The 57,671-nt window shown below is 54.7% G+C and carries 49 protein-coding genes (2 of these 49 only partly in view); 14 read left to right on the plus strand and 35 right to left on the minus strand.

Annotated elements, in window-relative coordinates; genetic code table 11:
* Positions 1 to 122 carry the end of a PLP-dependent aminotransferase family protein gene (locus ABH912_RS15105; RefSeq protein ID WP_429511035.1) on the plus strand. Its footprint begins 1,309 nt before the window's first position, so only the last 122 of its 1,431 coding nucleotides appear in the window; the start codon falls outside the window, past its left edge; its stop codon occupies positions 120 to 122.
* A 105-nt stretch (positions 123 to 227) separates the two neighbouring features.
* On the opposite strand, the gene ABH912_RS15110 is transcribed toward ABH912_RS15105, so the two are convergent.
* The 10 genes from ABH912_RS15110 to ABH912_RS15155 all read right to left on the minus strand — a co-directional run bounded on the left by ABH912_RS15110 (position 228) and on the right by ABH912_RS15155 (position 9,536).
* Entirely contained in the window at positions 228 to 1,040 is an 813-nt protein-coding gene (locus ABH912_RS15110) for an N-acyl homoserine lactonase family protein (RefSeq protein ID WP_429511036.1), read from the minus strand.
* A gap of 14 nt (positions 1,041 to 1,054) precedes the next feature.
* Positions 1,055 to 2,014, minus strand: a complete 960-nt coding sequence (locus ABH912_RS15115; protein WP_429511037.1) for a diiron oxygenase — start codon at positions 2,012 to 2,014, stop codon at positions 1,055 to 1,057.
* Positions 2,015 to 2,081: 67 nt separating this feature from the next.
* Positions 2,082 to 2,840 (minus strand): TauD/TfdA family dioxygenase, encoded by a 759-nt coding sequence (locus ABH912_RS15120; RefSeq protein ID WP_033061071.1) that lies wholly within the window; start codon positions 2,838 to 2,840, stop codon positions 2,082 to 2,084.
* Positions 2,841 to 2,861: 21 nt separating this feature from the next.
* Positions 2,862 to 3,734: a branched-chain amino acid aminotransferase gene (locus ABH912_RS15125; RefSeq protein ID WP_429511038.1), complete on the minus strand. Its 873-nt coding sequence runs from the start codon at positions 3,732 to 3,734 to the stop codon at positions 2,862 to 2,864.
* Between the two features lie 24 nt (positions 3,735 to 3,758).
* A complete protein-coding gene (locus ABH912_RS15130) occupies positions 3,759 to 5,111 on the minus strand; it encodes a KamA family radical SAM protein (protein ID WP_429511039.1) in 1,353 nt (450 codons plus the stop codon).
* 31 nt (positions 5,112 to 5,142) lie between these two features.
* Positions 5,143 to 5,787: a glutathione transferase gene (gene yfcF, locus ABH912_RS15135; protein ID WP_429511040.1), complete on the minus strand. Its 645-nt coding sequence runs from the start codon at positions 5,785 to 5,787 to the stop codon at positions 5,143 to 5,145.
* Positions 5,788 to 6,013: 226 nt separating this feature from the next.
* A complete protein-coding gene (locus ABH912_RS15140) occupies positions 6,014 to 6,481 on the minus strand; it encodes a cupin domain-containing protein (RefSeq protein ID WP_429511041.1) in 468 nt (155 codons plus the stop codon).
* 83 nt (positions 6,482 to 6,564) lie between these two features.
* Entirely contained in the window at positions 6,565 to 7,059 is a 495-nt protein-coding gene (locus ABH912_RS15145; protein WP_033061063.1) for a RidA family protein, read from the minus strand.
* 50 nt (positions 7,060 to 7,109) lie between these two features.
* A complete protein-coding gene (locus ABH912_RS15150) occupies positions 7,110 to 8,393 on the minus strand; it encodes a biotin carboxylase (protein WP_429511042.1) in 1,284 nt (427 codons plus the stop codon).
* Between the two features lie 42 nt (positions 8,394 to 8,435).
* A complete protein-coding gene (locus ABH912_RS15155) occupies positions 8,436 to 9,536 on the minus strand; it encodes a hypothetical protein (protein ID WP_429511043.1) in 1,101 nt (366 codons plus the stop codon).
* Positions 9,537 to 9,685: 149 nt separating this feature from the next.
* On the opposite strand from ABH912_RS15155, the gene ABH912_RS15160 reads away from it, so the two are divergent.
* Both ABH912_RS15160 and cysC read left to right on the plus strand, forming a co-directional pair.
* Positions 9,686 to 11,095, plus strand: a complete 1,410-nt coding sequence (locus ABH912_RS15160) for a PLP-dependent aminotransferase family protein (RefSeq protein WP_429511044.1) — start codon at positions 9,686 to 9,688, stop codon at positions 11,093 to 11,095.
* A 328-nt stretch (positions 11,096 to 11,423) separates the two neighbouring features.
* Complete coding sequence (gene cysC / locus ABH912_RS15165; protein ID WP_429511045.1) at positions 11,424 to 13,256, plus strand: adenylyl-sulfate kinase; 1,833 nt, start codon at positions 11,424 to 11,426, stop codon at positions 13,254 to 13,256.
* A gap of 31 nt (positions 13,257 to 13,287) precedes the next feature.
* Here cysC and ABH912_RS15170 read toward each other — a convergent pair whose 3' ends face one another.
* The 25 genes from ABH912_RS15170 to ABH912_RS15290 all read right to left on the minus strand — a co-directional run bounded on the left by ABH912_RS15170 (position 13,288) and on the right by ABH912_RS15290 (position 41,805).
* Positions 13,288 to 14,181 (minus strand): glycosyltransferase, encoded by an 894-nt coding sequence (locus ABH912_RS15170; RefSeq protein WP_082459261.1) that lies wholly within the window; start codon positions 14,179 to 14,181, stop codon positions 13,288 to 13,290.
* 14 nt (positions 14,182 to 14,195) lie between these two features.
* On the minus strand, positions 14,196 to 15,026 hold the full coding sequence (locus ABH912_RS15175; RefSeq protein WP_033061056.1) for a sulfotransferase family protein: 831 nt from the start codon (positions 15,024 to 15,026) through the stop codon (positions 14,196 to 14,198).
* Positions 15,027 to 15,043: 17 nt separating this feature from the next.
* Positions 15,044 to 16,171 (minus strand): acyltransferase family protein, encoded by a 1,128-nt coding sequence (locus ABH912_RS15180; protein WP_033061055.1) that lies wholly within the window; start codon positions 16,169 to 16,171, stop codon positions 15,044 to 15,046.
* On the minus strand, positions 16,168 to 17,367 hold the full coding sequence (locus tag ABH912_RS15185) for an ABC transporter ATP-binding protein (RefSeq protein ID WP_429511046.1): 1,200 nt from the start codon (positions 17,365 to 17,367) through the stop codon (positions 16,168 to 16,170). Before ABH912_RS15185 ends, ABH912_RS15180 begins: the two co-directional genes overlap by 4 nt.
* Positions 17,367 to 18,158: an ABC transporter permease gene (locus tag ABH912_RS15190; RefSeq protein WP_033061052.1), complete on the minus strand. Its 792-nt coding sequence runs from the start codon at positions 18,156 to 18,158 to the stop codon at positions 17,367 to 17,369. Before ABH912_RS15190 ends, ABH912_RS15185 begins: the two co-directional genes overlap by 1 nt.
* A gap of 7 nt (positions 18,159 to 18,165) precedes the next feature.
* Complete coding sequence (locus tag ABH912_RS15195; RefSeq protein WP_082459259.1) at positions 18,166 to 20,148, minus strand: hypothetical protein; 1,983 nt, start codon at positions 20,146 to 20,148, stop codon at positions 18,166 to 18,168.
* Between the two features lie 101 nt (positions 20,149 to 20,249).
* Positions 20,250 to 21,488 carry a hypothetical protein gene (locus tag ABH912_RS15200; protein ID WP_156363959.1) on the minus strand — a complete coding sequence of 413 codons (1,239 nt, stop codon included), beginning with the start codon at positions 21,486 to 21,488 and terminating at the stop codon, positions 20,250 to 20,252.
* Positions 21,463 to 22,743, minus strand: coding sequence for an MBOAT family O-acyltransferase (locus ABH912_RS15205; RefSeq protein ID WP_429511047.1), 1,281 nt, complete (start codon positions 22,741 to 22,743; stop codon positions 21,463 to 21,465). The genes ABH912_RS15200 and ABH912_RS15205 overlap by 26 nt, the downstream gene beginning before the upstream one ends.
* A 156-nt stretch (positions 22,744 to 22,899) precedes the next feature.
* Positions 22,900 to 24,024: an acyltransferase family protein gene (locus ABH912_RS15210; RefSeq protein WP_429511048.1), complete on the minus strand. Its 1,125-nt coding sequence runs from the start codon at positions 24,022 to 24,024 to the stop codon at positions 22,900 to 22,902.
* Positions 24,021 to 25,151, minus strand: coding sequence for a glycosyltransferase (locus tag ABH912_RS15215; protein WP_033061043.1), 1,131 nt, complete (start codon positions 25,149 to 25,151; stop codon positions 24,021 to 24,023). Before ABH912_RS15215 ends, ABH912_RS15210 begins: the two co-directional genes overlap by 4 nt.
* Positions 25,148 to 26,092, minus strand: coding sequence for a glycosyltransferase (locus ABH912_RS15220; protein WP_033061042.1), 945 nt, complete (start codon positions 26,090 to 26,092; stop codon positions 25,148 to 25,150). The genes ABH912_RS15215 and ABH912_RS15220 overlap by 4 nt, the downstream gene beginning before the upstream one ends.
* A gap of 12 nt (positions 26,093 to 26,104) precedes the next feature.
* A complete protein-coding gene (locus ABH912_RS15225; RefSeq protein ID WP_033061040.1) occupies positions 26,105 to 27,199 on the minus strand; it encodes an NAD-dependent epimerase/dehydratase family protein in 1,095 nt (364 codons plus the stop codon).
* Between the two features lie 20 nt (positions 27,200 to 27,219).
* Complete coding sequence (locus ABH912_RS15230) at positions 27,220 to 29,619, minus strand: hypothetical protein (RefSeq protein WP_156363958.1); 2,400 nt, start codon at positions 29,617 to 29,619, stop codon at positions 27,220 to 27,222.
* Between the two features lie 573 nt (positions 29,620 to 30,192).
* A complete protein-coding gene (gene cyoE, locus ABH912_RS15235; RefSeq protein WP_008147631.1) occupies positions 30,193 to 31,080 on the minus strand; it encodes a heme o synthase in 888 nt (295 codons plus the stop codon).
* 11 nt (positions 31,081 to 31,091) lie between these two features.
* Positions 31,092 to 31,427, minus strand: a complete 336-nt coding sequence (cyoD, locus tag ABH912_RS15240) for a cytochrome o ubiquinol oxidase subunit IV (RefSeq protein ID WP_008147629.1) — start codon at positions 31,425 to 31,427, stop codon at positions 31,092 to 31,094.
* Positions 31,428 to 32,054, minus strand: a complete 627-nt coding sequence (locus tag ABH912_RS15245; RefSeq protein WP_008147627.1) for a cytochrome o ubiquinol oxidase subunit III — start codon at positions 32,052 to 32,054, stop codon at positions 31,428 to 31,430.
* Between the two features lie 3 nt (positions 32,055 to 32,057).
* Positions 32,058 to 34,088, minus strand: coding sequence for a cytochrome o ubiquinol oxidase subunit I (cyoB, locus tag ABH912_RS15250; RefSeq protein WP_033061035.1), 2,031 nt, complete (start codon positions 34,086 to 34,088; stop codon positions 32,058 to 32,060).
* 3 nt (positions 34,089 to 34,091) lie between these two features.
* A complete protein-coding gene (gene cyoA / locus ABH912_RS15255; protein ID WP_008147621.1) occupies positions 34,092 to 35,036 on the minus strand; it encodes a ubiquinol oxidase subunit II in 945 nt (314 codons plus the stop codon).
* An 816-nt stretch (positions 35,037 to 35,852) separates the two neighbouring features.
* On the minus strand, positions 35,853 to 36,362 hold the full coding sequence (locus ABH912_RS15260) for a disulfide bond formation protein B (protein WP_429511049.1): 510 nt from the start codon (positions 36,360 to 36,362) through the stop codon (positions 35,853 to 35,855).
* Between the two features lie 286 nt (positions 36,363 to 36,648).
* A complete protein-coding gene (locus ABH912_RS15265; protein WP_429511050.1) occupies positions 36,649 to 37,425 on the minus strand; it encodes an ABC transporter substrate-binding protein in 777 nt (258 codons plus the stop codon).
* A gap of 214 nt (positions 37,426 to 37,639) precedes the next feature.
* Positions 37,640 to 38,092 carry a molybdopterin synthase catalytic subunit MoaE gene (gene moaE / locus ABH912_RS15270; RefSeq protein WP_046045949.1) on the minus strand — a complete coding sequence of 151 codons (453 nt, stop codon included), beginning with the start codon at positions 38,090 to 38,092 and terminating at the stop codon, positions 37,640 to 37,642.
* A gap of 3 nt (positions 38,093 to 38,095) precedes the next feature.
* Positions 38,096 to 38,338 (minus strand): molybdopterin converting factor subunit 1, encoded by a 243-nt coding sequence (moaD, locus tag ABH912_RS15275; protein ID WP_429511051.1) that lies wholly within the window; start codon positions 38,336 to 38,338, stop codon positions 38,096 to 38,098.
* Positions 38,335 to 38,808 (minus strand): cyclic pyranopterin monophosphate synthase MoaC, encoded by a 474-nt coding sequence (gene moaC / locus ABH912_RS15280; RefSeq protein ID WP_033061025.1) that lies wholly within the window; start codon positions 38,806 to 38,808, stop codon positions 38,335 to 38,337. Before moaC ends, moaD begins: the two co-directional genes overlap by 4 nt.
* A gap of 141 nt (positions 38,809 to 38,949) precedes the next feature.
* Positions 38,950 to 40,344 carry a PhoH family protein gene (locus ABH912_RS15285; RefSeq protein WP_008153474.1) on the minus strand — a complete coding sequence of 465 codons (1,395 nt, stop codon included), beginning with the start codon at positions 40,342 to 40,344 and terminating at the stop codon, positions 38,950 to 38,952.
* Between the two features lie 336 nt (positions 40,345 to 40,680).
* Positions 40,681 to 41,805 carry a polysaccharide deacetylase family protein gene (locus ABH912_RS15290; protein ID WP_033061023.1) on the minus strand — a complete coding sequence of 375 codons (1,125 nt, stop codon included), beginning with the start codon at positions 41,803 to 41,805 and terminating at the stop codon, positions 40,681 to 40,683.
* A gap of 312 nt (positions 41,806 to 42,117) precedes the next feature.
* Between ABH912_RS15290 and yaaA the strand changes: the two genes are divergently transcribed.
* The 11 genes from yaaA to ABH912_RS15345 all read left to right on the plus strand — a co-directional run.
* Positions 42,118 to 42,897 carry a peroxide stress protein YaaA gene (yaaA, locus tag ABH912_RS15295; protein ID WP_033061022.1) on the plus strand — a complete coding sequence of 260 codons (780 nt, stop codon included), beginning with the start codon at positions 42,118 to 42,120 and terminating at the stop codon, positions 42,895 to 42,897.
* Between the two features lie 807 nt (positions 42,898 to 43,704).
* Complete coding sequence (locus ABH912_RS15300) at positions 43,705 to 45,021, plus strand: nucleotide sugar dehydrogenase (protein WP_033061020.1); 1,317 nt, start codon at positions 43,705 to 43,707, stop codon at positions 45,019 to 45,021.
* A 121-nt stretch (positions 45,022 to 45,142) separates the two neighbouring features.
* Positions 45,143 to 46,624 (plus strand): mannuronan synthase, encoded by a 1,482-nt coding sequence (gene alg8 / locus ABH912_RS15305; protein ID WP_419866204.1) that lies wholly within the window; start codon positions 45,143 to 45,145, stop codon positions 46,622 to 46,624.
* Positions 46,625 to 46,659: 35 nt separating this feature from the next.
* Positions 46,660 to 47,829 (plus strand): alginate biosynthesis protein Alg44, encoded by a 1,170-nt coding sequence (locus ABH912_RS15310; RefSeq protein ID WP_033061017.1) that lies wholly within the window; start codon positions 46,660 to 46,662, stop codon positions 47,827 to 47,829.
* A 12-nt stretch (positions 47,830 to 47,841) separates the two neighbouring features.
* Entirely contained in the window at positions 47,842 to 49,248 is a 1,407-nt protein-coding gene (gene algK, locus ABH912_RS15315; RefSeq protein ID WP_429511052.1) for an alginate biosynthesis TPR repeat lipoprotein AlgK, read from the plus strand.
* Complete coding sequence (locus ABH912_RS15320) at positions 49,245 to 50,732, plus strand: alginate export family protein (RefSeq protein WP_033061014.1); 1,488 nt, start codon at positions 49,245 to 49,247, stop codon at positions 50,730 to 50,732. The genes algK and ABH912_RS15320 overlap by 4 nt, the downstream gene beginning before the upstream one ends.
* Before the next feature lie 26 nt (positions 50,733 to 50,758).
* The gene (gene algG, locus ABH912_RS15325; RefSeq protein WP_033061012.1) at positions 50,759 to 52,348 is read left to right on the plus strand and encodes a mannuronan 5-epimerase AlgG; all 1,590 of its coding nucleotides are present in this window, start codon (positions 50,759 to 50,761) and stop codon (positions 52,346 to 52,348) included.
* Between the two features lie 10 nt (positions 52,349 to 52,358).
* Positions 52,359 to 53,807, plus strand: a complete 1,449-nt coding sequence (locus tag ABH912_RS15330) for an alginate O-acetyltransferase (protein WP_033061009.1) — start codon at positions 52,359 to 52,361, stop codon at positions 53,805 to 53,807.
* A 7-nt stretch (positions 53,808 to 53,814) separates the two neighbouring features.
* Positions 53,815 to 54,939 carry a mannuronate-specific alginate lyase gene (locus ABH912_RS15335; RefSeq protein ID WP_033061008.1) on the plus strand — a complete coding sequence of 375 codons (1,125 nt, stop codon included), beginning with the start codon at positions 53,815 to 53,817 and terminating at the stop codon, positions 54,937 to 54,939.
* Positions 54,940 to 55,152: 213 nt separating this feature from the next.
* Positions 55,153 to 56,718: an MBOAT family O-acyltransferase gene (locus tag ABH912_RS15340; RefSeq protein WP_033061006.1), complete on the plus strand. Its 1,566-nt coding sequence runs from the start codon at positions 55,153 to 55,155 to the stop codon at positions 56,716 to 56,718.
* A gap of 11 nt (positions 56,719 to 56,729) precedes the next feature.
* A protein-coding gene (locus tag ABH912_RS15345; RefSeq protein ID WP_033061005.1) for an alginate O-acetyltransferase crosses the window boundary here: on the plus strand, positions 56,730 to 57,671 show its 5' portion. Its footprint extends 234 nt past the window's final position; the window shows 942 of its 1,176 coding nt (coding positions 1-942); its start codon is at positions 56,730 to 56,732; its stop codon lies off the right edge, out of view.

The raw sequence follows: 57,671 nt of genomic DNA on the forward strand, positions 1-57,671 counted from the left end.
ATATCTTTTCCAACGCCCAGCGTTTCAATCACTTTGTGCGCATTGGTTGCGGCGCGCCGTATTCACCGCGGATAGATGAAGCGCTGGCGACCCTTGGCCAACTCCTCAAAAACCAGCGATGAACACCCCCACTGTAGGAGCGAGGCTTGCCCGCGAAGAACGATAATGCGGTCAGTCTGACCGACCGCGTAATCGTTCTTCGCGGGCAAGCCTCGCTCCTACAGGGTTCAGCGTTGGGGGCAGATTGGGTTTTGGTGCAGGCAAATGATGTGCGGATCGTCATTCCAATGCGGGAAGCGCTCGGCAATCAGTGGGTCATGACCGGGGATGACGTGATCCTCGCCGTCGGCCAGGCTGTCGATCAAGCTGAACGCCTCAAGCGTCTGCGCCAGATCATCCAGAATCGGAAACGGACTGCGCTGACGGATGTTGGCCCACAAGTGCGCGGCATCCGAGGCCAGAACAATCCACCCGCGCGCGGTGTTCACCCGCACCACCTGGCTACCCGGTGTATGCCCGCCCACCGGGTGCAACGTCACACCGGGAACCACCTCCACCGTGCCGGTGTGCAAGCGCATCCGGCCTTCAAACAGCGGTGGAAGCGCCGACATCACGTCGTCGACCTCGTAGGTTTTGTTCACCGTGTGATGGGCCATTTTCGGCCCGGTGCAGAAGCGCAGTTCCGCTTCTTGCAAATGCACCGTGGCCTTGGGGAAAAGCCCCAGGTTGCCAGCGTGATCCCAGTGCAAATGGGTGAGGATCAGGTTGTCGACCTGCGCCGGATCAATATCCAGTTGGCGTAGGGATTCTTCCGGCAGGCGATACATCTGACGGTTGCGCCGGTCTGCCGTGGCCGGTTGGAAACAGGTGTCGACCACGATCACCTGCTGCTCGTTACGAATGACCCAGAAGTAATAATCCAACGGCATCGACGCATTCGGATCGCCGCAGCAGGCATCGTAGAGAAAGTTCTCCCGGGCGGTGCGTTGGGCATTGGCGCCGACACGGATCGCGAATACTTCGTACACAGGAACGGACATATTCACCTCCTGGTTCAGGCCGCTGCAGTGGTTTTGAGGGTCGGACGGAAGTCGAAATCGATCTCGTCGCTGATCCCCAGATCCTGGGCCAGACGATGCAGGCCACTGTAGTCCCGCATGATCGTGGCGTTCTTGTTGCTCTCCCGGGTGTCGGCGATGATCAGCGCGGCATCCTCGACCCCTAGCTGCGTGAGAATCGCCTCCCACATCGAGTAGTCCTGGGCGACAAAGGCACTCAGCGCCACCGACAACGTGCGAGCGAAAAACGCCCGTTGGGTCGGCTGCATGTTCGCGTACATGACCTTCGCCACTTCAGCGAGAATCTTGCTGTGGGCATATTCGTCGCGGTTATGCAGTTCGGCCACGCGGCGGTTTTGCGGTTGAATGCTCTGGTCATCGGCCAGCAAATCCAGATAGGCGTTGACGCTGATCTCGGCCACCACCGCAAAGGTGATCGCCGCGAGGTCGCGCTGCCACTGCTCCGGCAGTTCTTCGCGCAGGGCGATCAGCCGCAGGTAGGTGACCGACGGCGGCAGATCCAGATCCTGATCGAGCGCCCGCTCCAGCTTGGTCCGTTCGATGGCCCGCAGGTGCATGAGAGTGTGGTAGTGCTCGTCGATCAACGTCTGTTGCATGGCCTCGCGAAAGTGCCAGTCATCTTTGCCCAGGTATTGATTGGCGATGACGCTCAGCGCCGGGTTCACCACGTGTTCTTCGGCGGTCACCGTGCGCAGGTTGTAGCCGATCCAGCCCCAGGTCACCACGGTGCTTTTGAGTTCTTCGCTCAGGGCCTGGAATTTCGGATGATGGAAAAACGGCACCATGCACTCCGGGTAATCCGGGCGCGTCGGGTCGAATGCTTCGCTGGCCTCGGCCTTGTCCGGTGCACACACGGTGGCTCTTTTGGTCCACGCCTGATTCAGTCGCACGACCAGTTGATGATCGACCTTGGCGATCTCGATTGCTGTTTGCATGACGCGATACCTGTAGGACGCGTACCCGATGACGGGTACGCCAATAGAATTAAGGGCGACGGATGAATCAGGCCAGCCAATAGCGGGTCAGGTTTCGCGCCGGGTCAGTGTATCGGCTACGGGCGTGGATCATTCGCCAGTTGTCCCAAATCAGCATGCATCCGTCGGGAATCAGCACCGGTGTGTTGTGCTCAACGAAATACGCTTCGCCCAGGACTGCAAACCTGGCCAGTGGCGAGGCGCTGTTGGTGACTTGCGAGTGCAGCAGCGCTTCCTTGGAAGGATTCACATCGCCGTAGTGAAACTGGTTGTAGCTGAAGCGGAAAATATCCCCGTCCTCTGTAGGCGTCAGGATGTATTCCTTGACCCGGCGTTGCGCGGCTTCACCGGGTTTGGCGGTAGCGACGAATTCCACAGGCGTGTCGTCGATCCATTCACGCAACTCGGGGTCGGTGCGTTCGAGAAACGCCAGCAATTCATAACCGTCCACCAGCCCTGTATGCCCGCCACCACACGTGGCCTGTTGATGACAATGCAACGCCAGGTAGCGCGGCGGCGGTCCATATACCGGTGCTTCGGTGTGTGGGCCGATGCCGTTCATGCTCTGGGAATACGGCAAGTCTTCGTACCCCGGCTTGCGGGTGATGGCGAACGCGGTCTGCCCGTTGAATTGCGGAATGACCGGGCCGAACTCATGCAGCGTGCCGAGCACATCGTCGGCGAACTCGTCCGGCGTCAGCACTGTCCAGCCTCGCGCCGACAACTCTTCGTGGCGGTGGCCCAGTGAAACGTAAGGTTTAGACGCAACAATCCCTTGATCTGACATGGTGAGATTCCTGGCGGTTTATCAGGCGTTGACGGTTGAGGTGTAGGCGGCAATGAATTCACGGCAGGCGTTGCCCGGTCGATAGTGATGTTCATCGATGCGCTGCACGGGTGTGATTTCGGCAGCGGTACCGGTAAGAAAACACTCGTCGAAGTCGCCAAGCTCCGTAGGAACAATGGTTCGCTCCACCACCTGGTAATCCAGCGCCTTGGCCAGTTCGATGACGGTCTGACGGGTAATGCCGTTGAGGAAACAATCCGGCACCGGGGTGTGCAACGTCCGACCTTTGACGAAGAACACGTTGGCGCTGGTGGCTTCGGCAACGTTGCCGCGCCAATCGAGCATCAAGGCGTCGTGGTAACCGCTGTTTTCAGCATCGTGCTTGCTCAGCGTGGCGATCTGATAATGCCCGGATGCCTTGGCTTCAAACGGGCTGCAGCTCGGTGGTGGACGACGCCACTCGGCGGTTTTCAAGCGAATGCCGGCCATGTGCCCGGCCGGGTCGAAATAGCTCGGCCATTGCCAGCAGGCGATCGCCACATGGACGCTGTTGAAGCGGGCCGAGGTGGAAATCATTTCACTGCCGCGCCAGGCCACCGGCCGCAGATAGCCGTCGACCACGTTGTTGCGTTGCAGCAGCTCATGGCTGGCCGCTTCCAGCTCGGCCAGCTCATAGGGAATGACGAAATCCATCAACTGAGCCGAGCGATACAAACGCTCGCTGTGTTCGCGCAGTTTGAAGATCTTGCCGTTGTAGACACGCTCCCCTTCATACACCGTGCTCGCGTAATGCAGGCCGTGGGTCAGCACATGCAGACGGGCCTGGGACCACTCGACGAACTCGCCGTCGAGCCAGATGAAACCTTCTCGCTGATCAAACGGGATACCGCTCATATCCATATCTCCTGATGAATCGTCCTACGCCGTTTCGAGCAGAACCGGTATTAATTCGGGCGCCGGCGCAACCACAAGATCAGGCTCGGGCTGAAAGAAGAACAAACGCTCGCCGAACGCCGGCCGCAACTCATCGAACCAGGTCGCTTGCGGATCGAAGCGCGCATAGAACGTGCGCAACACCCATTGCGGATCGCGTGCCTGGAGGAACTGCAGCACGAAGACTTTTTCCCCGGCCACGGTTTCGATGCCGTTGATCAACACCTTGCCGTAGAAGGTGCTCATGGACGGACCGCGAACCGTGCGCGCCAATCCGGACACCGTGCGATACGCCGCCTGAAAGATCTCGAATGCCCGGGCCAGCGGCATCGCGAAGTAATGGCTGGGGCCGGTATCGCGCTCGACAAACATGTAATAAGGCACGGCGCCGAGCCGCACGCCTTCGGTCCAGAGCGCGGCCCAATCAGCAGGGTTCTCGTTGATGTGCCGAATCACCGGCGCCTGCATGCGCAACGTCGCGCCGCTGGAACGAATGCGTTCGATGGCCTGGCGGGCGATGTCCTGACGGATCTCCACCGGGTGGTTGTAGTGCCCCATGATCGAGAGATTTTTCCCCGCCGCGACGATCCGCTTAAACAGCTCCAGCAGCTCGGGCGCGTCCTTGTCGCTGACAAACCGTTGCGGCCAATACGCCACGGATTTGGTGCCGATGCGGATGTTTTTCAGGTGGGGCAAATCCAGTAACGGCTCGATGTACCCGGCCAGCGAACGGGTGTTCATGATCATCGGATCGCCTCCGGTGATCAGCACATCGGTGACTTCGGTGTGCACCCGCAGGTAACTCACCAGCTCCTGGGATTCGCGCGCATTGAACTTGAGTTCTTCTTCGCCGATGAACTGCGCCCAGCGGAAACAGAACGTGCAGTAGGCGTGGCAGGTCTGACCGGCGCCGGGGAAAAACAGCACGGTTTCGCGGTACTTGTGCTGAATACCCGGTAGGACTTTTCCGTCGAGGGTCGCGCCGTTGTGGGTCAGTTGCCCGGCCGGATGCGGGTTCATGCGCAACCAGATCGCCTCGATCCGCCGCTTGATGGCGACGGCGTCATCCCGTTCGATCAGTTGCTTGAGCGACGCGTACTCGTCCGGGAGCAGCATGTCCTTGTGGGGAAAGGTCATGCGGAAAATCGGATCGTCCGGGATGTTGTTCCAGTCGATCAACGTGCCCAGTACATATTCATTGGTGCGAAACGGCATGACCCGGGCCACGACGGTCATGGCTTCCTGCAACGCTGGCGTCAGTTTCTGCCAGTACGGTGTGTCTCGAATGGTGCGTGAGTTATAGGGCTTGTAGCGTTCCTGCTCCGACATTCCCTGCATGGCAGCGCTCCTGGTGATTGGCTGGCAGTTCTTACTGGATGGCCGGCGCGGCGCGCTCTATGTCCATCCATGCCCGAACACTGTCGCGATCCCACTGGCGGCGGACATACGCGGCGAGTCGGGAAGGAACCTGATCACCATTGGCGACCAGTCGGTTGAGCATGATTGCCAGGTCGGTGTCGGCAATGCTCCAGTCATCGAACAGATGCTCGGCGCCTCCCTCCAGCAATCGATCGGCGACAAAGAACAACCGGTCGACGGCGGCCAGGGCATCGTCGGACAGCGGGGTATCTTTTTTGCCGAAATAAATTAGGTCTGCCGGGCGTTCTTTGCGAATGACCAACAAATCGCTGCGCAACCAGGCCTGGAGTTGACGGGCGCGGGCGCGCTGTTTGATGTCCTGCGGTAATAGTTTGTTATGCCCCGGCGCTATTTCTTCCAGGTATTCGGTAATGGCCGAAGATTCCGACAATGCGAAATCCTGGTGAACCAGCGTGGGAATCTTGCAGGTCAGCGAAAGATTACGGTAAGTCGCCTGGTAGTTTTCTCGCGACTTCAAATCCAGCGTGACCAGTTCAAACGGAAGTTGCTTTTCCTTCAATGCAACAAACGCCGACATCGCAAAGGCACTGACAAAATCCGCACCAACATACAGTTTAAGCTTTGCACTTTCCATAGAACGCTCCCTTGCATTAACCACATTAATCCGTTGCCTTGGAAGTGATCGTAGTTAGTTGCTCAAGCGCTGAACAGATACAGAAATTATCTGTTTCTATCGATACAGAAAGTTCAAAAACGCAGGTCGCCCGGAGGATTTTTCAGGGTCGCAGAAAAGAAAAAGGGAGTCAGCGAACGCTGACTCCCTGGTGTGCAACGAAGGGAAAATGACGGTTGGACAGTGATCAGGCCTGGCGATCGCCCAGACTCGAGAGCGACGCCATTTGCGGCATGTTGCTCATGTTCAGCATCGCCAGCGGCTCGTCATCGCTGGTGTTGACGAAACCGTGCCGGGTCCATGCCGGCACCAGCAGCACATCGCCCATGCTGACGCTCACTTCATCGGCATCGCCCAAGGTCAACGCGCCGCGGCCGGACTGAATGATAAACAGGTGCCACCACGAATGAGCATGCCCGTTCAACACCGCGCCCGGTTTTAACCATTGCATGGACACCGCCATCCCTGGCGTCAACTTGCAACCTTCGATGCTGTTGTCGTGAGCCAGCGCGACAATATCGACTTCGCTGGCCTCGAGGCTCTGACGCATGTTTGTCAGTTCACCCCTCTTCCACACCTGTGCACTGACCGGTGGCTGGTGCAAACTCTGGCGAAAGTCCTTATATGAAAAAAACGCACCTTGAACGTTATTCATCACGAGTTCCAACTTATGTTGTCGACTTTAATGACCGAACCTTAGGCCAACCATTCAGCGCTGTAAAGCCGAACAACTAACACTTATAACGCTGACGGTTTCAGCGCTGCAATCATGTCCACTTCTATCGCGGCATTTTTCGGTAATTGATAAACACCCACGGTCGTTCGAGTATGTTTACCGGCGTCACCCAACACATGACTGAATACATCCGACGCGCCGTTGGCCACTTCGCTGAGATCAACAAAGTCTGCTGTGGATTTCACATAGACCGTTACCCGTATCAGCGACTTTATTTTATCCAGCGAACCAATGGCATCAACGATCAGCGCCAGCCCGCGCATCGCGCTGATGCTGGCTGCCGTTTGAGCATCCGCCATGCTCAATTCCAGGCCGACTCTGCCGGGGTACTGGATTTTGCCGTTCATGCGCGGCACCAGGCCACTGATGTACAGCTCATCGTGATGCCGAACCAGCGGAGCATAATGCCCGCCGGCGGTGTTCTCGCCGTAGATGTCATAGCCGAGCTCTTTTGCCAGGTCGATGAAACGCTCATCACAGCTCTTTTGCTCAATCATTTACCAAACCCTCTGAATCAATAATGCAAAAAAACGCAGGCCCCACCGGCTCAACCACAAGAAGCCCTCGTCGCCGGTGCCAGGCACGTGACTTCAACGCGAGACTCGATCGCTTCTGCCAGCCGCAACAGGTTGTCGCTGAGTTGTCCGTAGTCCTTGCTGAACAACACGATGTGGCCGATGAATGAGGTGTTGTCCTTCACCAATGCCGTGACCGAATCACCGACGCGCTTGGCATACACCGCTTCCACCAGTTCGATGTTCAGTTTCCGGGCCAGCGATTCGATGTCTGGCGTGGCGCGTAAAAGACCGCCGGCCGGCGCCCTGAGCAGACGGATGCCGCAATAACCCCGGGCGACGGGATCGTGGTGTTCGGTCTTGCCTTCCACCGCCCATCTGACCCAGCGTTCCCACGGATCGAAATCCACGAACGCCAGACGGGCCAGGTCCCAGATGTGCATGCCACCGGGGCGCATGTTGGTTTCCACTGCCGAGGTCAGGCCGTCGGCGCGCAGGAACACTTCGTTGTGGTAGGCGCCGTTATCCAGCGAGACCAGCCCGGACATGTGATGCCCCGCAGCCGCCAATCGAGCCTGCACGTCGGCCGTCAACGGCGCGGGCACCACCTGCTGAATTTCCGCGCGATAGGCGCCTTCGGTGGTGGTTTTTTCGGTCACCCAAGTGCTGCCGGCCACGTAATCCCAGCTGTATTCCCGGGCGTTCTGGATCAGCTCTTCGAGCACGATGCCGCCTTCGCGATACGGCTTGAGTGCGTGCCAGGCCTCGTCGCATTCGGACGGATGATGGATGACCCGACACCCTCTGCTCGCCCCTTCACACGCCGGTTTGATAAATGCCTTGCCGCCCAGTTCGATGACCCGCTGGCGCAGTTCCGGCAGGCTCTCGATGCGTGCGGAAAACACCGGCCGGTAATGCTCCGGTGCAGTGCTGGCAGCCGCTTCCAGCTTGCGAAAGATCTGCTTGTCCAGCCCCGCCCGTGCCTCGCCCGGGGTGATGCCGGGCAGACCGAAATGGGAAGCCAGCGCGGCGCCGAGCAACACGCCACGGTCGGAGAAAGGCAGAACCCCGATCAGCTTCCAGCGATCGGCGTTCAGACAGCCCACCACCAGTTCGAGGGAGGCCGCTACCGCTTCGGGCGCCAGTGAAGTGCTGCAGACGTGATCGGCCACCTGCTCGTCATCGGGCTGAATCTTGTCGACCAGCAGGATGAGCCGGGCGTTATAGAGCGTTTTGCAGAGCTCGCGCAGTTTCTGGATGTCGTGAACCCGATTGCCGTTGTACCCGACCACGACTACGCATGATGTCGTATTCATGAAGCCTCCGACCTGTGAAGTGAATAGCGCAACCGCGCTGAGTCAGTCGTGCAACGACGCATTGGATTTACGGTTGAGGTAGTACCAGGCCAGGATCCCGCCCGCGCCAATGGCGGCCAGCACCAGTGCGTTGTACGGCGGCGGCACGACCCGCATGATCAGCACCGTCAGCCCGGCGCCGACACCGAGGGAGACTTCCTTGACGAACATGTTGTTTTGTTTGACGGAGAAGTAATCGAGGTAGCTGAACGCACATTCGGCGAGGGACAGCAGCGCCACCCAGATCAACGCGCCGGCGAGGGTTTCGACGTGAAAAGCGGCCGGAGACGAAAGCACCGCAAAACCGCCGACGATGATCCCGATCACCGCGACCACCTTGAAGCGCCCGGTGCGTTCGATCAGTTTCATCATCGGCACCTGAGCGAACACCACCACCGCGCTGTTGAGGATCAGCATCAGGCCATACCAGGCCGGTAATTCACCGGTTTCGAGCAGGATGGCTTGCGGCAGGATCGAAAACACGCCGAACAGTTTGATCCCCATGATGATGCCGGCGATCACCCACGGCAGTTTGTTGCGCCAGCCGCTGCCGTCCTGGGCCACCGGGTGGGCAACGACCGGTTGAGTGGTGAACGTTGCGCCCATGGCGATGGGCAAACAGAGCAGTACGAAAGCGGCGGCGCCGAGGAAAAACATGCTTGGGGTCAACAGGGGCGAGAGCAGGATCAACCCCGCCAGCAGGCTGCCCATGTTCATGGCGACGCGGTTGTAGGCCGCGCCCTCTTTGGTCTGGGCGGCTTCGCTCTTGATCAGGTAACCGGCAATGGCGATGCCGTAGGCAAACAACGCGGCGGCGAACATCACCATGCCCTGGTTGCTGGTGACCGCGAGCAGGACCAATCCGAGGGCGGCGCAGAGCAACGTGACACTCAGCGAACGCCGGCCCAACACCAACAAGGTCAACGGCAACAGCAACAGCAAGGCCCGATAACCGAGGGCGAGGATGCTGTTGGTGGCGGTGTCGAGCCAGACGTTGGCCTTGCCCAGCACGGCAAACAGCGACACGGCCGTGATGATTCGGATTGTGAACAGGCGAATGTTAATCACCGGTTTGGCGATGGCGACCGTTGTTTCTACACTCATGCAACACCTCTGGAACCAAGCGATTGCCAAGGCCACAGGCGCTGACAATCAAGAAAGTCTGTAAGGTGATGGTAGAGAGAGACGTTTGTTTTCATCAGAGCAAGTTCGTATAGAATCCAACGAACTTTACTGCCGGAGAGACCAGTAAAATGCAGGTTCAGCGTGCAGTGATCGCCGCCATCGAGTTCCAGCAGGGTGTACCGCTGGTTCAGCAGATCGTCGATCAGTTATCGGAGGCCATCAGCCACGGAGGCCTGCCTCACGGCTCCCGGCTGCCGCCGATTCGCGAACTTTCCGAGTTGATGAACGTGGGCAAGTCCACGGTGGTGGATGCTCTGGACCGCTTGCGGGCCAAGGGTCTGGTGGTTTCACGCCAGGGCTCGGGGCATTACGTGCACCGTTCCAGCACCCCGATCAAGACCGATGCCGGCCCGGACCTGCAACCCCAAGACACGCTCAGCGTGGTCCGCCGCGCAGTGCTGCTGGACAATGGCGCGCTGCGCCCCGGGGCCGGTTTCCTGCCGTCCTCGTGGCTGCCGGCTGAAGAGTTGCTGAAAGCCGTGCGCGGCACGTTGCGCGCAACCTCCCTGCGCATGGGCGAATACGGCGTCGCCAGCGGTTATCTGCCGCTGCGCGAGGCGTTGCAAGTCAAGCTGGCGGCCTTGGGCATCGAAGTGCCGGTGGCCCAGATCATCACCACGGCCAACACCGTGCAGGCCATCGACATGCTGATGCGCCTGCTGGTCAAACCCGGCGACACCGTGCTGCTCGACGATCCGTGTTACTTCACCATGCACACCAATCTGGCGTTGCATGGTGTCAGGGTCATCACCATCCCTCGCGGGAGTGACGGCATGGACCTTGAGGCTTTCGAGCGACTGCTGATTGCCCATCGTCCCGTGCTCTACATGACCAACAATACCTTGCACAACCCGACCGGGCATTCGTTCACCCCGGCGCAGGTTTATCGCTTGCTGGAGTTGAGCCACCGCTATGGTTTCCACATCGTCGAAGACGATTTGTATTGCGACTTGCAGCAACGAAGCACGCCGCGTCTGGCAGCGGGCGGGCTGGACAATGTCAGCTACGTGTCCGGTTTCTCCAAGACCCTGACGGCTAACAGCCGTGTCAGCTACGCGGTACTGTCACCGCAACTGGCTGCGCGGCTGGTTGCGCTCAAAATGGCCGCCGGTGGCATGACCTCGGAACTGGCGGAGCAGATTATCTGCACGATGCTCAGTGATGGCAGCTATGCCAAACATACCCGGCGCACGGTGGACCGGCTTTACGAGTCGAGCAGTCGGGTGACGAGTTGGCTGGAGGAGGCAGGTTGCTCAGTGTCTTCGCTGCCGGGGGAAGGGTTGTTTATCTGGACGCGTCTGCCGGAAGGGCTGGATGCCGAAACACTGGCCAGGAAAGGCCTGGAAATCGACCTTGTACTGGCGCCCGGCAACCTGCTCAGCAAAGCGCCGAGCGCCAGCCACTTCCTGCGTTTCAACGTGGCGCACAGCGATAACAGCCAGGTGCGGGAACGGTTCTTTCGGTTGCTGGATAGCTGAGCACTCTCGTGGACAAAGCGATTCCATGTGGCAGCTGCCGAAGACGGGCGATCACGTTGTATCGAACGCTGTTATCACTGATAAACGCGAACCTGGCAGCACAACCGTAACATCATCACTCAGGTATGTTTCTTGACGCCGCTGCGCAGGGCCCCTGAAAATGCTTCGCGCTTTTCCCAAAAGGCACCGATATACGATTACTCCACAGCAACGGTTCGTTTTTCCTGAAAAACCTCTTTACCGGGGCTTTCGCCATTCCCCAGGTAAAAACGACTTGTTTAGCTCTAGCTCGACCAAATATCACTACCTGAGGATAAGGAAATTAGAAATGCTCTCAGAAGACGCAACGAAGCCTTGCCTGCCCCCACTCCCTTCAAAGACTTCCACTGCAAAAGAAACCTCGCAGTCTACTGAGCGCGCACCTGTCCGGGTTTTTATAAACAATTTTTCCTCGACGAACTCTGAGCGCCTGCTAGGGAACCTCCCTGAGGCACCGCACTTGAATTCATTGAGCTCGATGAGTATCCCCTTAGACGATGCGACGGGCCTACCGTCCCGCGCCCTGCCAGATCGTCTTCTGCGAACAACAAATGGCAACTTTGTCTTCAGTGAACGTATTGCTTCCTCATTACTAATCAACGAACTCCTCATCGATGCTACAAATGCCGAATGGGCCGTTGTCATCGTCGATGATGATCAGAGATCAGCCGAGTTGTTGAGCTCAAGGCTAAACATACTCTCGATCCTGGGTATCAAACACCTGCTTCTGGTTATTTATACCCCGCACTTATCGACCTCTCCCGAAAGCGCCTATGACGCTATAACACTAGAACTCTCCCGCGCAATAAAACCATTGGAGTTCAAGTCCGCTCAAGCTTTACGGTTACCCGACGATCCCAAAACACCTGGCAACGTAGCACTTCCCAGCAGCGGTCTCTTGACTTGGATCGAAAGCATAAACTTGCCTTCCATGGTCGACGAAAAAACAGTTTTCATTATTCATCAATCGCCTCAAACATCAGCTGGGTCGCAACAGTGCAGCGGTTACTTGGCCTCAGGCACCTTAAAAATAGGTGATGAGATCCGTGTGACACGTTCCGGTTGTAAAGCCATCGTTACCGGATTGATCGGACCGCAAGGTGATGTATTTGAAGCTAACAAGAACACGTCTCTGGCCCTCACTTTGGACGCTGATATAAAAATCGAAGCTGACGATGTTATCAGCTTGGCGCAAAACCCTTTGGAATCGACGGACCAATTCCAGGCAACACTTGTCTGGACCGACAAAGAGCCAGGGTTGATTGGACGATCTTACGAAGTTCAACTAGCGAATCAGGTGTGCAACATATCAATAACAAACCTGAAGCACCGTATTAACCTGGACACCTTGGCCCACGAAGCCAAAACAACAATAGAATACGGCGACGTAGTTGTCTGCACACTGGCAACAACTCACTCTCTCGCAACAGCCTCTTACGAAGACAACAAAGCACTCGGCACCTTCATCCTCAAGGAGCACCTAACTCAAAGACCCTTAGCGCTCGGCATGCTGAAACATAATTTGAGACGCGCTGACAATGTCCATGCACAAGCCCTTACCGTTACTGCACAAGAAAGGTCAACATTAAACGGTCACAAGGGCAAAGTTATCTGGTTTACCGGCCTGTCAGGGTCAGGTAAGTCAACCTTGGCGAATGCACTGGAAGTCGCCTTGCATCGCTTGGGCCATCATACTTATTTGCTTGATGGCGATAATATTCGTCAAGGGCTTAACAAAGATCTGGGCTTCACCGATGCTGACAGGGTAGAAAATATCCGTCGAATCTCAGAGGTAGCCAAATTAATGCTGGATGCTGGGCTAATAGTAATGACGGCCTTCATCTCGCCGTTTGCCCAAGAACGAAAAATGGCTCGGGAATTGATAGGGGAGAATAACTTTATAGAAGTATTCGTAAGTACTTCTTTAGAGATTTGCGAGGCCCGCGACGTAAAAGGGCTTTATAAGAAAGCCCGAGCAGGTCAACTACCAAATTTAACTGGAGTGGGCAGCGCTTACGAAGCTCCCGTGGCCGCGAATATAGAAATCGATACCGCAGAAGATAGCGTAGATGCAGGAATTGAAAAAATTCTAAGTCAATTACTCTCTACCAGCAGACGTTGAAAAATTAGTTTTAGACTTTTAAGCGTTGGCTTTAGCAGCGGCGAACCATGGCTCGAAATAAACTTAAGTAATGGAAAGCCCTGGATCTAAATTTTCTCATCCAGCCACCGTGCAGACGATAATAAGGTGGCCGGAATCCAAAGTCCCTCCATAACAGGGTTATTCCGGGCAGCCGGCGGGAGTACTCATTAGCGTCCAACTGGGCCAGCAACGACGGCCTTACATGGCCTGCTTCGACCTCTCGCAGGACCTCGCCTCTGCTGATGAAACCTGAATCTATCGCCCTTCTCAAGCAGCAAACCCAAAGACCTTCATTTATATTATTAAGCGAAACCCATGGCTGGGTGTTCATATCAGTATAATGAATAAGTGCTGTTTTTTGAGGTATGTAAGCCTCAAGGGAATTCCACTTCAATGGAATGCCGTAACCAATTTCACAGGCAACTTTCATATCATATACCAACGATTGATAATCCAGTGAGCCGTCGTCCAACCTAGCGATAATATCCTCGACCTTCCAATCGAGACGTGCGCAATCCAAGAGCATAACGCTAAACTGCGACCGTCTTCCATTATTCGCACTGCTCACCGTTTGCAGGTGATTGCCTTCAAGTGGGTGTTCCCAAAGTTCAGCGATATCCTGTAATACCTGCATATCCGCATCAAGATAAATGGCTCGACCGGTGAATTGACACAACTCTGGTATCAGAAAACGCTGAAATGAAAATGGCGTGCGCGCCTGATTTTCCCGAGCCTTTGGTTTTGGAATGTCACGTTTATGAGAGTAAATAGCCGACAGTTCAATACGGAGCGTCGAGTGTTCACGAATCGAATATTCGAGCACTCGCATGGGCAACCATTCCGCAGGAGTTGCTGCAACAAAAATACGAATCGTGTCATCAGGGCATCCTGAAGGAACAGTCATCTCGCCCCCCTTAATCAACGTTTAAACATGCCAAGCGAAGCCGCAACACTCGGATAATCGACACTGCCGGAAAATCGTTTGACGTAATGCATGACGTGAACATTGGAGTCAATCAACTGTTGAATCTCATCAGTAATATAACTCCGATCATAATGCTTGGCCGGGTCATCGACCATTACGTTCTGATACGTAAAATCAACTCCAAGGAATGAATTTATCTGCGCGATCGTCTTATCAAACTCGAAAACCATACTTTCATACTGTATATGCAACGTGTTCGTAGCCGATTCAACCTTGCGCATCGCCTTATAGGCACTCGCCCAGGCGTCAATCATACTTTCTACATCAGTGATTGCCTTCCACCAGTCTTTCCCTTGCTTCGACAACTCGGTACGTCTGAGCATTGAATTAACTACATCATAGGGATTACGCGTGATGTGCAGATACTTAACCAACGGAACCGCTAGAACTGTATCCAGTTCCTTGTAATAGTTAGGCAGTTTGTCGCCCCATAAAACAAGAGGCTGATCACTATTGGATTGCTTATGATGCCACTTGTACAAGTAGCGGATAGCAGGCCAGAGCGACTTTTCGGTAAAGTTATGACTGTGAATATTGTTAGCCGTTAGCGTTTCGCGCTCAGAAAGCTCACGCATCCCTCCTGCCAATGTCAATGCCCTGCGCTCACGAGTCCCCAAGGTCTTGCCAAATACTTTGATCATATTCAGAAGGTTCTCTTCGGACGACACATAAGCGTTGACGTTGGAGTTCAATACCTGCAACAACGCCGTGGTGCCGCTGCGCGGGGCACCACCGACAAAGAGAGGAGAGCGCAACATATCCATTTCAACATGATTCCTAATTAATTATTTACTTTAACCGAGAGCCCGCCCACGCGATCCTCTGCATAGAATCGCTTTAGCGACAATAACGGTCTTTCAAAAAAAATGTATGAGATGCTGGCCAATGCGATAGAAAAAACCCCAACCACAAAAAATAATAGATAGGGCTGCAAGGCTGAGGGAAAAAGATCTGGATAGTGAGAGAGCAGCGAAGCGCCATAGGGCCTCGCAATATAATGAATGACGTAGACCCCGTAGCTCACGCGACCAAGCCATCTAAAGGCGGGCCACTCAAGCATTCTGACCAATAGGCCTGATTGATCCGCAATAACATGGGCCACCAATGTGAACGAGAGCAGTGCAAAACAAATATGCGAGAAAGAGGTATAAAACGGATCCTGATTGATATCCGAAAAATTAAAGTATCGATAGGCACTCGCGCAAAAGGTCAAAACAATACCCAACGACATCCAGCTTTTGTTTCCAAACCTGGTACCAAGGGATGGTTTGTAAGCGAGTAAAGCTCCTAAGCACAGCCCTTCAACGCAACCCCACACGGGATGCGTCACCTTATTCCAGAGTCCTTGCACCCCATGGGACGCTAACCAGTAGGCCGAGAGGATTTTTATTAACATACCCACAAACAGGATGCCGATAATCAAGGCACAGGAGCGCTTCCGAGTAAAAAAAATAACCAGGAAAGGGACAATAAAGTAAAACTGCTCTTCTATCGCTAATGTCCAAAAATGGTCCGCGCTGTCAAAGCTGATATCGAATAGAGGACCATAATTTGATCCGTAAAAAACCAGCCAAGGCAGCTTGTCAATAAACGCTGGATCAGCGTTACTCCAGCACAAAAAAATCAAGGCAAGGTAATACAGGGGAAAGATACGCAGCGCCCGCCTGAATCCAAATACAGACAACACCCCCCAGTACGAACCTGAATTACTTTCTACCTTGCCCCGCAGATCCAGCAGGGACCTGACTACGAGGAAGCCACTGATCACGAAAAAAAGGATGACACCTACCCGTCCAAAATGGAAGAAATCGAGCATTGTTCCAGGGCGAGGCCAGAGATGCGCTATCAGCACCAGAATCACACCGATGGCCCTCAGGCCATCCATGCCCTTTAAGTACGACTGACTCATGACTCTCTGTCGACTTCCTTGAACGACCACTGGGCCGTACGTTGAACCGGCACCGCGTAGTAATAATCACCCGTTACACGGAAAGGAATCGACTCGGATAGCGACACATGATCCACACCATCCGGGCTCATGACCTGAACTGAAAAAGAATACGCACCAGGCGTAAGCTCAGCGCGTCCCAAATCCACATGCAGGATACTGGTTGCTTCAGGCCACTCCAGATTACATCGTGCCGAATTCCAATCCATAAGCACACTCTGGGATGCATCTTTCAAAAGCACGCGTATTTGAACATTGTCAGCAAGCCTTGATACGTCAATGTCCAATGCCATCGCCGTACCATAACCCAGGCTCTTTCCTGGAGTGAAAAGCTCTCCATTGACTTTCAAATCAAACGATACAAGGTCGGCGTGGTAAACGTGTCCACGCTTCTTTTCGTTTTGGTCGCCCAACTTGTCCTGATAAAGCGAAATAGCTTGCTGAACGCCACCATCGAAGAGCACTCGCCCCTTTTCCAGATAGACGCCGCGGTTGCACAGTCTTGCGACCTGACCGATGGAATGGGAAACAAAGATCACCGCTGCATTGCGTGCAAGTTCGTTGATACGTTCGTAGCACCGCAGCCGGAATGCCAAATCGCCTACAGCAAGAACCTCATCGATGATGAGAATATCAGGCGTCATCACCGACGATGCAGCGAACCCTAGACGTGATTTCATTCCAGAACTATAAAACTGGACCGGAGAATCGAAAAAAACGTCGATATCAGCAAACTCTTTAACCTCCTCGATATACCGAGCGAGGTCTTTTCCACTTTTACCCATTAAACGACCACGTACCGAAACATTGTCCCGGCCAGTCATCGTTTGCGCAAACCCGGCACTCATTTCCAGCAAATAACCAAGCTCACCGTGACGAACAACACTTCCACGATCGGCCACCAATTTTCCCGCGATACACTTGAGCAAGGTACTTTTCCCAGCCCCGTTGTGCCCCATTACCGCAAGAACCTCTCCCCGGCGAAGGGAAAAGTTCATATCTCTCAATGCCCAAAACTCGGATTCACGCAGCTCTGCATTCACGTCCTTTCCCAGAAAGGCTGCTCGCATCAAATCTTTTGCTGCATATTTAACGGACGAACCCAAATTTCTTGAGTATTTTTTCCAAAGCCCATTTACCTCTATGAGAGCACTCATTAGTTGCCCATCCGCTCGAGAAGAATAGGAATTTGACGATTCAACATTTTAAATGACCAACATAAAATCACCAGTGCTCCGACTGTAAACAACACCATAGGAAGCATATAAACTGAAGGTGCATCACGCAGAGAGCTGGATATAACAGCGAGAGGCGACGCGATCGGATTGAAGATATTCAACCAATAAAGTGCTCCTGCCGTCTGCTCAACAGCGGGATAGAAGATTGGAGAAATCAGAATGATCGGCAAGCTGACTGACGTCAGCGCTTTTCGCACGTCAGAATATAAAACAGCCCAAGGTGCCAGTAACAGCCCGACCATTGTGGCGGATATCAGCAAGGCGAGCAGGCTGAAGAAAAACCATACCCAAGACACAAGGTCTAGCGGGAAGGGTACTCCAAGAATGGGGATCGCAATGATAATCAGCAGGCTCCGAATCGCGATAGCAATAATGCCCTCAAACACCACGGCCAGTACAAATGGGATGGGCCCTACATTTATTCCACGTAATAGCCCTCGGTGTGTTCGAATAAATGCCGATATATCCTGAACAATTTGAATCCAGCACTGGAACAGCGTGATACCCGCGAACGCTCTCAGTACGTCCCTCGCGCCATCAACCGTCGGTGCTGAACCACCACTCAACTCGCGCTTGATAAATATGTAACACGCCGCATACAGCACGGGAGTAATCAACACCCAGGCATAGCCGAGTGCATGTTGCTTGATTTGTAGGCGAATGCTCCGCACTGCAAGAGTGAAACCAGAACGGATTACGTCTGTAAACATTATAATTTTAGCCTTGGCGTGAATCGGAAGTGGAAACCTTCAATGCGACCTGAGCGGCAATTTCATCAAGCCTCAGAGATGAACTCTCAGCACTCGACATATCGACAGCATAGTGCTCAAGGAACCAGTTAACAAACCTTGCGTACTTCAACTCCAACTCCGGAGCACTGCAACCCTTAGTATAGCCCCACGCCTCATCAAGATTAGTCAGATTTGCATTGAAGGATACGCAGTCATACTCCACCCGCCCGAAGGTAACAACAGGCTTTAACTGCAATAATGCTTCAAAACCCACCCCACTATTGATCGTATACACCGCCCGAGAGTGCTCGATTAAATCCTGGATATTGGCATCACTATAAAAAACCGTTTTCTCATCAACCAAGCTTTCGAACGGTTTCATGCTTTTCATGTTAGCCGGGTGCGGTTTCAGGACGATCGCCAACCCCTTTTCACGAGCCCAGTCCACCAGCGCCTCTACAACATCCAATTCGGCAAGGTCAGAGAAATACTGGATCGACTGGTCGGTGGGGATTTGAAGAGGAAAGAAAATATAGTCTCTCAGCACATTGATAGGCTGGCCGTAAGAGTTTCTTGCACAAGGAATCAACCCTTCCGTCATCAATTGAAGCTTCGTTTTAGAGTCCCGTTGTCCAAACTTACTAGCTAATGTGCCCTCCAGTAACCGCTGACGATACCTGTCAAAAGCCTGCCCACCAGTGCACGCATCATCCAGGATGACAGGGTAGATGCTTGAGGCCGCACTCCAACCTTGATCATTCACGACGAAAGCCCAACGGAAAAACTCCTGCATGTAGAAAAGAACCGGTGTTTTTCCATCCTCGAAGTCAATATGACAGCGATGGGGTATAAGGGCGAGCGCCGATCCATCAGCCTCGACCCTCTCTCTATTAATTTCCCAATTAGGCAATTCGAAAATATCAACAGACAACCCTGCCCGCTCCAACGCATTTGCCAAACGCAGAGCAAACTCTTTCCAATACAGCCGTAAGTTAATGACATCATCACTAAGCGGCTTGGGTAGACCGGACACCACACCACTCCGTTTCCAGGGCAGGTCCAGCCTTGGAATATATAATGCGATGCGCTTGGTCAGATAAACTGCGGCCTGGATACGTTGAGACATCCACTCCGTAATCATATTATTTCCCTGGATGAAGAACGCTTCCACTATGTTCTTCACCACCTTGCGCTTGACATCATCATCCGACAATAGATTCTGGAGGATAAAGAAACGCATATCGTATAGTTTACGGTCGCCCTTACCTGCCCAGACCATGCTTGAATGCCCAAACTCCCAATCGGCATATTTCCGTTTTAGGTTGTAGAACTTAACCTGCTTGGCGAAGTCTTTCATACGCCGGTAGAACACCCGCTGATCGACAAACCATTTCAGTGAGCCGTCGGTGAGGTGCTTATCTATATCCTCAGCGACCTGACTCAAAAATGCGATAACATTCTGCGAAGGAGTGAACCAGATAGAACCGGTAAGAATTGCCAAGTGCTCAGGCTGCTCTTCAAGCAAATCACGTTTCGTAATAACAACTTGTGCATCGAGCTTATCTGAAAAATTAAGATCGAACGGGTTCACAACCAATGAATCTGCATCCACGCTAAAAACGGGAAGTGAACATTCAGTAAGTATACGGGTAATCTGGAGAAATCGCGCACTGGCATAATAAGCGCGTTTCTGATCGACATTCAACATTGAAAGATCAATGGTTTCAAACGACACGCTTAATCGTGTCGACTTTAGAACCTCAAGCGTACGCCTAATACGATCAATTGTATTAGGTACTGGGTTCACGACATGCAGAAAAAAAGTAAAGCCCGGAGAAAAAAGATCTACACTTCTGATCAGGGATATTGCGTAATCAAGATATCCCGCATCACAGGCAGAAAATAAGATAACCCGATCTTCACCTGTGATCTTCGGTGGAATAACCCACTGTGTTGCCCGATCCACCATACCAACAATTCCTCAACCAGCGTGTATTATATGATCACGGCGTCAACATAGCATAAAATCAAACATTTCAAAAACCTGACAACACAGCCATCAAAATGACATTATTTGCCGCACGTTTCCAAGCGAGTGTTATCTTTTTGCAACATATGTTGCTCTACAACTGGTAACAATTGGTGCTCAGAGGAAAAAGACTCATAGCCTTTTTCGAGGGCCAGTATAAGCAACCCTGTTCCTATGCAGGTCTCGAGATGGTCTTCATCACTGAACAATGTCCAATCATTCATATAACCGAGTTCGGGCTTATCCAAGTCGATAAAGGGCACGTTATATTTCGAGGAGACCCGAATTAAATCATCTACGTGTTTTTGAAGCCCATATTGAACCTGAAACCCATATAAATCAGAACGAACCGGCGGCTGAAAGAAAACAATTTGTATATTATTTTTCTTACCCCAAAGAGCAATCAAATCAAACAACCCATCCCAGGGTGCGTTGCTTGAAATTTCACGCAAGCGTTGAACTTTAACATGCTCATTTGTAACATCCGGGAGCATATCCGATTTATCTGTCAACCTCCGGAAAGGTGCTTTCTTTTCCCCATTCACGTCTAATTTCTTAAGCAATGGGTCAGCCAGAACTGGAATACTTTTATCACGACTCACCAAAAGCTCGGTGAATCGCAACTGATTCCTGACGCCTAATACCTCAGGCTTCCAACTGCTGATGTGTGAGCTCTTTACTTTGTGAACTGCTTCAAACACTGCCTGACATCCCGGCACAGAGCCATCATCTGGACACAGTGTCTCCATCGAACGCAACAAAGGAAGATACTTCAAATGATCCGCCTCAACGATAAGCCTTCCCGGACGACGCAAGAGTAGTGAGGTTTCAATGTAAACGCGCTTTAACTCAGGAAATTTCAAACGAAGAATCTCTGCTTGAAGCAGAAGTCCATAGGTAATTTCATTATAAGTATTTCCCGCCCCCACTACAGCGCCAGGAATACCAAACTCATTAGGATGTAGAACCTTACTCCGAGAGGTGCCCACATAGCCCGTGGTGACATCCGCAGGCGTAGGATACTGGCTGAACAAGGCCACATTGTGCACCAGCATTTGGTTACCTATTTCCCGGCCGGAAATGCTCATGCCTGGCAATACTTCCATCAGCTCGGAGACACTTCTATCCACACCGGATTCTGAACTTCTCTGGTGGTAACGAACGGCCAGTTCAAGGCAAACCATTCCGATGAGAGTAACCACAGCTGATAACACGTAGAGCTTTATTAGCCTCGCACGATCCAGTGTTTTATTCTTAAAATTGAAAGTATATGAAGTCATTGCCGTCTACATAATAGATACACGTAAATATCATTAACGTGGCAAAGCCAAGTGCGGCTCGCCAAGCGGTTGAGTTAGTGACATCGAACTGATAAGTCGTCTTGTGAACCAACCATTGAAGCGGCAGATAGATAACCAATAGTTCAAAGAACAACGGAGCCAGTTTAGTCAGTGACCACCCTTCGATGGGCGTTACAATGCGGCCAATAATAAGAATCGCATCACTGAAACTGGCTGCGCGAAAAAATATCCATGCCAAGAAAACAACAAGCATCGTTAACAACCAGGCGACAGGTGGGCAACGTAGAATACTTTTTATCGTTGCCGGCAATTTGGCATTATCAAACCAGCGATTAGTCACTAACGCGCTACCATGCAAACCACCCCAAATGATGAAATTCCAACTCGCTCCGTGCCATAATCCGCCCAGAAGCATGGTTAACAATAAATTACGCTGAGTTTTCCATTCGGCACCTGTTCTCGAGCCGCCCAAAGCTATATACAGATAGTCGCGCAACCAATTACTCAAGGTAATGTGCCAGCGGCGCCAGAAATCCTTGATGGAGAGAGACCCATAAGGATTGTTAAAGTTATAGGGCAGCACATACCCGAACAACAGGGCCGCGCCTAGAGCCATCAACGAATAGCCCCAGAAATCACAAAGAATCTGAACCCCAAAACCGAGGACGGCCATGAGATTATCGAGTCCGGAGTAACTGCCCGGTGACTTGAAGATAACATTAACGAATGTTGCCAAACCGTCGGCGATACCACACTTCAAGGCCAGACCGGCTATAAAGTAATAGATTCCATTATAAAACCGAGCACCATCAAACTTTTGCAGTATATGGATCTGCGGCATGAACTGGCCCGCACGGCAAATGGGGCCTGCTATCAAATGAGGGAAGAACAAAACAAAAATCCCGAACACCACGATATTTTTTTCATGCTCAATTTTCCCTTGATACACATCAACCTGATAAGAAATCAGCTCAAAAATGTAAAACGAAATACCCAACGGCAAAATAACGTTAAGCAGACCGATTTCAAAGTCAGGATCCTTTAGTCGAGCCGCATACTCAAGGTTCTCCAAGAAAAAATTCATATACTTGAAATAACACAGCAGTGCCAGGTTCAGGACACAAGCAAACACCAGCCATGGCCGATGTTTCGTTTTCGATATTTTACTTGCCAGCAACCAATTGGCGGCAATGACGACCAATAGCATAAAACCAAAGGCATTGCTCCAACTCATGTAGAAATACACGCTGGAAAGCAAGACTACCCACTGCCTCAACTTCAATGAGGGACATAGCCAATACCCCCCCAAGGTGATGACCAACAAGATCACATATTCAATTGAGTTAAATAACATCAGTGAAAAAACCCCAAATGACTACAGTTATCATCATCAATGTTTCACAACGGTGATCAAGGAAATGACGCACACGAGGATCATGAGCCCCATCAGGGTAAATACCAACGCTACCTTCTTTTCGCTGGCAATGATGCTCTGGCGCATGTCGAGAATAGGCTTCTCGAAATACCTAAAAGATAGATAAGACAAAACGAGTGAGACTACAAAATAGAGCACGCCAGGTAACACGATGCCTTTGCCAAAAATCTCAAGGACAGACCATGAAATAAAGAAGTGAATCAGATAGATCCCGAAACATAGCTTGCCCACCCATGCCAGAGGGAAAGAAGTAACGAGAGGTCCCTTTTCAACTGTATACGCAACAAGAAGAGCCAGCACGAAGCTCACGCCCCACCAAATCCAGCGAAACTCCTCGATGCCGTTGACGACACCTTTTGCACCGAGCCAGAAAACAAAAAATGCCAGCCAGGCAGCGAGCAGTAATTTAATGCCATTTCGACCGAAGGCAATGAGTGCTCCCATGGCAATATACTGCATATTACCATGCGTAGTTTTGAAGATGATTCCAGCGCCTCGAGGTATCAAGTCCGCATCAAACCCCAACCCCACAAAGACAATAACTGCTGCGCATACTGCGAACGCCCTGCCTCCACCTAATAAAAAAGCCACCGCTGGCCAGATTAGATAAAACTGCTCTTCGATAGCCAGTGACCACATAACATCTGTTCGCACCATGGGCTCGACACCCTTGGCATACGCATAATTATTAACCATCAACAAGTTATAAACACCCGCCCCAATTTTATCAGGAAAAAGCAGAGCGCTCACAACCAGGGCCAACAACATCAATGGCCATATCCGAAATATTCGGCTTATGTAGAAACTTGAAAAATACTTGGGTTGCCCTTGCTGGTCGATCAATATTTTCGTGATCAGGTAGCCGCTGATTATAAAAAACAACACGACACCATGAAAACCATATCCCGAAAAGACTGAAGGCATCCAGGACCACAGCGCAGTACCGTGACACCACATCACCCAAAGTATCGATATCCCTCTTAGTTCATCCAGCCCCAATATTCTTTTACTTTGATGAATCACCAAAGGCTTAGCAGCACTGAGTTCCAAAACATCGCCGATTTTAGCCACAAGCGTCATTTAACTTTCACTCTATTCAAGACATCCAATACTTGTTGCTCGAGTATTGTGGTTGAAAATTTTTCGCGACAATACGCCTGGGAAATCGACAACAACTCGTCTCTGGATTGTTTCGATTCAAGAAGGTTTTCTATTGCTGAGCGCCATTCAACATCCACTAACACGCCCCCACCTTCTGGAATAACCTTGCTGTATACCGGTATATTCGAAGCAATAACAGGTATGCCCGCAGCGGTATATTCAATATATTTGGTCGGTGCCTTGCAGAGGTTGAACTTGTCATTCACCAGCGGTGCCAGACCAACATCCCAGTTCAGCTGGGCCAGTATTGATAGAAAATCAGCATAACCTTTATTGACTTTATGGCTCTTTACACGATCGCCAAAGCGCTCAAGGCTAGTGGGCATCCGTATGGTGCCAAACACTTCAAAACTCAGATCTGGCCGCGTGTTCAGTAGTTGCTCAAGAGCAGGTACTACGAGTTCCAGGTCCTCTTGGTGGCCCTTTGACCCCATATAGCCAATCGTTTGTTGATTACGGACTTGCTTTAGGGCACTTATTTTCTCGCCCATATAGGGTGCGTACATGCCGTGATATATTTCTTGTTTCGGGAAAAGGCCTTGAAACAAATCTTTTAAATATGACGTGGATGCGTAGATCAAATCGCAATGCTCAAGCATATAACGTCGAGCGGCGACGACCTGTTCAGCACCTTGCCTTTTTTGAATTTCGGCCCCTAAAGACTCTGGTATTTCCAGAAGGTTATCATCGATATGGTAAATGACTGGAACCTTCCTGGATTTGAAGTACTCCAGAATTTCAGCACCAAATGGCAACGCATAACGCGTCATGACCACGACATCAGGTTTGAAAGACTCATACCATTGATGCCAGCAGTGTTCGCCCTTTGCAGTAACGTACTGCTGTGAGACGACAGCGAAATTCACCTTGCCTTGAGCATGCAACTCTCTCAGCGGGATATCAAAACTGATGTAGTAAGTGGCGTTGACATGTTCCGTGAATATCAGAACCCTTTTGGCTTTTTTATTACCGGACAGCTCGACTTCAAATTTTTCCCGCGCCAGGTCCACGTCCTTTTTGAACAGTTTTTTCAAAAAGGTCATCATATTGCTGGTGCCTTATTGTCCACAATGGCTTCCGCCGCTTTAAGTTTCGCCTCATAGGCTTTAATCACTTTCTGGCGATTACGCTTGGCCTCATATACCGCTTTGTGTGGAACGTAACCCGACAACTTGTCAGCGGCCGCATTTTTCTTGTCCCACACTCCGTGCAGGAATGAAGGAATCAAATGGCGGTATTTAACGTCCTTGATCAAGGAAGGCCTGAAATACCCGAGTTGTATTTCTTTCTGAATTTCGGCTTCAGTCAGTGCCCCCTCCGACAGCATCCTGCGGACCTCTCGCAACCAAAGCCAGGCGAATTTGTTGCCACAGGCGGACCAAGGCTGTGTATAAACGTCGGTATAGTGAATCAAGCGCGTCTCCGGATCCCAGTGTTCAAGACTGTTCCACTCGAACGGCACACCATACTTCACATGCTCTTCATCCAAAATAGCAAGTTCCGACATGAGCTGGTCATAGTCGTACTTGCCTTCGTCCATGCCTGCGATAATTGTTTCAACATCCCAATCCAGACGATCACAGTCCAGCAGCATCACTGCACACTGCTTCTTTCTAACTTTAGGAGCACCTACTTTCTGAGTAGACTCCTCCGCAAATTTCACTTCTTGCTGAATGACAATTTTCGCTCCGTCAAAAGGAATATTCCATAACTCACGAATATCACGGAACACCAACATATCGGCATCCATGTAAATGGCCTTCCCCTTGTAACCACTTAGCTTAGGGATGCAAAAGCGACTGAAAGAAAAGCCAGTACGTTGACCATTACGTGGATCCGCGGGCACGGGTACAGGCAGATCAAGCATCGGAATGACTTCAACTTTGGCGGTGGTATGCCGCTTGATCGAATACTCTAAGACAGGAACGGCTAATAATTGCGAACGGTCAACACCAACATACACTCGTATTACTTCTTCATTAGCCATTCCAAATCCCTCTTAAATAGTAACTATTTTAAATTCGCTTTTAGCCCAGTCAGCCAAACGCTCTACGCCGGCCTGAATGCTCACTTGTGGATGCCAATTCATTACCTTTTTGGCCGCAGTGATATCCGCGCACGCATACCGAATATCACCGATACGGAATTCGCCGGTTATCTTATAGGCTTCGTCGCTGACGTCCAAAGCGCGCATCAACATCCTGGCCATTTCAAGGATCGTAATGGACTCACCACTGCCAATGTCCAGAATGGTGCCGTGAGCTATCACGTTGAGGCTGGACTGCACCAAAGCGTCAACAATGTCATCCACAAACGCGAAGTCACGCGCGATGTCGCCATCCTCGAATATCGCCAACTCACCACCCGAGAGCAACTGACGAGCGAAGATCGACAGAACGCCGGTATAGGGGTTACGCAAGGACTGCCCAGGACCATATACGTTCTGGAAACGCAAGATCACGGCATCCCATGGGGCGCCCTCTCCTGCCTGACACAACAAGTACTCTTGCATCAATTTGGTGGAGGCGTACACCGATGCCGGTGCTGGGGCCAGTCCGGCATGGCTTGGCGCCGGCTTGGCAGGTAAACAGGCCGATTTCGCCAGCGGCACACTAAAATCACCTTTGGCCATACTTTCAGGCTCGCGCGGCAAACCTACGAACTCCACTCCCGCAGCGTCTACATAGCCACCTTCGCCATAGACTGCCCGCGATGCAGCTAGCACAACTCTACGAACGTTCGCTTGACCACGAAGAGCTTCGATCAAATGAGTGGTGCCCAGAATGTTGACGGCGCAGTAGCGTGTCGGCTCATCGTAGGACTGGCCTGTGCCTGTCTCGGCAGCAAGGTGATAAACCAGTTCTGGATCTGATTCACGGACGGCAGCGAGCAAGTGCTGAGCGTCTGCAACGTCGCCACGGATAAAGTGCACATTTTTTGGAAAAACCGGCTCTACGGCATCCGGGCCATGCACCTGCGGATGAAGGTTATCAAATACCCAAATGTGTTGGGACGGGTCGTTTTTAAGTAAAGCCTTTACCAACCGGCTCCCGATAAAACCAGCACCACCGGTGATGAAAATACGCTTAGTCATTCTTGCCATCCAAAAAATTCTTATGCTGGGCTAAATAAATCATCCAAAATCCGCACCGAGGCATCACCACGCAAGATCATGCGATCTACATAGTGTTCGGACAGACTTATTTGCTCTTGCTTCAACGACTCATTTAAAGCTTCTGCCACAAACGTGGTCCAATCTGCGGCATTACGGATTTGAAAGAGCGGTCGGTAATTATCGATGTCCATCTCGTGGGCAACTACTGCCACCTGCAAATTACGCCGTGCAGCATCCAACGCCACCGTCGACGGAGTGGTTATTACCGCTTTCATACGACCTAACAACCCGCCCGCTGTGTGGCTTTCCCACTCCGGAGCTTGCGGGTCGGCAATCACTAGATTGGGAGCAACGGGCTTGTCACCTTGATACCGAGCAGTCAACCAAAGCCCCGCATGATGCGGCTTGAGCAAAAAGATGACCGAGGGAAACTCTTCGGCTAAGGCAATCACGCCGTCAAGGAAGAACTGTCGATAGTCCTCCGAGTACCTATGCCAATGCAGGTTCTCGAATATTCCAATGACACAGGCATCTTGTGCAATCAATGCGCTCAAGTCCGCCGCGACCTCCGACGTAGGTTTGGGGCAGCCTACGGGCACACATTTTGACTTTGTTTCGATGCTCACATTGGAATGCAAGGTTTCCAATGCCCCCCAGAGATAAATCCTGCTGGCGGCAAAGTTGATTTTCTCTACAGCATGCACTTCGTCACTGTAGGTCAAACCGACGTTTTCCAGCCCATGTTGTAACGTAACAGTCAATAATCCGGCTTTTTTTGCATGCTCCGTCAACGTCCGCGTAAAGCGATGCGGCCCTAGGTTGGTTTCGGCTACCGACAGCATGACTTTTGTGTGCTCGCTGAAAACCGGTGTTTCACCAACCGCTGCTTCTGCAATGGGACTCAAGAAAATATCGTGCTCACGCATGGTTTTTACGACGCGTGGAGACTTCCTTAACAGAGTGATACTGCTCCACACCTGGAGTGGTATCCCACGACTTTTGGCTTCTAATATGAGTGGCAGCGCCAGGTCCAGGTCTTGAATGAGGTGCAGCAGAACGATCAACTCCGGATGTTCCGCATTGTCTTTCGCCAGCTGAGTGTCCATGGACGCTAACAGAACGTCCTGCCACAGCGCACCAATCACAGGAGAACTGAAGTGTTTCTTGATTAGCTTGAGACCGAGTGCAACATCGGCCGCAGCCGCCTCTTTACTTGATAGATACCGGCGTAATCCCGATACAAAATCGTCCATTACAATGCTGCCAGCCAATGGCAAGAGGGCAGGTGTTCCCGTCGCCACAACTGGAATGCCACGGGTAAGTGCATGCACCGTACGGTTGGCCGACTTACAGATACTGAAGGCATCGCAAGAGTTCGGGATCAGCACGACATGTGCGTCGCCCATATACTCTTCAACTGTCTCTATCGACCATTCACGGTAGATAGAAGGAATACCCATCGGTTTGATATATTCTTCGTACTTACTGAAATTATTACTTATGACGACCAATTCAATCGGAAACTCAAGAGCAATCATTTCAAGTGCTTCACGAATCTCAAGCAGGTCAAGCATGCCAAACCGGGCATAATCGGCACCGTGGTTGCCGAACCACAACAAACGCATTCGTCCCTTAGGAACGATTATCTTCGCCTGGACTTTATTTACAAAAGTATCTTGTGCATAGCGTAGAGCACCTTTGACCACTTTCTTCGCAACGGTACGTGAGGCATCAAAAATCTGATAGGTCTTTTTTGCCCAGGCTCTCCATCTTAACCAGGACTTTCTGCGTTTGATCTGTGCCTTGATCAACACCTTAAAAGAAGTTGTCCGTAAAACATTGATACGGGCAGAGAGCTTATTCGCGTGCCTGGAAGGATCAGACTTGAGCTTGACTCGCTTAACGCCAAGCGCATCAAGAATACGCCGATTTCCTCTCTGGGTCATTGACACAGACGCGACACCATCCGGAACAATGTAAACCGGAACACCGGGCACCCGGCCCCTGATCACTTCGGCAAGGGGCTCTGTTGTTGTGACAATAGCCGTTGCATGTCTGCACATCGCAATAAACATGTCAGACGCTTTGTTTTTATTTTTCTTCCCATAGCCATCAACAAAGACGTTATCACACAAATCAATAATGACGGGCTTTCCACTCGCGCGGGCTTTCTGTGCCAAGCTATAACTTTCAAAAGAGAAACTCTTAACAATGACCAACGCGTCTAAAGTTTCTATATCAACAGGCTTTTCACTCGTAAACAGCTGATTTGTGTGCCCTATATCTTCTAGTGCCAAGAGCGGCAAAATAGCACGATAGCGCACACTCGCCATATCTAGTGATAATGAAGTGACACACCACCCCACCTTTAGCCTACGACCTCTTGACTCAACACTCATACTTAAAATCCATTTCTCTTTTATATTTGAATGGTTCAATAATTTAATTGAAAAAACACCCCCCTCTTCTCAAGGTAAAGGCATCGATTCAAGCGATTTTTTCGCTCACGCTTTTTTTAAAAATGCAGTAAATACCAAGCCGAGACGTTTGATCCTAGACAGTTAAAACCCTGCTGTCGGTAAAAAAACAAGAGAGTTTTAATCGTCATAGTCATTCCTCGGGATGAGCGTGCCGATTCTCCACTCTAATGACGGGCAAAACTCCATCCGACTTACTTCACACACTCCTGCCCCCTATTCCTGATTTCCCGAATCGTCTCGCGTACCGAACAACGACCGAGCGAAAAATCTCAGAGGGCGTCGAGATGCGGCTTTCTTGTGCAATATATCAAAACGCCACCCGCGGAGCATCCAGTTCGTACTAATAAACCCCACAAGTATTCAGTTTTATGGCATCCATTACCCTTGACTTGATTCCTGCCCCCAAAATGTCCTGCGGGGCTTATTCAGGACCGGACAAAAAAAGCCCCGCTCTTCTCTCGAAGGCGGGGCTTTTTGTGCAGCATTTGAAACTTAAGGCGCGTACGTCAGCAACAGCTCACTCGGCACTTTAAAGTCCAGCGACATCATCACGCTCAACGCGGTAATGGTGAAGATCGAGAACACGAACAGCTTGCGTGCCCAGACCGTGTCATCCACTGCCTTGTAACCGGTCCAGGCCATGTACAACCAGTACATGCCCATGGCCGCGGCGACGGCGAGGTAGCTCATGCCGGCGTAGCCGCTGAAGGTCAGCATCAAGGTCGCCACGAGGAACGCCAGGATGTAGAGCAGGATGTGCTTCTTGGCCACTTCAATGCCGCGCTTCACCGGCAACACCGGAATCGATGCAGCCAGGTAATCGTTGAAGCGAAAGATCGCGATGGCATAGGAATGCGGCATCTGCCACAGGCTGAACATCACCAGCAACGTCAGTGCGGCCATGTCGAAGCTGTTCGTCACAGCGACGTAGCCAATCACCGGCGGCATGGCGCCCGACAGACTGCCCACCAGCGTGCCGTGAACCGACTTGCGCTTGAGGTAAAGGCTGTAGAAGCCGACGTAGATGACAAAGCCGATTACCGCGAACAAAGCGGCCAATGGGTTGGCCACTTTGTACAACAGTGCAACGCCGAAAACACCCAGGACGGTCGCAAACGCCAGGGCCAGTTTCAGGGAGATCAAGCCCTGGACCAGCGCCCGGTTTTTGGTGCGCTCCATCTTCAGGTCGATGTCGCGGTCGATGCAGTTGTTGAACACGCAACCGGAAGCCACCACCAGCGACGTGCCGATCATGGCGGCCAGGAAAATGGCCAGATCGACATGCCCTTTCGAGGCCAGGAAAAATCCGCCTGCCACAGAAAGCACGTTACCGAAAATGATCCCCGGTTTGGTGATTTGGATAAAGTGCTTAAAGGACATCCGGACTTTCCTCAGTGCGCCATCATGTTGGAGTGGATGCTGAACATGATCCACAGCGACAGGCCTACCAACAGGACGATGACCAGTGCAGCGAAGACAAACGCGATCACGTTGTTACGCTGGGCAGCGGAGCGGTCCAGGTGGAGGAAGTACACCAGGTGCACCAGCACCTGGATGACTGCGAAGGCCAGTACGATCCACAGGGTCAGGGCTTTCGGCAGCGATGGGTACATCACCAGGCCGAAAGGAATGACCGTCAGGATCACCGACAGAATGAAACCGATAGCGTAAGACTTGACGCTGCCGTGGCTGGCGTCGTGGCTATCGTGGGAATGAGCGTTAGCCATTTACATAGTCCCCATCAGATAAACAACGGTGAATACGCAGATCCACACCACGTCCAGGAAGTGCCAGAACAGGCTCAGGCAGCTCAGACGGGTTTTGTTGGTCGCCGTCAGGCCATTTTTCTGCACCTGGTACATCATGATCGCCATCCAGATCAGACCGCTGGTCACGTGCAGACCGTGGGTGCCGACCAGGGTGAAGAACCCGGACAGGAAGCCGCTGCGGCTAGGACCGAAGCCCTCGGAGATCAGCATGTGGAACTCGTTGATCTCCATGCCGATGAAGCCGGCACCGAACAGGAAGGTCATGCCCAGCCAGCCCAGGACCTGGTTCTTCTTGCCCTTGAACAACGCCAGCATGGCGAAGCCGTAGGTGATCGAACTGAACAGCAGCAGAGCGGTTTCGCCCAGTACGTACGGCAGTTCGAAGATGTCGTGGCCCGACGGGCCACCTGCTACGTTGTTAACCAGTACCGCGTACGCTGCGAAGATCGACGCAAACAGAATGCAGTCGGTCATCAGGTAGAGCCAGAAACCGAATACGGTCATCTCGCCCGAGTCGTGGTGATGGTCGTCGTGCCCATGGTCCGTGCCATGGGCGTGTCCAGCAGTGGTCACTAAGTTCGACATGGTTTAAGCCTGTTCCAACGAGGTTTCAACACGGGTGGCGGTGGCTGGAACTTTCCCGGCCGCTACCAGACGCTTGTGCTGCTCGGCTTCGATGCGCTCGATCACGTCGACCGGCACCATGTAGCCTTGATCATCACGTGCAGCGTGGATCACGAAGTAGCCCACGGTGCCAACCAGGCCAACGATGGCCAACCACCAGATGTGCCAGATCATCGCGAAACCGAACACGGTCAACAGAGCGCCCATGACCACACCGGTCGCGGTGTTGTTTGGCATGTGGATCGGTTCGTAACGGGCCGGAGCCTTGTACGCGGTACCGTTTTCCTTGGCTTCGGTGAACGGATCGATGGTGTCCGCTTTTGGCAGCACGGCAAAGTTGTAGAACGGTGGTGGCGACGAGGTCGACCATTCCAGCGTGTGGGCATTCCACGGGTCACCGTGGTCGCACATGTTTTCTGGCTTGTTGCGATCACGCACGCTGACGTACAGCTGGATCAGCTGGCAGGCGATACCGACCGCGATCATCACCGCACCGAACATGGCGACGTACAGGTACGGCACCCACTCAGGGTTGGTGGTGGCGTTCAGACGACGGGTCATGCCCATGAAGCCCAGTGCATAGAGCGGCATGAACGCGACGAAGAAGCCCGAGATCCAGAACCAGAACGCTGCCTTGCCCCAACCTTCGTGCAGCTTGAAGCCGAACGCTTTAGGGAAGTAGAAGCCGAAGCCTGCGATGTAGCCGAATACCGCGCCGCCGATGATCACGTTGTGGAAGTGAGCGATCACGAACAGGCTGTTGTGCAGGACGAAGTCCGCACCCGGGATGGCCAGCAGTACGCCGGTCATGCCGCCGATGGCGAAGGTCACCATGAAGCCCAGGGTCCACAGAACCTGGCTGGTGAAACGCAGACGCCCTTGGTAAATGGTGAACAGCCAGTTGAATAGCTTCACCCCCGTCGGGATCGAAATCAGCATCGTCGCCAGACCGAAGAAGGCGTTGACGCTGGCACCCGAACCCATGGTGAAGAAGTGGTGCAGCCAGACCATGAAGCCCAGGATCGAGATCGCGCCCGATGCGTAGACCATCGAGTGGTGGCCGAACAGACGCTTGCCAGTGAAGGTCGAGATGACTTCGGAGAAGATCCCGAACGCCGGCAGAATCAGGATGTAAACCTCGGGGTGACCCCAGGCCCAGAACAGGTTGACGTACATCATCGGATTGCCACCAAGTTCATTGGTGAAAATGTGGAAATCCATGTAACGGTCAAGCGTCAGCAGTGCCAGGGTAGCGGTCAGGATCGGGAACGAGGCCACGATCAGGACGTTGGCCCAGGTGCAGGTCCAGGTGAAGATCGGCATGTCCATCAGCTTCATGCCCGGGGTACGCATTTTCAGCACGGTAGCCAGGAAGTTGACCCCCGTCAGCGTCGTACCCAACCCGGATAGCTGTAGCGCCCAGATGTAGTAATCCATCCCCACGCCCGGGCTGTATTGCAGGCCCGACAGCGGCGGATAGGCAACCCAACCGGTCTTGGCGAATTCGCCGACGCCCAGGGACAGGTTGATCAGCACCACGCCCGACACCAGCAGCCAGAAGCTCAGGGAGTTCAGGAACGGGAAGGCAACGTCACGCGCGCCGATCTGCAGCGGCACTGCAAGGTTCATCAGGCCGGTGAAGAATGGCATCGCCATGAAGATGATCATGATCACACCGTGAGCGGTGAAGATCTGGTCATAGTGTTCAGGCGGCAGGTAGCCAGGCGAACCCTCGGTGGCCATGGCCAACTGGGTACGCATCATGATGGCGTCGGCAAAACCGCGCAGCAGCATGACCATGGCAACGATGATGTACATCACGCCGATTTTCTTGTGGTCGACCGAGGTCAGCCACTCGGACCACAGGTAGGTCCACTTCTTGAAATAGGTGATTGCAGCGAACAGCGCCAGACCACCGAGCGCGATCATGGCGATGGTTATCATCACGATCGGTTCGTGGAACGGGACCGCTTCCCAACTTAATTTACCAAACATCGTTTACTCCTCTGCCCCGGCAGCTGAATGCGAACTCATGTCCATCCCTTCCATGGCGGCCATTTCGTGCTCTTTCTTCTCGTGGTGCATCGGCTTGCCCGGATTCATACCTTCGTACTTGTCGACGATGATCTGGAACAGGTTTGGCGTGACCGAGGAGTAGAGCTCGACTGGGTTGTTCTGGCTTGGCTTGGAAAGGGCTTCGTATTCAGCTTTTTCAAGCTGTTTAGGTGCCTTTTTGACTTCGCTGACCCAGGCGTCGAAATCTTCCTGAGAGGTGGCGATAGCTTTGAATTTCATGCCGGTGAAACCAGCGCCGCTGTAGTTGGCGGAGATACCGTCCATTTCAGCGTTCTGGTTGGCGATCAGGTGCAGTTTGGTCTGCATGCCGGCCATCGCGTAGATCTGGCCGCCCAGCGCCGGGATGAAGAACGAGTTCATCACGGAGTCCGAAGTCACCTTGAAGTTGATCGGCGTGTGCGCCGGGAACACGATCTTGTTGACGGTGGCGATGCCTTGCTCTGGATAGATGAACATCCATTTCCAGTCCAGCGCGACGACTTCAATGGTGATCGGCTTGACGTCGGATTCCAGCGGCTTGTATGGATCCAGCGCGTGGGTCGACTTGTAGGTGACATAACCCAGGGCAATGATGATCAGCACTGGAACAGCCCACACCGCGATTTCAATCTTGGTGGAGTGCGACCATTTCGGCGTGTAGACGGCGTCGGTGTTGGACGCGCGGTATTTCCAGGCGAACAGGAAGGTCATGACGATGACCGGAACCACGACCAACAGCATCAGCAGCGTTGCGGTGATGATCAGGTTTCGCTCGTCCAGGCCGACCTGGCCCTTGGGATCGAGCAAGGTCATGTTGCAGCCTGACAGCAACAACGTGCCGATCAGCGGCAATAAGCCTAGTAGTCTGGGGTACCTGTTTTTACTCATCTCACGACCTCTAAAGCAGCTTGCGCAATGCAGTTGGGTTTTGATCGCCAACACTTCACCCTGCCAAGGGTTGGCATTTTTCTTGGATTGAATAAGTGGCTGCCCGTCGCGCGTCAGACGCTGTTCGACAAATCCTGGGCCAGCGTTGAGTTCTTATTCGAATTCGTGGTCAAAGGCCTTGTTACAGACCAATTCCATTTGGTGCGGATAGTTGGAAGGCACCGACACCTGGGAGTCGCATGAAGCCAATTGGCCTCTCGACGCCCTATTCCTGCTCAGGGATGAGCAGTGCCGGGAATTCAGTGCGGGCGATTGTAGATATGTAACGTTTTATAAACCATGTCTCATCCCGAAATAATTTTTATCCATTCCAGCAACAATCATTAACGGTATTTGCAAAAGTGCGCCATGGTATCGAAATTCATTCTCAACAAAAACACCAAAAATTGTAGGTCTACCTCAGGTAGTTCAGACAGTATCGAAGGCTCTGCGTCCTCCTTCGATCCTGCCAAGGCCCCCATGTGACAAGGGCTTCGCCGATTCGCCAGGGCCTGTTAAAACTGCCTGTTCCGGATTACTCGGGCTGAAGTTACCAGACGCTAAAACAGGCCAATTTTGTTGCGTAGTCATGTACCAATCCGACGCCCTGAAATGCCTTGCGACACTCCCGCTGTGACAACATGTCGCACACGTGCCACACCCAGACTTGTCGCGCATCAAGGTCATTTTACCTGTGTCCTGAAATGCAAAACGCCCCGGCCCCCTCAACGAGGGCCGAGGCGTTTTTTTGTGTGGCAGCGATGGCGGCAGATGACTTCAGCGCAGCGCTTTGCGGTTATGCGAAGTGAGCAGCGGCACCAGCACCACGATCAGCACAAAGGCTAGCAGCGCCCACTGTGCAAGCGACAGACCGAGGATCGGCGGGTACGGCGTGGAGCAGAAGCCGTCGACCTGGAAGCCCAGCGGGAAGATCTTCGCCAGTGGCAAACCGTCGACAATCGGTTGCAGTACATCGATACCGCAACTGACCGCCGGATAGAACTGGGTAAAGACGTGATGCCCGGCCACTCCGACGCCTGCCAGGGCGCAGATCACCACCAGGGTTTCAAATACCGTGATGCTGCGACGGGTGCGCATGGCCGCGCCGATGAACGCGAAGAGCGCAATCAGCAGCAACGCATAACGTTGCAGGATGCACAGCGGGCACGGCGCCTCGCCCAGAACAATTTGCATGTACAGCGCGCCACCGATCAGCGCCAGGCAGATGATGCCCAGCAACACCAGATAGCGCCGTTCACGGCCCAACCGCATCGTTTCCTCGCTCATTGCGTTTCCCTTCTAAATATCGATTGCCCGGAAGTCTACACGCTGGCCCTGACCTTTGAGAGTCCGGCGCGCACAGCGGGGTATCGGGGAATAGACGACAAGCCGGTTAAGAAGGGATTAAATCTCAAGCCATCTGGAGCAGGCGAACTAATGCTTAACGCTAATTCATTGTAGGAGCGAGCCTGCTCGCGAAAAACGCCTGAACAACGCGTTCATTCAGACAGCCCGCGTTATCGTTGACGTCCATCGCGAGCAGGCTCGCTCCTACAGGGGGAAGCGTGCTTGATCAGTCGCCGTAGATATCAGACTTGAAGTACTTCTCTGAAATCTTCTGGTACTCGCCACTGGCGCGAATGCCGTCGATGGCCGTGTTCAGCTCGGAGACCAACTCGGTGTTGCCCTTGCGCACTGCAATCCCGGCGCCCTCGCCCACGTATTTCGGGTCCTTGAGCTCTGGCCCGACAAAGGCATAACCCTTGCCACGAGGCATCATCAGGAAGTCATTCAGCGGAATGGTGTCGGCAAAAATGGCATCGAGGCGACCGGCAGCCAGGTCCATGTAGATCTCTTCGTTGTTGCCGTAACGCTTGACGTTGATACCCTTCGGTTCAAAAACCTCAGTGGCATAACGGTCGGTGGTGGTTGCACGCTGCACACCGACCGTCTTGCCCTTGAGGCTGGCGTATTGGTCATCCACGACTGCGCCTTCCTTCATCACCAGACGCGATGAAGTGAAGTAGTACTTGTGGGTGAAATCCACCGACTTCTTGCGGTCTTCGTTGATGGTCATGGACGACAGCGCCATGTCGATTTTCTTCACCTTAAGGGAAGGAATCAGACCGTCGAACTCACCTTCGACCCAGACGCACTTGACCTTCATCTGCGCGCACAGGGCATTGCCGATGTCGTAGTCGAACCCGACAATCTCACCTTTATCGGTTTTGGACGCGAACGGTGGATAAGCTGCTTCGATGCCGATACGCAGGGTTTTATCGGCGGCGAACAGGCTGCTGCACGCCAACAGGCTCAGGGCCAGACCGGTGATGAGGGGGAATCTCTTCATGTTCGTTCTCTCGCGGGTTGTTGTTGGTTTGGCAAGACAGAAGAAAGAGCAGAAACGGGGAAGCGCTTTTTTGTACTTATAAATCCATACTGGACTTTTATGTATTGATCGTCAATCAGGATGCCAGCAGTTCTGCCAGCCGATGGTCGGGAGGGAAATTCAGGGGAATTGATCGCTCCCACGCAGGAGCATGGGAACGATGTTTATCGGCTACTTACTGCTTCCAGCGATCCGCCGCCGCATGATCACTGTCGCGCCCTTCAACCCAACGCGACCCGTCAGGGGTGTTTTCTTTCTTCCAGAACGGTGCGCGGGTTTTCAGGTAATCCATCACAAAGGCGCAGGCGTCGAACGCCGCCTGGCGGTGGGCGCTGGCAGCGCCGACGAAGACGATCGGCTCCCCCGGCTCCAGAGCGCCGATGCGATGCAGCACTTCAAGTTTGAGCAGCGGCCAGCGTTGCTCGGCCTCTGTGGCGATCTTGGCGAGGGCTTTTTCGGTCATGCCCGGGTAGTGCTCAAGGAACATCCCGGCGACGTCGAGTCCGTCATTGAAGTCGCGAACATAGCCGACAAAACTCACCACCGCCCCCACGCCCACATTGGCGGCATGCATGGCGTTGACTTCAGCACCCGGATCAAACGCCGTGGATTGCACGCGAATCGCCATGGCTCAGCCTCCGGTCACGGTCGGGAAAAAGGCCACTTCATCGCCATCGCTCACCGGCTCATCGAGCTGGCACAGGTCTTCGTTGCGAGCACACATCAGGTTCTGCTCGCTCAACACTTCGGCACCCTCTCGCTGGGCCAGCAGCGCTCGCACATCGTCGACGGTGGCAAAGCTGCCTTCAACCTTCACCGAATCCACGCCGAGCGCTTCACGGTAACGGGCAAAAAACTTCACGGTGACGTTCATGGTTGATCCGCCTGAAAATGGCCGCTCTTGCCGCCGAGTTTCTCCAGCAGCCGCACGCTTTCAATAGTCATGCCGCGATCCACGGCTTTGCACATGTCGTAGATGGTCAGCGCCGCGACGCTGGCGGCGGTCAGGGCTTCCATCTCCACGCCGGTTTGTCCGGACAACTTGCAGCGCGCCACGATGCGCACGGTGTCGTCGCCTTCGGCACTGAGCTCGACCTTGACGCCGGTGAGCAGCAGCGGATGGCACAGAGGGATCAGATCGCTGGTTTTCTTCGCGGCCTGAATGCCGGCGATACGCGCCACGGCGAACACATCACCCTTGGGGTGACCGCCGCTGACGATCATCTGCAGGGTTTCGGGCAGCATGCGCACCAGCGCTTGGGCCGTTGCTTCACGGAACGTCACGGCTTTTTCAGTGACGTCGACCATATTGGCGCGACCTTGGGAATCGAGATGAGTCAGCACAGGGATACTCCTGATCAGGAGCACCGATTGTAAACCTGTGGGTCAAAATTCCGCACGTTTGATTATCGGATCACCACAGGGGTTATGTGTCGGGCATAAAAAAACCGGGCGGCCTGTGAGGTCGCCCGGTTTTGGTGAAGGTTACAAATGCGATTCGGCGTATTCGGCCAGAATCGAACGTGGCACCCCTTGCAGGGTGATGTGCACACCGTTGGGGAAATCCTTGAAGCGTTCTGTCAGGTACGTCAGCCCGGAACTGGTCGCGGACAGGTAAGGGGTGTCGATCTGCGCCAGGTTGCCCAGGCACACTACTTTGGAACCGGCGCCGGCACGGGTGATGATGGTTTTCATCTGGTGCGGCGTGAGGTTCTGGCATTCATCGATCAGGATCAGACTCTGCTGGAAGCTGCGGCCTCGAATGTAGTTGAGGGATTTGAACTGCAACGGCACTTTGCTGAGGATGTAATCGACGCTGCCATGGGTGTTTTCGTCATCCATGTGCAAGGCTTCGAGGTTGTCGGTGATGGCGCCCAGCCAAGGCTCCATTTTTTCTGCTTCGGTGCCGGGCAGGAAACCGATCTCCTGATCCAGGCCCTGCACGCTACGGGTCGCGATGATCCGGCGATAGCGCTTGCTGACCATGGTCTGCTCGATCGCAGCCGCCAGTGCGAGGATGGTTTTACCCGAACCTGCTGCCCCGGTCAGGTTGACCAGGTGGATATCCGGGTCGAGCAAGGCGTACAGCGCCAGGCTTTGATAGATGTCACGCGGTTTCAGGCCCCAGGCTTCCTGGTGCAACAGGGGTTCCTGATGCAGGTCGAGAATCAGCAGCTTGTCTTCCTCGATCTCCTTGATCCAGCCGACAAAGCCCTGTTCATCGATGATGAACTCGTTGACGTGTACCGCCGGCAGGTTGTCGATCAACTGCACCTGGTGCCAGGTGCGGCCATGGTCCTGACGGGTGTCGACATTCCTCACACGGTCCCAGAAGGAGCCGGTCATGTTGTGATAACCGTTGGGCAGCAGCGACACGTCGTCGACCAGTTGGTCGGTGCTGTAATCCTCGGCCGCGATCCCGCAAGCCCGGGCCTTGAGGCGCATGTTGATGTCTTTGGTGACCAGCACCACGGGCAGCTTTGGTTCACGCGCGTGCAGGTCGATCAACTGGTTGATGATGATGTTGTCGTTCAGGTGCTCGGGCAGAATGAGGTTCGGTTCTGCACGCTTGCTCATCAGAATTGACAGCAAACCCTTGGGACCACTTTTACCACGCTGGATCGGAACGCCGAGCTCGACGTCTTCAGGACTGGCATCGCCCAGGGTCTTGTCGATCAGGCGAATCGCCTGACGGCATTCCGCAGCCACGCTGTGATGCCCGCTCTTGAGCTTGTCGAGCTCTTCAAGCACGGTCATCGGGATGGCGACGTGGTGTTCTTCGAAGTTAAGCAGGGCGTTTGGATCGTGAATCAATACGTTGGTATCGAGTACATAAAGGATTGGCTGGTTGGAGGAAGAACTACGTCCGTGATCATCCATACTCGGTCACCTTTGTGGGAGCCAGTCGACGCAATACCGTGACAGTGCTGCGCCTCGAAGTGGCCACCGAATTCACCTGCGAGGACTCAAGTGAACTGCACACAAATGGGGGTCTTGGAAGACGCCACCTGTCTGCAGGTTTCGGCGGTCTGTCTTCGTAATACTCCAAAACCTGTGACAGAAAAAAGTACTTTGACGTTTTTTTGAAGTTTATTTTTCAGAGTGACCAATAGCACTAGGCGGATTGCCATCACCCCGTTAAAGTCGGAAGTCCGCCTGCATCGAATTCTCGCCCAAAATCACCCTTCGCCCAATGTTTACGGCCTTTCACCGTTTTCAGCGAAACGCGTCCTGACAGTCTTCCCAGCCGATTCCGCTTTGCGCCGTTTGCGTGATGAGCCAGGGCATCGCCGTTTTCAGCGCATCCTGCTTCACGTTGAAGTTGATCACCCCGTGGCGCCACAACAACATCAGGCTCAACACCCGTTGCGCGCTCTGATTGGCTTTCAGCTTGCCGGCACCATCCTGGGCATCGATATCCCACAGCGCCACCTGCAAACCCTGTGATTCGAAGAATCCTTCAGCGTCAGACCGACGCTGGCCATCGGGCGGCCGAAACAATGGCACGTAGTTCTCGGGCAGTTTGCTTTTGACCAGTTCGACGCTGCGTCGCACCGAGTCCTGCCAGTCCTGCCAGTGACTGTGGGAGCGAAATTCCCAGCCTTGCGCGCCAATGCATTGTTTGGAGTACGTCGCTTGCAGGCTGGCTACCGAACGATCGGCCAGACGGGCCTGGATGTCCTTGCCGAGGACGAAGAACGTGCCGGTCATGTTCGACTTGCGCAGGTATTCCGTGGCCCAGGCGGTGTTATCCGGCGTGGCATTGGCGGCACTGTCGAAGGTCAGCAAAAACAGCCGGTCATGCATCTGATCGCCGTTGCGCTCATAGTCGCCAAAACGATCGACTTCGCTACTGGTTTGCGGAAACAGCGCAGCCTTGCGCAATTGCTCGTCCAGGTACTGGGCGTGGAACAGTCGGCTCGGCTCGGCCCACTTTATGTAGTAGCTCTCATCGCTGATCTGAAACTTGGCGGCTTGCTGGCGCAGGGTGTCCATGTCCTCGACCAGGAAACAGAAGGAGGCATCCTGATCGCAGCTCTGCTGGGCGTAGTTGTAGTTGGTCAGCAGCCGCTGCCACATGCGCTGGCGCAGGTTGTTGATCGATTCCAGATTGACCGTGCGCAACCCCAGGCGCTGGGCCAGACTCACTTCATCCAGGGATTCGCTGGCCAACAAGACGCGAGAAAACATGAGGATCTCGGCCCGAGACGCCACATCAAACAGGGTCGGGCTGTTGAGTTGTTCAGGCCAGGTGCTGCGATCAAGCGTCGCCACATCGCCCGGCGCCGCCATGGCACCGAAGCTCAACAGCCAGGCCGAGAATAGAAAAACGATACGCAATGGGATGTCTCCATAACAAAACCCGCGCGGCACTATAGCTGATCCAGCCCCAACTCCCGCAGAAGCACCTAAATCCCTGTGGCGAGGGAGCTTGCTCCCGCTGGGCTGCGAAGCAGCCCCCAACCTGCAACCTCATTCCTTCAGCTAAAACCAGTGCACCATTTTTGCGACCGCTTCGCGCTCGAGCGGGAGCAAGCTCCCTCGCCACAAAAGCCGCCCCACGTTCCGCCACCGATCACCTATGGACTTGATAGCTGGAGTCAACAAGGACAACCCCCTAGAATCGCCCCCACGATTAAAGGAGACGACTTCATGCTGATGGTGATTTCCCCCGCCAAGACCCTCGATTACGAAACACCGCCGGCGACCCAACGCTTCACCCAGCCGCAATACCTCGACCATTCCCAGGAGCTGATCCTGCAATTGCGCGAGCTGGCCCCTGCGCAGATCAGCGAGTTGATGCACGTCTCCGACAAGATCGGCGGGCTCAACGCCGCGCGTTTCGGCAGCTGGACGCCTGCGTTCACTCCGGAAAACGCCAAACAGGCACTGCTGGCATTCAAGGGCGACGTCTACACCGGGTTGAATGCTCAAACCTTCAGCGAGGCCGATTTCGATTACGCCCAGCAGCACTTGCGCATGTTATCCGGCCTGTACGGCCTGCTGCGCCCACTGGACCTGATGCAGCCGTATCGACTGGAGATGGGCACCAAACTGGCGAATGCCCGGGGCAAGGACCTGTATGCCTTCTGGGGCACACGGATCAGCGAATGGCTGAACGAAGCCCTGGCCGATCAAGGCGATGATGTGCTGCTGAACCTGGCCTCCAACGAGTACTTCTCGGCGGTCAAACGCAACGCCTTGAACGCGCGCATCATCAATACGGAATTCAAGGATCTGAAGAACGGCCAGTACAAGATCATCAGCTTCTACGCGAAAAAGGCCCGCGGCATGATGAGTCGCTTCGTCATTGAAGAGCGCATCAACGACCCGCAAGCCCTCAAGCAGTTCGATGTACAAGGTTATCGCTACAGCGCCGAACAGTCTAAACCGGACAATCTGGTGTTCCTGCGCGATCACGCGCCCGAGTAAACATCCACTTGGCGCACACCTCATTAACGGGGCGTGCGCCATGTCCAATCGTCCAACAATTCCCCGCCCCATTCGTCACTTTGCTGACGCCAATAATCAATCACTCTATTTTCTAACTTTAGTTTCACTCGACATCGCTGATTTTTTTCAGTAGTGGCACTTAATTTTTTTATCGGTAGTGGCACATGACCATCTAACCCGACAATAACCTTATGTATCAAGGGCGAAACAGGTGTTGCTATCAATATGAAGGCAGTGCCATCTTTTTCAATATTTCAAGAAATTTCAGAATTCGCGATGGGCGGACTGGAACTATGTCCAGATGCGTCGTTCATACCATCGGTAACCATTCTCCCTGAGCTTGTACGAGATAACTTACGCAGAGAAGAGACTCACATAGCAAAGTTGTCACATTAACTTCTGCTTACTGATCCCTGATTTGGGCAACACATGAAGGATAGGAGATAAGCATCATAAGTATCCCCTACAAGGCCAAGGCAGCGCCCCTATAAACGTGCTCACCTGAGCACCCAACCGCTTGATTTACGGGCTTATGGCCTGGCATTGAGCGCGCAAGACCTTTGCACGAATGTCTTCTGACTGGAAGATCTGCTGCATAACAGGGCACGCCATAACAATAAAAGCCTAGTTGCGCACCTTTTGAGTGAACTTATTTAGACACTCGGAACTTATATGCCTGCACGCGGCATCGTGACGCCTTTAAGGCGCACTTCCGAGTGCACTACAACCGCTGAACACCATTAACTCCGGCCATGTGATGGCTTGATAAACACAGAGGTAATTGCGATGCGCATCAGCATATTTGGTTTAGGTTACGTCGGCGCAGTATGTGCCGGTTGCCTGTCTGCACGGGGCCATGACGTCGTTGGCGTCGATGTTGCCAAGGACAAAATCGATATGATCAACGCCGGTAAATCGCCGATCGTTGAGCCGGGTCTGGGCGAGCTTCTGCAGAAGGGTATCGAGACGGGCAAACTGCGCGGCACGACCAACTTCGCCGAGGCGATTCGTGACACCGACCTGTCGATGATCTGCGTCGGCACGCCGAGCAAGAAGAACGGCGATCTGGAACTGAACTACATCGAAGCTGTGTGCCGCGAGATCGGTTTTGTCCTGCGTGACAAGACCACCCGTCACACCATCGTGGTTCGCAGCACCGTACTGCCAGGCACTGTGGCAAACGTAGTGATCCCGATCCTCGAAGACTGCTCCGGCAAGAAAGCCGGCGTCGACTTCGGCGTTGCAGTGAACCCTGAGTTCCTGCGTGAAAGCACCGCGATCGCCGACTACGACCTGCCGCCTATGACTGTTATCGGCGAGTTCGACAAGGCTTCCGGCGACGTTCTGCAATCGCTGTACGAAGAACTCGACGCTCCGATCATCCGCAAGGACATCGCAGTGGCCGAGATGATCAAGTACACCTGCAACGTGTGGCACGCCACCAAGGTGACCTTCGCCAACGAGATCGGCAACATCGCCAAGGCCGTCGGCGTCGATGGTCGCGAAGTGATGGAAGTGGTCTGCCAGGACAAGACGCTGAACCTGTCCCAGTACTACATGCGCCCTGGTTTCGCGTTCGGCGGTTCCTGCCTGCCGAAGGACGTTCGCGCCCTGACCTACCGCGCCGGTTCCCTGGACGTGGAAGCACCGCTGCTGAACTCGCTGATGCGCAGTAACGAGTCCCAGGTGCAGAACGCCTTCGACATCGTCACCAGCCACGGCAAACGCAAAGTCGCCCTGCTGGGTCTGAGCTTCAAGGCCGGTACTGACGACCTGCGCGAAAGTCCACTGGTTGATCTGGCAGAAATGCTGATCGGCAAGGGCTACGACCTGAGCATCTACGACACCAACGTCGAATACGCCCGTGTCCACGGTGCGAACAAGGATTACATCGAGTCGAAGATCCCTCACGTCTCGTCCTTGCTCAACGCTGACTTCGACGACGTGATCAACAAGTCCGACGTGATCATCCTCGGCAACCGTGACGAGAAGTTCCGCGCCCTGGCGCAGAACGCTCCACACGGCAAGCAAGTGATCGATCTGGTTGGTTTCATGTCCCAAGCCACCAGCGTGAGTGGCCGGACTGAAGGCATCTGCTGGTAACAAGCGGCATCGGGAGGGTTTGCGGGGCTCACAAAGCCCGCAACCCTCCCGGCTTTTTCGCCTGCCTTAACCCCATCGGGCCACCCCACAGGCTCGCCCGAGATAGAGACGGATGCAGATTATGCACAGGCTAAAGCACGGCCTACTTCAGGTCGCCGGTTGGCTGTTTTACCTAAGTTTATTGATGGGCATCGCCATGGCGTTGCCTGCGTCCACGTTCGACTCCGAGTCGAAGGACTTCATCTTCCTGATCGGTATCGTCGGTATCTGGCGCTACTCGATGGGTGCTACGCACTTTCTGCGCGGCATGCTGTTTCTGTACGTGGTCTACCCGCACCTGCGGCGCAAAGTGCGCAAGCTGGGTAAAGCGGCAGACCCGTCCCATGTGTTTCTGATGGTCACCAGTTTTCGTATCGACGCGCTGACCACCGCCCAGGTCTACGCCTCGGTGATTCGCGAAGCGATCGACTGCGGCCTGCCGACTACCATGGTCTGCTCCATCGTGGAAATGTCCGATGAGAAGCTGGTGAAAAGCCTTTGGGCCAAAATGAATCCACCGGCTCGCGTCAAGCTCGACTTCGTGCGCATTCCTGGCACCGGCAAGCGCGACGGCCTGGCCTACGGTTTCCGCGCCATCTCCCGCCACCTGCCGGATGATCGCGCAGTGGTTGCAGTGATCGATGGCGACACCGTGCTCGCTGAAGGCGTCGTGCTCAAGACCGTGCCGTGGTTCCAGCTGTTCGGCAATGTCGGCGGCCTGACCACCAACGAGTTCTGCGAAGTGCGTGGCGGCTACATCATGAGCGAGTGGCACAAACTGCGCTTCGCCCAGCGCCACATCAACATGTGCTCGATGGCCCTGTCCAAGCGCGTGCTGACCATGACCGGGCGGATGTCGGTATTCCGCGCCACCGTGGTGACCAACCCGGACTTCATCGCCGACGTGGAAAGCGACTCGCTGCAACACTGGCGCCTGGGTCGCTTCAAGTTCCTCACCGGTGATGACAAGTCGAGCTGGTTCAGCTTGATGCGCCTGGGCTACGACACGTTTTATGTGCCGGACGCCGCGATTCACACCGTGGAACACCCGCCGGAAAAAAGCTTCATCAAGGCCAGTCGCAAACTGATGTTCCGCTGGTACGGCAACAACCTGCGGCAGAACTCCCGCGCCTTGGGCCTGGGGATGAAACGTCTCGGCCTGTTCACTTCGGTGGTGCTGTTCGATCAGCGCGTGTCGATGTGGACGTCGTTGCTGGGCCTGACCGTCGCGCTCATCGCCACCTTCAAGTACGGCGCCGCGTTCATCCTGGTTTACCTGCTGTGGATCGGCATTACCCGCCTGATCCTGACCGTGCTGTTGTCTTTGTCCGGTCACACGATCGGCCCGGCCTACCCTGCGATTCTCTATTACAACCAGATCGTCGGTGCGCTGGTGAAGATCTACGTGTTCTTCCGCCTCGACCAACAGTCCTGGACTCGCCAGCCCACTTCCCTGACCCGTGATCTCGCCAGCTTTCAAGGTTGGTTCAACACTTGGTCGTCTCGGACCATGACCTTCTCCGCCGGCAGCATTTTTGTTGCTGTGCTGCTGATGATGGTCTGACCGAACTCGCCTGAATTAACTAGGAAATCGCCCATATGAATACCGCCGTCAACGCCAACGTAGTGCATGAATCAGAAGCCCAGCGCCAGCACGCCCGGGTAAAAATCCCGGCCAAGCTGCGCTTCTTCGGTCCTGACCGGACCCCGGTAGAAGCTCGGGTCCTCGACCTCTCCGCTGGCGGCCTGGCTTTCAACGCCGGTCAGCTGCCATTGAAGATCGGCGACGTGTACAAGGCTCGCCTGCAGTTCGTCATCGATAACCTCGGCCTGGCCATGGACGTCGAATTACTGGTGCGCTCCCACGACCGCGAAACCGGTCGTACCGGTTGCCAGTTCCAGAACCTCGAATCCCAGGACATTTCCACCCTGCGCCACCTGATCACTTCTCACCTGGCCGGCGACATCGTCACCATGGGTGAAGTGTTGGCCACCCTGCAACGCGACAACTTCACCAAGGCGCGCAAGGCCAAAGATGGCGGCCACGGCATGACCCCGTTCGGTCGTCTGCGTGCAGTGACCTTCAGCTTCGCGATTTTCCTCGTCGGTCTGACGGCATTCGGCTTCATCTTCAAGTCGGTGTACGGCATGTACTTCGTCAGCCACGCCCAGGCCGGTCTGGTCAGCGTAGCAGGCATGAACATCACCATGCCGCGCGACGGCACGGTGAAGAGCCTGATCAAAACCGACGGTATCGCCGCCAAAGGCGCCCCGCTGGCGACGTTCAGCACCAGCATGCTCGACGTACTCAAGGGCCATCTGGACGAAGACCAGCTGCAACCGGCCAAGGTTGAAGAACTGTTCGGCAAGCAAATGACCGGCACCCTGACGTCGCCGTGCGATTGCACCGTAGCGCAGCAAATGGTCGCCGACGGTCAGTACGCCAGCAAAGGCGACGTGATCTTCCAACTGGTGCCGCGTAACAGCGAAGCCAACGTTGAAGCGCGCTTCTCCTATCGCCAGTTCGGCGACGTACTGCCAGGCAGCACGGTCAGCTTCCAGATCGCCGGCGAAGACAAAACCCGCTCCGGCACGATCATCAGCAGCACCAGCCTGAAAAGCGCCGACCTGTCGTCCGACATTCGCGTGCAGATCAAGCCTGACGAGCCGCTGGACAGCAAGTTCGCCGGTCGCCCGGTTGAAGTCAACGCCACCCGTGGTCCGAACCTGAACTGGCTGATCGACAAAGCCATGGCCGCCGGTCGTTAAAAACAAGAGGACATGCCCGTGACTAGCCCACTCAGAATCCTGCCAGTCCCGCTGACTCTGGCCATGGCAATCGCCCTGGCCGGATGCGCCGGCCTGCCCGACCAGCGTCTGGCCAACGAAGCCCTCAAGCGCGGTGATACCACGCTGGCGGCGCAGAATTACCAGCAACTGGCAGACCTGGGCTACAGCGAAGCACAGGTTGGCCTCGCCGATATCCAGGTCGACAGCCGTGACCCGGCGCAGATCAAGAAAGCCGAGGCGACTTATCGCGCTGCAGCCAGTGTCTCGCCGCGAGCTCAGGCTCGCCTGGGTCGTCTGCTGGTGGCCAAACCCGGCTCCACCGAAGCCGAACAGCACGAAGCTGAAGGCCTGTTGAAGAAAGCCACTGCCGCAGGCGAAGGCAACACCCTGATCCCGCTGGCAATGCTTTACCTGCAATACCCGCACAGTTTCCCGAACGTCAACGCGCAACAGCAGATCAGCCAATGGCGTGCCGAAGGCAAGCCGGAAGCGGGCCTGGCCCAAGTGCTGCTCTATCGCACCCAGGGCACTTACGACCAGCATCTGGACGAAGTGGAAACGATCTGCAAAGCCGCGTTGAACACCACCGACATCTGTTACGTCGAACTGGCCACGGTCTATCAGAAAAAAGCCCAGCCAGAGAAACAGGCCGAGCTGATCAAGCAAATGCAAGCCGCTCAGGCTCGCGGCGCAGTTTCCGCCCAGCGGGTGGACAGCGTGGCCCGCGTATTGGGCGATGCATCCCTGGGCAAGACCGACGAGAAAACCGCCCAGTCGCTGCTCGAAGGCATCGCCCCTGGCTACCCCGCTTCCTGGGTCAGCCTGGCGCAACTGCTCTACGACTTCCCGGAACTGGGTGACGTCGACACGATGATGAAGTACCTGGACAACGGCCGCGCCGCCGACCAGCCGCGCGCCGAGCTGTTGCTGGGCAAGCTCTACTACGAAGGCAAAATGGTACCGGTTGACGCGAAGGTCGCCGAAGAACACTTCAAGAAAGCCGTCGACAGAGAAGTGGCCGCCGATTACTACCTCGGCCAGATCTACCGTCGCGGTTACCTGGGCAAGGTCTATCCGCAAAAAGCGCTGGACCACCTGCTCAAGGCTGCGCGTAACGGCCAGAGCAGCGCCGACTTCGCCATTGCCCAACTGTTCTCCCAAGGCAAGGGCACCCGGCCCGACCCGCTTAACGCTTATGTCTTCAGCCAATTGGCCAAGGCCCAGAACACCCCGCAAGCCACCGAGCTTGCGCAAACACTCGAAACCCAACTGCCGCCTGCCCAGCTCGCCGAGGCCCAACGTCTGTTGAAACAAGAACAGGCCGTTCGTGGTGCCTTGAGTCAGAACACGCTGGAACTGCATGCCCTGGAAGAAGAAGACGGCGAGGAATCCCTATGAAGTTGAATCCATTTGTGAAGGCCGGTATCGGCCTGTCGTTCGCCCTCTTGTGGTCGTGCCCGACCCTGGCGGCCCTGACTGAAAGCAAGAACTACGGCCTGGACGTGAAAGTTACCGCCCAGTCCGAAGACGACACTGACCTCGGTACGGCGAGCGGCGGCGACGTCAATGGCGTCGGCCTTGACCTGCGTCCATGGATCTACGGCGAGAGCGGCGCGTGGAGCGGCTACGCCATGGGTCAGGCCGTGACGTCCACCGACATCATCGAGACGGACACCCTGCAACAGTCCGACAGCGACGGCACCCAGGCCACCGACAGCGGTGATCGCAAGAGCAAGAAAAACTACCTGGCGATGCGCGAGTTCTGGGTCGGTTACAGCGGCCTTACGCCCTACCCCGGCGAGATACTCAAACTCGGTCGCCAGCGTCTGCGCAATGACGATGGCCAATGGCGCGACACCAACATCGAAGCCCTGAACTGGACCTTCGACACCACCCTGTTGCGCGCCAACGCCGGTGTTGCCGAACGCTTCAGCGAATACCGCACCGACCTCACAGAGCTCGCGCCCAAGGACAAGGATCGCCTGCACGCTTACGCCGATGCGGCGTATCAGTGGACCCCGGGCAACTGGGTCGGCATTCGTGGTCACCACACTCACGATGACGGCAAGCTCGATACCGCGCAGCCAGGTGTTCCCGCCGATTCTCTGGACAAGAAAGAGAACGGCGATATCAGCTGGATCGGCCTTACCGCCGACAGCGATGCCTACAACTGGCGCAACACCAACACCGTCAATTACTGGGGCAGCGTCACGGGCATGAGCGGCGACCGCGACAAGGTCAACCCGCTCAACGCCGATGGCACCGCTCCGGCACAAGCCAAAACCAGTGGCAATATTGATGGCTGGGCCACTGACCTGGGCGTGCGTCTGCGCCTCGATCCGCAATGGCAAGTCGGTGCAGCCTATGCCCGTGCCAGTGCCGATTACGAACAGAACGGCCTGCAAAGCAACCGTTCGAACTACACCGGTACTCGCTCGCGGGTTCACCGTTTCGGCGAAGCCTTCCGTGGCGAAACGAGCAACATGCAGAGCGCTACCTTGTTCGGTTCGTGGATGCTCAACGACGAATACGACGCCAGTGTGATCTACCACAAATTCTGGCGCGTCGACGGCAACAAGCCGGTCGGCAGCAACGGCATCAACGCCGTCCAGAACGACACCGACGACGTGACCGGCGCGATTCTTTCCAGCACGTCCCTGCCGCTGGACGATGGCAACAAAGACCTCGGCCAGGAAATGGACGTGGTCGTCACCAAGTACTTCAAGCAAGGCCTGCTGCCTGCCTCCTTGAGCCAATCGATCGATGAGCCTTCGGCCCTGGTGCGGTTGCGTGGCGGTGTGTTCAAACCCGGCGATGCGTATGGCAAAGGCGTCGACTCGTACATGCACCGCGCGTTTATCGACGTGATCTGGCGCTTCTGATGCGAACCGCTAAGGGAGTTCCTGACATGAACAGTCCGAAGAGAGGCTCGATAACCTTGCTGGCCGGCGCGATGTTGCTGGCCAGCACGGCGGTCTTCGCCACTGTGGAGCCGGCCTCGCCCGTTCACAAAGGCCAGCCGGCGACCCTTGCCAAGGGATTGCAACAGGCCAAGACCTACACCGTCAGCAGCGCACCGACCGCGCCGCTGGAGTTGGCCACGCCGAAACTGCCGGACACCTCCGGCTACACCGCCGAAGCCATCGCCGCGAAAATCGTGCGCACCAAGGCCGGCAAAATCAGCGTGCGCCGGATGATGCAGGAAAACGCCCTGAAGGACTTCATCGGCGGCGATAACAAGATGGCCGAATGGGTCGTGCGTCAGCACGGTATCCCACAGGCGATTTTCATCGACGACGGCTACATGAACCTCAAGGATCTGGCCAACAAAGTACCCAAGCAGTACTTCAGCGAAACCTCGCCAGGTGTATTCCTGGCGAAGTTGCCGATCGTGGTGGGTCAGAAAGGCATCCTGGAAATCGACAAGCAGACCCAGGAACTGCGCCTCTCCCAAGAGTCCGGTTCGTTCCTGGTCAATGACGGCCAGCTGTTTGTGCGTGATACCAAAATCACTGGCTGGAGCGAGAAGGCAAACGGCCCGGCGGCCTTCAAGTCGCCGAAGGAATTCCGTCCGTTCCTGCTGTCCTGGGGCGGTACCGAGACTTACATCGCCAACAGCAAGATCGCCAGTTTCGGCTACGCCAACAGTAAGTCCTATGGCGTGAGTATTTCCCAATACACGCCGAACATGGCCAAGGTGCTCAAACGCCCTGAACCGACCGGCTGGATCGTCGGCTCCGAGTTCTCGGACATGTGGTACGGCTTCTACTGCTACGAAGCCCGCGACTTTGTGGTCAAGGGCAACACCTACAAAGACAACATCGTCTACGGCATTGACCCGCATGACCGTTCCCACGGTCTGATCATCGCCGACAACACAGTGTTTGGTACCAAGAAGAAGCACGGGATCATTATTTCCCGTGAAGTGAACGACAGCTTCATCTTCAACAACCGCAGCTACGACAACAAGTTGTCGGGCCTGGTGATCGACCGTAACAGCGTCAACAACCTGATTGCCTACAACGAGATCTACAAGAACCACACCGACGGCATCACCCTCTACGAGAGTGGCGACAACCTGCTGTGGGGCAACAAAGTGATCAGCAACAAGCGCCACGGCATCCGGATTCGTAACAGCGTAAACATCCGCCTTTACGAAAACCTGTCCATGGCCAACGGCCTGACCGGCGTCTACGGCCACATCAAGGACCTGAGCGATACCGACCGTGACATCAAGCTCGACCCGTTCGATGCCCAGGTGTCCCTGATCGTGGTCGGCGGCGAACTGGCCGGCAACGGCAGCGGACCGCTGTCCATCGACTCGCCGCTGAGCGTCGAGTTGTATCGCGTGTCCATGCTCGCACCGACCAAAACCGTTGGCATCAGCTTCTCGGGGATTCTCGGCGAGCGCCAGGATGAAATTCTCGACCTGCTGGTGCGCCAGCAGAAAGCCGTGCTGATCGACCCTGTCGAACGCCAGACCGAAATGCGGGACTGAGGATAATTTTATGCACTCACACTTGATCAAATTACTCAGCTTGTCGGCCCTGACCGCCGGCATTCTCGCGGCCAGCGGCGGTGTTCGCGCGGACGAAGTCCAGGCACCAAAATTTTCCGCCGAACCGTGCTGCAGCTTGTGCCCGGCAGCCCACGACCCGAAAAACTACACCACGCGTTACCAGCAGAACTTCACCACGCTGGTGCAGGCTCAGGGCGATTGGCTGTTCCGTACGCAAGAAGACTTGCGCACCGAGTTCGACACCACCCCCGTCGGCTACAAACGCATGAAAGAACTGCACGATGCGTTCAAGAGCAAAGGCATTGAACTGGTCATCGTTTACCAGCCGACCCGTGGTCTGGTGAACCGCAACAAGCTCAATCCGGAAGAAAAGGCCAAGTACGATTTCGACAAGGCCTTGAGGAACTACAAGACCATGCTGGGGCGTTTCGCCGCCATGGGCTACACCGTGCCGGACCTGTCGCCGCTGACCAACGAGTCGCTGCCTGACACCCTGCCGGCCCACGACTTCTACTTCCAGGGCGACCAACACTGGACGCCGTATGGCGCCCAGCGCACGGCGAAAATCGTCGGTGAGCAAATCAAGAAAATGCCGGCCTTTGCCGACGTGCCGAAACGCGAATTCGAGAGCCATAAGTCGGGTCGCATGGGTAAGACCGGAACGTTACACAACATGGCTGGTCAACTCTGTGGCACCAGCTACGCGATCCAGTACATGGATCAATTCACCACCGAGCCGAAAGGCGAAGCAGCTGATGGCGATCTGTTCAGTGACTCCGGCAATCCGGAAGTCACCCTGGTCGGCACCAGCCACAGTGGCAAGAACTACAACTTCGCCGGTTTCCTCGAAGAGGCCATCGGCGCCGACATCCTCAACGTGGCGTTCCCCGGCGGTGGCCTGGAAGGTTCGATGCTGCAGTACCTGGGCAGCGAAGAGTTCCAGACCAAGCCGCCGAAGATTCTGATCTGGGAATTCTCGCCGCTTTATCGCCTCGACCAGGAAACCATCTACCGCCAGATGATGGCGCTGCTGGACAACGGTTGCGAAGGAAAGGATGCACAGATGACCGGCAGTGCCACGTTGAAACCGGGCAAGAACGAATTGATGGTCAACAGCAAGAACCTGAATCTGCAAAACAGCAGCCACCAGGTTGATATCCGCTTCGCCGATCCGTCGGTGAAAGTTCTGCAAGCCACCCTCTGGTACATGAACGGTCGCCACGAGGACATCAAGATCGAAAAACCGGAAACCTCCGATACCGACGGGCGTTTCGCCTTTGAGTTGCGCACGGACGAAGACTGGGCCTCGCAGAATCTGCTGGCCGTCGAAGTCCAGGGCCCTGAAGCAGGTGCCGCGCCACAGAAAGTCGAAGCGAAAATCTGCAAACGCAACGTGTTCTCTGGCGCTGGGCAGCGTACCGCTCAGGCCGGGCAATGAGGCAACTATGCAAACCCGAACTTTGAAAAGATTGATCGCACCGTCCCTGTTGAGCCTGGCCATGTTTGCCGGTGCGACACAGGCCGCCGCGCCACTGCGTCCACCACAGGGATACTTTGCGCCGATTGAAAAAGTCAAAACCGGCGACAAGAGCGAAGGCTGTGATGCGATGCCGACGCCATACACCGGCTCGCTGCAATTTCGCAGCAAATACGAAGGTTCCGACAAGGCCCGTTCGACCCTGAACGAGGTATCGGAAAAAGCCTTCCGCGACACCACGGCTGACATCACCAAGATTGAGCGCGGCACCAGCAAGCGCGTGATGCAGTACATGCGTGACGGTCGTCCGGAACAGCTCGAATGCACCCTGAACTGGTTGACCGCATGGGCCAAGGCCGATGCGTTGATGTCCAAGGATTTCAACCACACCGGCAAGTCCATGCGCAAATGGGCGTTGGGCAGCATGGCGTCGTCCTATATCCGCCTGAAGTTCTCCGACTCGCATCCGTTGGCGAACCACCCGCAAGAGTCGCAGTTGATTGAAGCCTGGTTCAGCAAAATGGCTGATCAGGTGGTCAGCGATTGGGACAACCTGCCGCTGGATAAAACCAACAACCACTCGTACTGGGCTGCCTGGTCGGTGATGGCGACGTCGGTCGCCACCAACCGCCGCGACTTGTTCGACTGGTCGGTGAAGGAATTCAAGGTCGGCGCCAATCAAATCGACGCCGAGGGTTACCTGCCTAACGAGCTCAAGCGCGAGCAACGCGCCCTCGCCTACCACAACTACGCCCTGCCGCCACTCGCGATGATCGCCAGTTTCGCTCAGGTCAACGGTGTGGACTTGCGTCAGGAAAACAATGGCGCATTGAAACGCCTGGGTGATCGAGTGCTCGCGGGTGTCAAAGACCCGGAAGAATTCGAGAACAAGAACGGCAAGGAACAGGACATGACCGACCTGAAAATCGACTCGAAATTCGCCTGGCTCGAACCGTTCTGCACGCTCTACACCTGCTCGCCGGATGTGCTTGAGAAAAAGCACGAGATGCAGCCGTTCAAGACTTTCCGCCTCGGTGGTGACCTGACCAAGGTCTACGACCCGGCAAATGAGAAAGGCAAAAAAGGCTCCTAGAGCCAAACGCAAAACCCTGTAGGAGCGAGCCTGCTCGCGAAGCGGTGTATCAGTCGACATCAACGTTGAATGTCAGACCGCAATCGCGAGCAGGCTCACTCCCACAGGTTCTGTGTCAGGTGTGAGTTTTTGTGTGTTACGCCCTCCGGTTTTTGGTGGGGGGTTTGGGGGGGCTGCGGCCCTTGACTGTTGGTTAAACATGGAGAGACCGGGATGGTATTTTCATCCAACGTGTTCCTGTTTTTGTTCCTGCCGATCTTTCTCGGCATGTACTACTTAAGCGGAATACGCTATCGCAACCTGCTGCTGCTGATCGCCAGCTACGTGTTCTATGCCTGGTGGCGTGTGGACTTCCTTGCGCTGTTCGCAGCCGTCACCTTGTGGAACTACTGGATCGGCCTCAAAGTCGGTGCCGCAGGCGTTCGGACCAAACCGGCACAACGCTGGTTGCTCCTGGGCGTGGCCGTCGACCTGTGCATTCTCGGCTACTTCAAGTACGCCAACTTCGGTGTCGACAGCATCAACGCGATGATGACCTCCGTCGGTCTGTCGCCGTTTATCCTGACCCACGTGCTGTTGCCGATCGGGATCTCGTTCTACATCTTCGAGTCCATCAGCTACATCATCGACGTATACCGTGGTGACACGCCGGCGACCCGCAACCTGATCGACTTTGCCGCTTTCGTGGCGATCTTCCCGCACCTGATCGCCGGTCCGGTGTTGCGTTTCCGCGACCTCGCCGACCAGTTCAACAACCGCACCCACACCCTCGACAAGTTCTCCGAGGGCTGCACGCGGTTCATGCAGGGTTTCATCAAGAAGGTTTTCATCGCCGATACCCTGGCGGTCGTGGCCGACCATTGCTTCGCCTTGCAGAACCCGACCACGGGCGATGCCTGGCTCGGCGCGCTGGCCTACACCGCGCAGCTGTATTTCGACTTCTCCGGTTACAGCGACATGGCCATCGGTCTGGGCTTGATGATGGGTTTCCGCTTCATGGAAAACTTCAAACAGCCGTATATCAGCCAGTCGATCACCGAGTTCTGGCGTCGCTGGCACATCAGCCTGTCCACCTGGTTGCGTGACTACCTGTACATCACGCTGGGCGGTAACCGTAAAGGTACGCTGATGACCTATCGCAACCTGTTCCTGACCATGCTGCTCGGTGGTCTGTGGCACGGCGCGAACATCACGTACATCGTCTGGGGGGCCTGGCACGGCATGTGGCTGGCGATCGAAAAAGCCCTCGGCCTGAATACCTCGCCGCGCAGCATCAACCCGATTCGCTGGGCGCTGACCTTCCTGCTCGTTGTCATGGGCTGGGTGATCTTCCGCTCGGAAAACCTGCACGTCGCCGGCCGTATGTACGGCGCGATGTTCAGCTTCGGCGAATGGTCACTGTCGGAACTCAATGCGGCCAGCCTCACCGGCCTGCAAGTGGCGACTCTGGTGGTGGCTTACGTGACCCTGGCGTTCTTCGGCATTCGTGACTTCTACAGCAACCTGCCGCCTGAAAAGACCAAGCCTGTTGTGAACGTCGCGGCCGATGGCCCGGCTGCCGCTACGCCTGGAATGATCAAAGCCGTACCGGGCGACAACCCGGGCAGCATCCACGAGCCTGGCTACACCGTCGGCGTTGAAGCGACTGTGCAACCGGCCTACTGGACGGCGGACTGGTCTCGTTACGTGATGCGCACGCTGGTACTGGTGCTGTTCATCGCCTCGATTTTCAAACTCTCGGCGCAAAGCTTCTCGCCGTTCCTTTACTTCCAGTTCTGAGGGATCTGACTATGACCCGCTCATTACGCATCCTCTACATCGCCCTGTTCATGGTGACGCTGTTGGTCCTGGGCCTGTGGTCCACGCGCAGTTTCTTCGGCTTTAGTACCTCTGCCGAAACGACAGTGCTCAACGGCCGCTGGACCAAGGCTGTGGAAACACATTACGACGACGAGTTTCCGATCAAGCGCCTGGGCACCAACCTTTGGGCTGCGCTGGATTTCAAACTGTTCAACGAAGGTCGTCCGGGCGTCGTGCTCGGCCGCGATCAGTGGTTGTACAGCGATGAAGAATTCAATCCGATCGTCAACGAAGAGTTGAACCTACAAGGCAACTACGCACTCGTAGAAGGCGTACGTCAGGAATTGAAAGCCAAGGGCGTGAAACTGGTCATGGCGATCGTGCCGGCCAAGACTCGCCTGTACCCGGAACACCTGGGTGAAGTGAAGCCTTCGAGCATCCACGCCAACCTCTATGAGGACTTCCACGCTCATGTGGCGGCCAACAAAGTACTCGCGCCCGACCTGTTCGGCCCGATGCTGAAAGCCAAGCTGGACGGTCAGCAAGTGTTCCTGCGTACCGACACCCACTGGACCCCGGAAGGCGCACAAATCGCCGCCGAGACCCTGGCGAAATCCATTACCGATAAATACCCGCTGAGCGGCGAGCCGCAACACTTCGTCACTGAACCTGCGGAGAAGGTGACGCACAAGGGCGACCTGCGGTTGTTCCTGCCGCTGGACCCGCTGTTCGAAAACATGATGCCGAAGACAGAGCCGTTGCAGAAGCGCAACACCGTGGCAGCACAAGACCAGTCGGCCGGTGATGACGCCCTGTTCGCCAACACCGAAGTACCGGTGGCCCTGATCGGCACCAGCTACAGCGCCAACCCCAACTGGAACTTCGTTGGTGCGCTGAAACAAGCGCTGAACAGCGACGTGGTCAATTACGCC

Origin of the sequence: Pseudomonas sp. BT76 TE3572 (assembly GCF_050435365.1) — a bacterium.
In the GTDB taxonomy this organism is placed as follows: Bacteria; Pseudomonadota; Gammaproteobacteria; order Pseudomonadales; family Pseudomonadaceae; genus Aquipseudomonas; species Aquipseudomonas fluorescens_W.

What these genes read in the sequence shown, in the direction of transcription:
- ABH912_RS15110 (WP_429511036.1), bottom strand. Translation starts at nt 1,040, where the DNA reads ATGTCCGTTCCTGTGTACGAAGTATTCGCGATCCGTGTCGGCGCCAAT.
- ABH912_RS15115 (WP_429511037.1), bottom strand. Translation starts at nt 2,014, where the DNA reads ATGCAAACAGCAATCGAGATCGCCAAGGTCGATCATCAACTGGTCGTG.
- ABH912_RS15120 (WP_033061071.1), bottom strand. Translation starts at nt 2,840, where the DNA reads ATGTCAGATCAAGGGATTGTTGCGTCTAAACCTTACGTTTCACTGGGC.
- ABH912_RS15125 (WP_429511038.1), bottom strand. Translation starts at nt 3,734, where the DNA reads ATGAGCGGTATCCCGTTTGATCAGCGAGAAGGTTTCATCTGGCTCGAC.
- ABH912_RS15130 (WP_429511039.1), bottom strand. Translation starts at nt 5,111, where the DNA reads ATGCAGGGAATGTCGGAGCAGGAACGCTACAAGCCCTATAACTCACGC.
- yfcF (WP_429511040.1), bottom strand. Translation starts at nt 5,787, where the DNA reads ATGGAAAGTGCAAAGCTTAAACTGTATGTTGGTGCGGATTTTGTCAGT.
- ABH912_RS15140 (WP_429511041.1), bottom strand. Translation starts at nt 6,481, where the DNA reads ATGAATAACGTTCAAGGTGCGTTTTTTTCATATAAGGACTTTCGCCAG.
- ABH912_RS15145 (WP_033061063.1), bottom strand. Translation starts at nt 7,059, where the DNA reads ATGATTGAGCAAAAGAGCTGTGATGAGCGTTTCATCGACCTGGCAAAA.
- ABH912_RS15150 (WP_429511042.1), bottom strand. Translation starts at nt 8,393, where the DNA reads ATGAATACGACATCATGCGTAGTCGTGGTCGGGTACAACGGCAATCGG.
- ABH912_RS15155 (WP_429511043.1), bottom strand. Translation starts at nt 9,536, where the DNA reads ATGAGTGTAGAAACAACGGTCGCCATCGCCAAACCGGTGATTAACATT.
- ABH912_RS15160 (WP_429511044.1), top strand. Translation starts at nt 9,686, where the DNA reads ATGCAGGTTCAGCGTGCAGTGATCGCCGCCATCGAGTTCCAGCAGGGT.
- cysC (WP_429511045.1), top strand. Translation starts at nt 11,424, where the DNA reads ATGCTCTCAGAAGACGCAACGAAGCCTTGCCTGCCCCCACTCCCTTCA.
- ABH912_RS15170 (WP_082459261.1), bottom strand. Translation starts at nt 14,181, where the DNA reads ATGACTGTTCCTTCAGGATGCCCTGATGACACGATTCGTATTTTTGTT.
- ABH912_RS15175 (WP_033061056.1), bottom strand. Translation starts at nt 15,026, where the DNA reads ATGGATATGTTGCGCTCTCCTCTCTTTGTCGGTGGTGCCCCGCGCAGC.
- ABH912_RS15180 (WP_033061055.1), bottom strand. Translation starts at nt 16,171, where the DNA reads ATGAGTCAGTCGTACTTAAAGGGCATGGATGGCCTGAGGGCCATCGGT.
- ABH912_RS15185 (WP_429511046.1), bottom strand. Translation starts at nt 17,367, where the DNA reads ATGAGTGCTCTCATAGAGGTAAATGGGCTTTGGAAAAAATACTCAAGA.
- ABH912_RS15190 (WP_033061052.1), bottom strand. Translation starts at nt 18,158, where the DNA reads ATGTTTACAGACGTAATCCGTTCTGGTTTCACTCTTGCAGTGCGGAGC.
- ABH912_RS15195 (WP_082459259.1), bottom strand. Translation starts at nt 20,148, where the DNA reads ATGGTGGATCGGGCAACACAGTGGGTTATTCCACCGAAGATCACAGGT.
- ABH912_RS15200 (WP_156363959.1), bottom strand. Translation starts at nt 21,488, where the DNA reads ATGACTTCATATACTTTCAATTTTAAGAATAAAACACTGGATCGTGCG.
- ABH912_RS15205 (WP_429511047.1), bottom strand. Translation starts at nt 22,743, where the DNA reads ATGAGTTGGAGCAATGCCTTTGGTTTTATGCTATTGGTCGTCATTGCC.
- ABH912_RS15210 (WP_429511048.1), bottom strand. Translation starts at nt 24,024, where the DNA reads ATGACGCTTGTGGCTAAAATCGGCGATGTTTTGGAACTCAGTGCTGCT.
- ABH912_RS15215 (WP_033061043.1), bottom strand. Translation starts at nt 25,151, where the DNA reads ATGATGACCTTTTTGAAAAAACTGTTCAAAAAGGACGTGGACCTGGCG.
- ABH912_RS15220 (WP_033061042.1), bottom strand. Translation starts at nt 26,092, where the DNA reads ATGGCTAATGAAGAAGTAATACGAGTGTATGTTGGTGTTGACCGTTCG.
- ABH912_RS15225 (WP_033061040.1), bottom strand. Translation starts at nt 27,199, where the DNA reads ATGACTAAGCGTATTTTCATCACCGGTGGTGCTGGTTTTATCGGGAGC.
- ABH912_RS15230 (WP_156363958.1), bottom strand. Translation starts at nt 29,619, where the DNA reads ATGAGTGTTGAGTCAAGAGGTCGTAGGCTAAAGGTGGGGTGGTGTGTC.
- cyoE (WP_008147631.1), bottom strand. Translation starts at nt 31,080, where the DNA reads ATGTCCTTTAAGCACTTTATCCAAATCACCAAACCGGGGATCATTTTC.
- cyoD (WP_008147629.1), bottom strand. Translation starts at nt 31,427, where the DNA reads ATGGCTAACGCTCATTCCCACGATAGCCACGACGCCAGCCACGGCAGC.
- ABH912_RS15245 (WP_008147627.1), bottom strand. Translation starts at nt 32,054, where the DNA reads ATGTCGAACTTAGTGACCACTGCTGGACACGCCCATGGCACGGACCAT.
- cyoB (WP_033061035.1), bottom strand. Translation starts at nt 34,088, where the DNA reads ATGTTTGGTAAATTAAGTTGGGAAGCGGTCCCGTTCCACGAACCGATC.
- cyoA (WP_008147621.1), bottom strand. Translation starts at nt 35,036, where the DNA reads ATGAGTAAAAACAGGTACCCCAGACTACTAGGCTTATTGCCGCTGATC.
- ABH912_RS15260 (WP_429511049.1), bottom strand. Translation starts at nt 36,362, where the DNA reads ATGAGCGAGGAAACGATGCGGTTGGGCCGTGAACGGCGCTATCTGGTG.
- ABH912_RS15265 (WP_429511050.1), bottom strand. Translation starts at nt 37,425, where the DNA reads ATGAAGAGATTCCCCCTCATCACCGGTCTGGCCCTGAGCCTGTTGGCG.
- moaE (WP_046045949.1), bottom strand. Translation starts at nt 38,092, where the DNA reads ATGGCGATTCGCGTGCAATCCACGGCGTTTGATCCGGGTGCTGAAGTC.
- moaD (WP_429511051.1), bottom strand. Translation starts at nt 38,338, where the DNA reads ATGAACGTCACCGTGAAGTTTTTTGCCCGTTACCGTGAAGCGCTCGGC.
- ABH912_RS15285 (WP_008153474.1), bottom strand. Translation starts at nt 40,344, where the DNA reads ATGGATGATCACGGACGTAGTTCTTCCTCCAACCAGCCAATCCTTTAT.
- yaaA (WP_033061022.1), top strand. Translation starts at nt 42,118, where the DNA reads ATGCTGATGGTGATTTCCCCCGCCAAGACCCTCGATTACGAAACACCG.
- ABH912_RS15300 (WP_033061020.1), top strand. Translation starts at nt 43,705, where the DNA reads ATGCGCATCAGCATATTTGGTTTAGGTTACGTCGGCGCAGTATGTGCC.
- alg8 (WP_419866204.1), top strand. Translation starts at nt 45,143, where the DNA reads ATGCACAGGCTAAAGCACGGCCTACTTCAGGTCGCCGGTTGGCTGTTT.
- ABH912_RS15310 (WP_033061017.1), top strand. Translation starts at nt 46,660, where the DNA reads ATGAATACCGCCGTCAACGCCAACGTAGTGCATGAATCAGAAGCCCAG.
- algK (WP_429511052.1), top strand. Translation starts at nt 47,842, where the DNA reads ATGCCCGTGACTAGCCCACTCAGAATCCTGCCAGTCCCGCTGACTCTG.
- ABH912_RS15320 (WP_033061014.1), top strand. Translation starts at nt 49,245, where the DNA reads ATGAAGTTGAATCCATTTGTGAAGGCCGGTATCGGCCTGTCGTTCGCC.
- algG (WP_033061012.1), top strand. Translation starts at nt 50,759, where the DNA reads ATGAACAGTCCGAAGAGAGGCTCGATAACCTTGCTGGCCGGCGCGATG.
- ABH912_RS15330 (WP_033061009.1), top strand. Translation starts at nt 52,359, where the DNA reads ATGCACTCACACTTGATCAAATTACTCAGCTTGTCGGCCCTGACCGCC.
- ABH912_RS15335 (WP_033061008.1), top strand. Translation starts at nt 53,815, where the DNA reads ATGCAAACCCGAACTTTGAAAAGATTGATCGCACCGTCCCTGTTGAGC.
- ABH912_RS15340 (WP_033061006.1), top strand. Translation starts at nt 55,153, where the DNA reads ATGGTATTTTCATCCAACGTGTTCCTGTTTTTGTTCCTGCCGATCTTT.